Below are 57,671 nucleotides of genomic sequence, written 5' to 3'. Positions count from 1 at the left end.
GACCTGGACAAGGAGCGCGGGACCATGGGCAACCATGCGTTCTACCTGTCCATCCCGCCGAAGGCGTTCCCGATCGTCACCGAGCAGCTGAAGCGGTCCGGTCTCGCCGACCAGTCCGGCGACGGCTGGCGGCGCGTCGTCATCGAGAAGCCGTTCGGCCACGACCTGCAGTCGGCTCGCGAGCTGAACGCGGTCGTGGAGACGGTGTTCCCGCCGGACTCGGTGTTCCGCATCGACCACTACCTCGGCAAGGAGACGGTCCAGAACATCCTGGCGCTGCGCTTCGCCAACGAGCTGTACGAGCCGATCTGGAACGCCAACTACGTCGACCACGTGCAGATCACCATGGCCGAGGACATCGGCGTGGGCGGCCGGGCCGGCTACTACGACGGCATCGGCGCTGCGCGCGACGTCATCCAGAACCACCTGCTGCAGCTCCTCGCCCTCACGGCGATGGAGGAGCCTATCTCGTTCAACGCCGCAGACCTGCGCGCCGAGAAGGAGAAGGTGCTGGCCGCCGTCCGGCTGCCCAAGGACCTCGCGAAGTCGACGGCCCGCGGACAGTACGGCCCCGGCTGGCAGGGCGGCGAGAAGGTCCCGGGCTTCCTGGAGGAGGACGGGATGAACCCGCACTCCACCACGGAGACCTACGCGGCCATCAAGCTGGAGATCGGCACCCGCCGCTGGGCGGGCGTCCCGTTCTACCTGCGCGCCGGCAAGCGCCTCGGCCGCCGCGTCACCGAGATCGCGGTCGTCTTCAAGCGCGCTCCGCAGCAGCTCTTCGCGGAGTCGCAGACCAGCGCGCTCGGCCAGAACGCGCTCGTCATCCGCGTCCAGCCCGACGAAGGTGTGACCATCCGCTTCGGCTCGAAGGTCCCCGGCGCCGGCATGCAGGTGCGCGACGTCAGCATGGACTTCGGCTACGGCCACGCCTTCACGGAGGCCAGCCCCGAGGCGTACGAGCGGCTCATCCTGGATGTGCTGCTCGGCGACCCGCCGCTGTTCCCCCGCCACGAGGAGGTCGAGCTCTCCTGGAAGATCCTCGACCCGATCGAGGACTTCTGGGCCACGCAGGGCCAGCCCGAGCAGTACCGCCCCGGAACCTGGGGCCCGAAGTCGGCCGACGAGCTCCTCGCCCGCGACGGCCGCGTTTGGAGGCGTCCATGATCGTCGACCTTCCCGCGACGACCGTCAGCAACATCTCGAAGGCGCTCGTCAAGATCCGCGAGGAGGGCGGCGCCGTCGCCCTCGGCCGCGTCCTGACGCTCATCATCGCGACGCACCTGGGGCAGGAGGAGGAGGCCATCGAGGCCGCCAACGACGCCTCCCGCGAGCACCCGATGCGCGTGATCGTGGTGTCGACCGAGGAGGAGCGGACCCACAACGGCGACGGCCGACTCGACGCGCAGATCCGCGTCGGCGGCGACGCCGGGGCCAGCGAGGTCATCGTGCTCCGCGCTTACGGCGACACGGCGAGCGACGAGGAGGGACTGGTCACCGGCCTGCTCCTCCCCGACGCCCCCGTGGTGGTCTGGTGGCCGGGCATCGCGCCCGAGAAGGCGTCCACCTCTCCCCTGGGCCGCATCGCGACCCGGCGGATCACCGACGCCTCCGCGCAGCCGAACCCGCAGGAGTTCCTGTTCCACCTGGGCAAGACCTACGCCCCCGGTGACACGGACTTCGCGTGGACGCGCCTGACACTGTGGCGCGCGCAGCTCGCCGCGGTGCTCGACCAGCCGCCGTACGAGCCGATCACGGCCGTCGACGTGGCCGGTGCGGCTGACTCGCCGTCCACGCTGCTCCTCGCCGCCTGGCTGCGGCTCCAGCTGCAGGTGCCCGTGCAGTACGACCTCGCCTCGCGCGCGATCGGCTCGGGCGGCATCCACGGCGTGAAGATGGAGCGCGCGTCCGGCGTGATCGAGCTGCGGCGCGAGGTCCCCAACGTCGCCCGCCTGTCGCAGCCCGGCCAGCCCACGCACGACCTCTCCCTGCCACGCCGCAGCCTGCGGGACTGCCTGGCGGAAGAACTGCGTAGGCTGGACCCGGACGACCTCTACGGCGAGGTCATCACCAAGGGTCTCGCACTGCTGGAGACCTCCGACGAAGGAGCAGGCGCCAGGGTATGACGAACGAACGGCGGGTGCTCGTTCACCCCGACAAGGAGGCTCTGACCGCGTCTGTGGCCGCGCGCTTCCTCACCAAGACGATCGACATCCTCGACGATCTGGGGGTGGCGAACATCGCGCTCACCGGCGGCACGATGGGCATCGCGGTGCTGGAGGCGGTCAACGCCTCCCCCGCCCGCGACACCATCGACTGGTCGAAGGTGCACTTCTGGTGGGGAGACGAGCGGTTCGTGCCGCGTGACAGCCCCGACCGCAACGAGCGCCAGGCCCGCGAGGCCCTGCTCGACCACATCGCGGTCCCGCCGGAGAACGTGCACCCCTTCCCGTCGTCGGATGAGGTCCCGGACATCGACGAGGCGGCCCGCCTCTACTCGGCCGAGCTCGAGGCGTTCGCCCACGAGGGCTGGCCGGTGCCGAAGTTCGACATCACCTTCCTCGGCGTCGGGCCGGACGGCCACATCGCGTCGCTGTTCCCGGACCGCCCCGGGATCCGCGAGGAGAAGGCGTCGGTGATCGCCGAGCGCGACTCGCCGAAGCCGCCGCCGCAGCGGCTGAGCCTCACCCGCCCGGTGATCAACTCGTCCGACCGCATCTGGCTCGTGCTGTCCGGCACGGACAAGGCCAGTGCCCTCGGTCTCGCCCTCGCCGGCGCCAGCTACACCGAGGTCCCCGTCGCGGGTGCCAAGGGCCGCAAGCGGACCGTGTTCTTCGTGGACAAGGATGCCGCCGTCGACGTGCCCGAGAACCTCATCGCACCCAGCTACTGACTCGCTCCCGCAGCGTCGTCAACCGCGCGCAGGGCGCACCGGTCAACGGTCCGCGTTGTCGGATCGCACGCCGGTCGTGCCCTGCGGCGGCGATGCGGCGGTCGAACGCGTGCGTCACCAGGTGCAGGTAGAACGCGAGCAGGCGAGCCGCCTCGTCGCGCACCTCCGCCTCCCGGCCGTCGAGGTCGAGTTCGTCCACCCAGCGGTGCAGTTCGGCGAAGGTGACCCGCAATCGCAGCGCTTGCCGCGCATCCGCCGCTGTCGTCACGTCGATGTCGTCACAGCGTGCAAGCAGGATGTCGGCCTTCTCGGCCGCGTCGACGGCCTCCTCCAGCAGGGCCAGCAGACTGAGCCTGCTGACCTCGTCGCCGAGCGCACGCGGAGTGTCCGCCCGATCGTCCCGTGCTCCCCGCATGCCCGCAGTGTAGCCCCGAGACTTGCGCCACATCGTCCCTATAGAGCCGCGATGACCGAGATTTGCGCCAAATCGTGGTTATGGGAGAGCGATAACCGAGATTTGGCGCAAATCGTGGGGATGGGATGGGGCGGGCACAACGCACGAAGGCCGCCCACCGAGAGGTGGGCGGCCTTCGTGACGTGAACGCTCAGTTGGTGGTCGGACGACCCCGACGGGCGCGCAGCTGGTTGAGGGCGTCCTCGAGCAGCTGCTCCGCCTCCTCTTCGCTGCGGCGCTCCTTCACGTACGCGAGGTGCGTCTTGTAGGGCTCCGTCTTCGCGACCGACGGCGGGTTCTCCTTGTCGCGGCCGGCCGGAAGACCGGTCGACGGCGAGTCGATGATGTCGGGAATCTCCTCCTCGGGGAGGTTCGCCGCGAAGTAGCGGACCGTCTCGTTGCCGAGAGCGTCCCAGTACGAGATCGCGACGCGGTCCGCGTGGAAACCACGGTCCTGCTCGCCCATCGGGCCCGCGCCGACGCGCGAGCCGCGGATTGCACTGCCTCCGGATGCCATGCAGTCTCTCCTTCTTCAGTGTGCGCTTACGCGCTGAACTTCGTGATCAGACCGAGCACGACGATGCAGGTGATCCAGATCAGGCCCAGGATCACGGTGATGCGGTTCAGGTTGCGCTCGGCGACACCCGACGCACCCAGGTTGGACGTGACGCCGCCTCCGAACATGTCGGACAGACCGCCGCCGCGACCCTTGTGCAGCAGGATGAGCAGCGTCAGCAGGAGGCTGGTGATGCCGAGCAGCACCTGCAGGACGACCTGGAGAATCAGCACGTGGAACCTTTCGGGAAGCGTCCGGGCCGTGCCCGGGAAGACCAACGACCAGTATAACCGGCGGGAGCCGTCAGAGACCGACGTGCTTCTGATACCGGACGATCGCGGCGAACTCGTTCACGTCGAGGCTCGCACCGCCGACCAGCGCGCCGTCCACATTGGGCTCGCGCATGAAGCCGGCGATGTTGCCCGACTTCACCGAACCGCCGTACAGGATGCGCGTCTTGGCCGCGACGTCGTCGCCCAGCACCTCGGCGATGACCGCACGCAGTGCCGCCGCCACCTGCTCCGCCTGCTCGGGCGTCGCCGCCTGGCCGGAGCCGATGGCCCAGACGGGCTCGTACGCCACGACGAAGTCGGCGGCCGAGTCGACGCGGGACAGCGCGGCACGGAGCTGCGCAACCGGCACAGCGCTCGCGCCGTGGGTCTCGAGGTCCTCCGCCGTCTCGCCGACGCAGATGATCGGGGCGATGTTGTGCTTCAGCGCGGCGGCCACCTTTCCGGCGACCTGCTCGTCGGTCTCGGCGTGCAGCGTGCGCCGCTCCGAGTGACCGATGATGACGTACCGCGACTCCAGGGCCGCGAGGAACGCGGCCGAGATCTCGCCCGTGTACGCACCCGACTCGTGCTCCGAGACGTCCTGTCCGCCGAAGGCGAGGGGCAGCTTGTCGGCCGCGACCAGCGTCTGCACGCTCCGCAGGTCGGTGAAGGGCGGGAAGACCGCCACCTCCACCGCCGAGAAGTCGTGGTTGGCGTCCTTCAGCGTCCACGCGAGCTTCTGCACGAACGCGATCGCCTGGAGGTGGTCCAGGTTCATCTTCCAGTTGCCGGCGATGAGCGGGACACGCCGCACCGTGGGGCTCACTGCTGCCATCCGAGGACCTCCAGTCCGGGGAGTCGCTTGCCTTCCAGGAACTCGAGGCTCGCGCCTCCGCCCGTCGAGATGTGACCGAACTGGTCGTCACGGAACCCGAGCGCACGGACGGCCGCGGCGGAGTCGCCACCTCCGACGACGCTGAGGCCGTCGACCTCGGTGAGCGCCTGCGCGACCGCCTTCGTGCCCGCCGCGAACGGCGCCAGCTCGAACACGCCCATCGGGCCGTTCCAGAACACCGTGCGCGCTCCGCGGACGTACTCCGAGAACAGCTCGGCGGTCTCCGGGCCGATGTCGAGCCCCAGGCCCTTGTCACCCCAGTCGGTGTCCTCGATCGCGTCGACCGGGCGCACCACGTGCTCCGCGTCGGCGCCGAACTTCGAGGCCACCACGACGTCGCGCGGGAGCACCAGCTCGACGCCGAGTTCCTCGGCCTTCGCCAGGTAGCCCTTGACGGTGTCGATCTGATCGGCTTCGAGCAGGCTCGACCCGACCTTCATGCCCTTGGCCGCGAGGAACGTGAACAGCATCCCGCCGCCGATGAGCAGCGAGTTGACCTTCGGCAGGAGGTGACCGATGACACCGAGCTTGTCCGAGACCTTCGAGCCGCCGAGGACGACCGCGTACGGCCGCTCGGGGTTCTCGGTCAGACGGTCGAGCACGTCGAGCTCGGCCTGGATCAGCGTGCCGGCCGCGCTCGGCAGCAGCTGGGCGAGCTCGTAGACACTCGCCTGCTTCCGATGCACGACGCCGAAGCCGTCCGAGACGAAGGCGTCGCCGAAGGCGGCCAGCTTCTCGGCGAAGGCACGACGCTCGCCTTCGTCCTTCGAGGTCTCCCCCGGATTGAACCGGAGGTTCTCCAGCAGGGCGACGTCGCCGTCGTTGAGGCCGTTGACGGCCTCCTCGGCGCCGCCGCCGACGGTGTCCTTGGCGAAGGTCACTGGCGCGCCCAGCAGCTCGGAGAGCCGCTGGGCTACCGGCGCCAGGCTGTACTTCGCATCCGGGGCGCCCTCGGGGCGTCCCAGGTGCGAGATCACGACCACCTTCGCGCCCTGGTTGATCAGGGCGTTCAGCGTGGGAATCGACGCTCGCACGCGACCGTCGTCCGTGATCTTCGCGCCGTCCAGGGGCACGTTGAGATCACAGCGGACGACGACCCGCTTGCCGGCGAGCGAACCGAGTGAGTCGAGAGTGCGGAGCGTCACGTCGGTTCCCTGCGCTTAGAGGCGCTCGGCGACGTACTCGGTCAGGTCGACGAGACGGTTGGAGTAGCCCCACTCGTTGTCGTACCAGCTCGAGAGCTTCACCTGGTCGCCGAGGACACGCAGCAGACCCGAGTCGAAGATCGAGGAGTGCGGGTCGGAGACGATGTCGGAGGAGACGATCTCGTCCTCCGTGTACTTGAGGATGCCCTTCAGCGGGCCCTCCGCCGCCTTCTTGTAGGCCGCCTTGACCTCGTCGACCGTGACCGGGCGCGAGGCGGTGACCGTGAGGTCGGTGATGGAGCCGGTGGGGACCGGGACGCGCAGCGCGAAGCCGTCGAGCTTGCCCTTGAGCTCCGGGAGGACGAGGCCGATGGCCTTCGCCGCACCGGTGGAGGTCGGGACGATGTTGATCGCGGCGGCGCGGGCGCGACGCAGGTCGGAGTGCGGGCCGTCCTGGAGGTTCTGGTCGGCGGTGTAGGCGTGGACCGTGGTCATCAGACCGCGCTCGATGCCGAACTCGTCGTTGAACACCTTGGCGAGCGGCGCGAGGCAGTTCGTGGTGCAGGACGCGTTGGAGATGATGTTGTGCGACGCCGGGTCGTAGAGGTGCTCGTTCACGCCCATGACGAACGTGGCGTCCTCGCCGGTCGCCGGAGCCGAGATGATGACCTTCTTGGCGCCCGCCTCGATGTGCTTGCGCGCGTCGTCGGCCTTGGTGAAGCGGCCGGTCGACTCGATGACGATGTCGACGCCCAGGTCGCCCCAGCCGAGGTTGGCGGGGTCGCGCTCCGCGAGGACCTTGATCGGGTTGCCGTTGACGACGATGTTGTCGCCGTCGAGCTCCACCGTCGCGTCGAGACGGCCCGTGATGGAGTCGTACTTGAGCAGGTGTGCGAGCGTCTTGTTGTCGGTGAGGTCGTTCACCGCGACGACCTCGAGGTCGCTGCCCTTCGCCAGGGCGGCGCGCAGGTAGTTACGACCAATGCGACCGAACCCGTTGATTCCGATCTTTACGGACACAGATGTCTCCAGTTACTCGATGGGCGCCGGACGGCGCGCTTTGTCAGGTGTTGATTGCGGACGGCGGCGTCCCGGGAGGGTCCCTCCCGGGACGCCCACCCGCCTACGACAGTAGCAGCAGACCCGCGGTCTTCTCGCGCGCACGGACGAAGCGGTCATTGACATCGCCCCAGTTGGTGATGTTCCAGAACGCCTTCACGTAGTCGGCCTTCACGTTGACGTAGTCGAGGTAGAAGGCGTGCTCCCACATGTCGAGCATGAGGAGCGGGACGGTCGCCGCGGCGAGGTTGCCCTGGTGGTCGTACAGCTGCTCGATGATGAGCTTCTGCCCGAGGGAGTCCCAGGCCAGGATCGACCAGCCGGAGCCCTGGATGCCGAGCGCCGACGCCGTGAAGTGGGCGCGGAACTTGTCGAACGAGCCGAAGAACTCGTCGATCGCGGCGGCCAGCTCGCCGACCGGCTTGTCGCCGCCGTCCGGCGAGAGGTTGTTCCAGAACACCGTGTGGTTGACGTGGCCGGCGAGGTTGAACGCGAGGTCCTTCTCGAGCTTGTTGACGTAGGTCAGGTCGTCGGCGTCGCGCGCCTCGGCCAGCTTGGCGATGGCGGTGTTCGCGCCGTCGACGTACGTCTTGTGGTGCTTGTCGTGGTGCAGCTCCATGATCCGGCCGCTGATGTTCGGCTCAAGAGCCGAGTAGTCGTACGGAAGGTCCGGCAGCGTGTAGTCAGCCATTACTCATCTCCACTGTTGTTGTGATTCGAGCGACTCGTCGAGTCTAGTAAGGGCAACCCGGGCGGCCGTCGGATGCTTCCTTCCGGCCGCACGTTCCCCGTCGAAACTTACACCTCGTCCAGATCGGCGGGGAGGCTCGCCTCCGTGCCGGGGATGCCGAGGTCGCTCGCGCGCTTGTCCGCCATCGCGAGCAGGCGACGGATGCGGCCCGCGACCGCGTCCTTCGTCATGGGCGGGTCGGCGTGGTGACCCAGCTCGTCCAGGCTGGAGTCGCGGTGCGCGAGACGCAGCTCACCCGCGTAGCGCAGGTGCTGCGGGACGTCGGGGCCGAGGATCTCGAGCGCGCGCTCCACGCGCGCACACGCGGCGACGGCGGCCTGGGCCGAGCGGCGCAGGTTGGCGTCGTCGAAGTTGACCAGGCGGTTGGCGTTGGCGCGCACCTCGCGGCGCTGCCGCAGCTCCTCCCAGTTGGTGACGGTCTGGAGGGCACCCATCGCGACGAGCATGGCGCTGATCGCCTCGCCGTCGCGGATGACGACGCGGTGAACGCCGCGCACCTCACGGGCCTTGGCCGCGATGCCGAGACGGCCGGCTGCGCCGACGAGCGCCATGGCGGCCTCGTTACCGGGGCAGGTGACCTCGAGGGCGGCGGAGCGGCCCGGATCGGTGAGCGAGCCGTGGGCGAGGAAGGCTCCGCGCCAGACGGCGGCGAGCTCGTCGCGGGAGCCGGTGGTCAGGCGGTTCGGGAGGCCGCGGATCGGCCGGCGACGCGCATCCAGGAGTCCGGTCTGCCGGGCGAGCGTCTCGCCGCCCTCGAGCACGCGGACGAGGTACTGGCTGCTGCGGCGCAGTCCGGACGCGGAGATGACGGACACCTCGCTGCGGACGCCGTACAGCTCCGCGAGGTCTTTCCGGACCCGCCGTGCGAGTTCCGGGGTGTCGAGTTCGCTCTCGACCGCGATCCGGCCGCCGATGAGGTGCAGACCGCCCGAGAACCGGAGGATGGTGGCCAGTTCTGCTGCTCGGACCGTGGTCTTGCTGACCTCGACCTTCGTGAGCTCGTCCTTGACGTCGGCGGTGAGAGCCAATCGGATTCCTTACTGTCTCAAGGCGGGGGTGGTGCCGTGGAGGGAAAAGCCGTGATCATTCACGGCCGAGGTCGCGGTGCTTGGTGTTGACCGACAGACCGGGGAAACTCCGCAACCGCGCCGCGAGCTCTTCCGCAATCGCGACGGACCGGTGCTTTCCGCCAGTGCAGCCTATCGCGATCAGAGCGTGCCGTTTGTTCTCTCGCTGGTAGCCGGACATGATCGGACGGAGCGCCGAGACGTATCCCTGGATGAATTCATCCGCGCCGTCCTGTGCCAGGACGTAGTCGCTGACGATCTCCTCCAGACCCGTGTGCGGCCGCAGCTCGGGGTTCCAGAACGGGTTCGGCAGGAAGCGCGCGTCGGCGACCATGTCGGCGTCGGCGGGCAGCCCGTACTTGAAGCCGAAGCTCATCACCGTCACCTGCACGTCGGCGGCGTCCTCCGCCGCGAAGGTGTCGGTGATGTTGGTCGCCAGCTGGTGGATGTTGAGGTCGGTGGTGTCGACGATGATGTCGCTCGCTTCGCGGATCTCGCGCAACCGCGTCCGTTCCGCCGAGATGCCGTCGAGGATGGTGCCGTCGCCCTGCAGCGGGTGCGGCCTGCGCACCTGCTCGAACCGGCGGACGAGCACCGCGTCGGACGCCTCCAGGAACAGCACGCGCACCTTCGTGCCCTCACGGAGGCTCTGGATCATGTCGCGCAGATCGACGAAGAAGTTGCGCCCGCGCACGTCGACGACCGCGGCGATGCGGGGCAGACCTGACTCGGCGCGGTTGGCGAGCTCGATCAGCGGGCGCAGCATCTGCGGTGGGAGGTTGTCCACGACGTACCAGTCGAGGTCCTCCAGCGCATTGGCGACCGTCGAGCGGCCGGCGCCCGACATCCCGGTGACGATGAGGACTTCCTGCTGCTCGGCGTTCGTCGCGACTGTGTCGCCGTCGGTGGCCATCGTCCGGTCTCCTCCGTTGTGGTGTTCCCCCAGCCTAGCGACTGCCGCCCTCTGCGAGCCGCTCGAAGATCGCGGTCGCGAGGGTCGGACCGACCCCGCGCACCTCGGCGATCTGCTCGGGCGTCGCCTTGCGCAGCTGGGCCACCGAGCCGAAGTGCTTCAGCAGCTCCTTCACACGTGACGGACCGAGGCCCGGGATCTCGCCCAGCACCGTCCCGATGTCGCGCTTGCGGCGCGCCCGCTGGTAGGTGATCGCGAAGCGGTGGGCCTCATCGCGGAGGCGCTGGATGAGGAACAGGGCGTCGCTGTTCCGCGGCAGGATCACCGGGAAGTCGGAGTCCGGCAGCCAGATCTCCTCCAGGCGCTTGGCGATTCCCGCGAGCTGGATGCCGGTGACCCCGGACTCATCGAGCGCGCGCTTTGCGGCAGCGACCTGAGGCTGGCCTCCGTCGACGATCAACAGGTTCGGCGGGTAGGAGAACTTGCGGCGACGGCCCTCGGCGGCATCCACGATCTCGTCGGCACCGGCAGCGCCCTCGGCGTCGAGCGCCGTCTCCTCATCGACGGTGGGGGCGGCGTCGGCTGCCGCTGCGGGCGCGTCCTTCAGGTACGCCAGGCGGCGGGAGATGACCTGATAGATCGACTCCGTGTCGTCGGTCGACTCGGGGATGCTGAACCGGCGGTACTGGTCCTTGCGCGGCAGGCCGTCCTCGAAGACCACCATCGACGCCACGATGTTCGTGCCGCTGAGGTGCGAGACGTCGTAGCACTCCATCCGGAGCGGCGCCTCGTCCATGCCGAGGGCGTCCTGGATGTCGTTCAGCGCCTTCGACCGCGCCACGAAGTCCGAGCTCCGCCGGGTCTTGTACAGGACGAGCGCGTTCTTCGCGTTCATCTCGACCGTCTGCGCGATCGCGGCCTTGTCGCCGCGCTGCGCTGTGCGCAGCTCGACGCGGCCGGTGAGGCGGCCGCGGGCGGCGGAGGGGTCCGGCGTCTCGCGGCGGCGCTGGGTCAGCCACTGCTCGAGCTCCGCGGTGTCTTCCGGCAGCTCGGGCACGATGATCTCGCGCGGCGGGGCGTCCGGTCCGTCGTAGGCGTTCTGGACGACCGTCTCGACGAGTTCGGCGAGCTCCATGTCGAGCTCCTTGTCGACCACCCAACTGCGCACACCGCGGACGCGGCCGCCGCGCACGATGAACTGCTGGACGGCCGCGGCCAGCTCGTCGTGGGCGATGCCGAAGACGTCGGCGTCGATGTTCTCCGGAAGCACGACCGCGCTCTTGCCGAGCACTCCCTCGAGCGCCTGGATGGCGTCGCGGTGGCGCGCGGCGGACTCGTAGTCCATCGTGCTGGCCGCCTGCTTCATCTTCTCGTTCAGGTCGCGCAGGTAGCCGCTGTCGTTGCCCGCCATGAACGACGCGAAATCGATGGCGAGCGACTTGTGGTCGCCGGGCGAGATGCGCCCGACGCAGGGCGCTGCGCACTTGCCGATGTCGCCCAGGAGGCAGGGCCGCCCGGTGAGCTCGGCGCGGCGGTACACGCCGTCGGAGCAGCTCCGCATCGGGAAGGCCTTCAACATCAGGTCGACCGTCTCGCGGATCGCCCAGACCTTCGTGTACGGGCCGAAGTAGCGGGCGTCCTTGATGTTGCGGTTGCGCGTGATCATGACGCGCGGGATGCGGTCGCCGAGCGTCACCGCCAGGTACGGGTACGTCTTGTCGTCGCGGAACTTGACGTTGAAGGGCGGGTTGAACTCCTTGATCCAGGTGTACTCCAGCTGCAGCGCCTCGTACTCCGTGCCGACGACCGTCCACTCGACGCTCGCCGCAGTGGTGACCATGCGGCGGGTGCGCTCGTGGAGGCTGCGCAGCGGCTGGAAGTAGTTGCTCAGCCGCGCGCGCAGGTTCTTCGCCTTGCCGACGTAGAGCACGCGTCGGTTCTTGTCACGGAACCGGTACACCCCGGGCTGCGTCGGGATCTCGCCGGCCTTCGGCCGGTAGTTGACGGTGTCTGCCATCGCGCCTCTTACGCGGCGCCCCGGGCGGACTCGCCCTGCAGGATCTCCTTGAGGAAGAAGCCGGTGTGGCTGCCCGGGGTCTCCGCGACCTTCTCGGGTGTGCCCGTCGCGATGACCTCTCCGCCGCCGGCGCCGCCCTCCGGACCCATGTCGATGATCCAGTCGGCCGACTTGATGACATCGAGGTTGTGCTCGATGACGATCACCGTGTTGCCCTTGTCGAGCAGGCCGTTCAGCACCAGCAGCAACTTGCGGACATCCTCGAAGTGCAGACCCGTGGTCGGCTCGTCGAGCACGTACACGCTGCGGCCGTTGGACCGGCGCTGCAGCTCGGTCGCGAGCTTCACGCGCTGCGCCTCGCCGCCGGAGAGGGTCGTCGCGCTCTGCCCGAGCCGGACGTAGCCGAGGCCGACGTCGACGAGTGTCTGCAGGTAGCGGTGGATGGCCGAGATCGGCCGGAAGAACTCCGCCGCCTCGCTGATCGGCATGTCGAGCACCTCGGCGATGTTCTTGCCCTTGTAGTGCACGGACAGCGTGTCGCGGTTGTACCGCGCTCCCCCGCACACCTCGCACGCGACGTAGACGTCGGGCAGGAAGTTCATCTCGATCTTGATCGTGCCGTCACCCGAGCACGCCTCGCAGCGTCCTCCCTTGACGTTGAAGCTGAACCGGCCGGGCAGATAGCCGCGGGTCTTCGCCTCCGGCGTCTCGGCGAACAGGTTGCGGATGCGATCGAAGACGCCGGTGTAGGTCGCCGGGTTCGACCGCGGGGTGCGGCCGATCGGCGCCTGGTCGACGTGGACGACCTTGTCGAGGTTCTCGAGACCGGTGACGGTCCGATGCTTTCCCGGCACCTTGCGGGCGCCGTTGAGCTTGTTGGCCATGACCCGGTACAGGATGTCGTTGACGAGCGACGACTTGCCCGAACCGGAGACTCCGGTCACCGCCACGAACGTGCCGAGCGGGAAGTCGACCGTGACCTTCTTCAGGTTGTTGGCCTCCGCATCCACGACGCGGATCATCCGCTTCTTGTCGACCTTGCGGCGCTTGGACGGGATGGCGATCTCCCGACGACCCGCCAGGTAGTCGCCGGTCAGCGACTCGGTGTTGGCGAGCAGGTCGTCGTACGAACCGGAGTGGACGACGTGCCCGCCGTTGACTCCCGCGCCGGGGCCGATGTCTACGATCCAGTCGGCGGTGCGGATGGTGTCCTCGTCGTGCTCGACCACGATCAGCGTGTTGCCGAGGTCGCGCAGGGCGACGAGCGTGTCGATGAGCCGGCGGTTGTCGCGCTGGTGCAGACCGATGCTCGGCTCGTCGAGCACGTAGAGGACGCCGGTCAGGCCGGAGCCGATCTGGGTCGCCAAGCGGATGCGCTGCGCCTCGCCGCCGGACAGCGTGCCGGCCGCGCGGGCCAGGTCGAGGTAGCTGAGGCCGACCTGGATGAGGAAGTCGAGCCGGACCTTGATCTCGCGCAGCACCTGCGCACCGATCTTCTGCTCGCGCTCCGTCAGGTGCAGCTTCTCCATGAAGTTGCGGGCGTCGCTCAGGCTGAGCAGCGACGCGTCGGCGATGCTCTTGCCGTGCACGAGCACCGCGAGCACCTCGGGCTTCAGCCGCTTGCCGCCGCAGACCGGGCACGGGACCTCGCGCAGGTACTCGGCCCAGCGGGCGCGCTGCGTGTCGGTCTCGGCCTGCAGATACTGCCGCTCGATGTAGGGCACCACGCCCTCGAAGCCGGAGGTGTACGACATCTCGCGGCCGTAGCGGTTCTTCCACCGCACCTTGACCTCGAAGTTGTCGCCGTGCAGCACCGCGTCGCGCACGTTCTCCGGCAGCTTCTTCCACGGCGTCTTGAGCGAGAACTTGAGGTCGCGGGCGAGGCCGTCGAGCAGCTTCTCGTAGTAGTTGAAGAGTCCCTTGCCCTGGGTGGTCCACGGCACGATGACGCCTTCGGCGATGCTGAGCTCGTCGTCGCCGAGCAGGAGTTCGTCATCCACCGACATGCGCGTGCCGAGGCCGGAGCACTCGGGGCAGGCGCCGAACGGGGCGTTGAACGAGAAGGTGCGCGGCTCGATCTCGGTCAGCTGGATCGGGTGGCCGTTGGGGCACGACAGCTTCTCGCTGAAGTTCTGCCAGGCGGCGGGCCCTTCGCGGTCGACGTAGTTGACCTGGACCAGGCCGTCGGTGAGGCGCAGCGCCGTCTCCAGGGAGTCGGTCAGCCGGCCGAGGATGTCCGGGCCGGCGACGAGGCGGTCGACGACCACCGAGATGTCGTGCTTGTACTGCTTCTTCAGCGTCGGCGGCTCGGAGAGCTGGATCTGCTCGCCGTCGACGAGCGCGCGCGAGTAACCGCTCGCCGCGAGCTCCTTGAAGAGGTCGACGAACTCGCCCTTCTTCTGCGAGACCACCGGGCTGACGACCATGTAGCGGGTGCCGGGCTCGAGCTCCATGAGCTGGTCGGCGATCTGCTGGACGGTCTGGCGCTGGATGCGCTCACCGCAGATCGGACAGTGCGGAACGCCGATACGCGCCCACAGCAGACGCATGTAGTCGTAGATCTCGGTGATGGTGCCCACCGTGGACCGCGGGTTGCGGTTGGTCGACTTCTGGTCGATCGACACCGCGGGGCTGAGGCCCTCGATGAAGTCGACGTCCGGCCGGTCCACCTGGCCCAGGAACTGCCGCGCGTACGCCGACAGCGACTCGACGTAGCGGCGCTGCCCCTCCGCGAAGATCGTGTCGAACGCGAGCGACGACTTGCCGGATCCGGACAGGCCCGTGAAGACCACCATCGAGTCGCGTGGGATCTCGAGGTCGACGTTGTGCAGGTTGTGAACGCGTGCGCCGCGCACACTGAGGTGCGACCCCGTCACCCTGCTGATGTTGCCGGATTCCCCGACCCGATCGCTGTTCACTCGCCCGCTGCTCACTCGCTCTATTCTCCGCCATCCGTACTGGGAAATCGGGGCTGTTCGCCCACCGCGCACCCGTTCGCCAGGTCGAACGTGTGTTCGATTCTACCCTGGACGGCACGGTGATCCCGTGCAGCCGCGAGTCTAGGCGCGACCACCGACATTCCAACCCTCGGCGAGTGGATGCGGAGGCTGGAGTGGATGCGGACGCCGGGCCGAGCGCTCAGCGCGGCGCGCGGCGGAGCAGAGCGGGGAGCAGCAGGCCGACCAGCGCGGCGAGGGCGAGTCCGGAGACGGCGGCGAGCACGGGGACGCTCGGCCCGATGCCTCCGCCGCCCCGGACCAGCAGCAGGGCGACGGCGGCGAGCTGCACCGGCACCTGGATGATCGCGAACCGACGGAGAGAAGGGAGCAGCACCGCGGGCTGCAGGCGTGCGGCGGCGGGCAGCGCCAGCATCCATCCGGCCAGCAGGTGGAGGGCGTGCGCACCGGCGATCAGGCCGAGCAGGCGCGGAGTGAGCGTGCCGGGCTCGACCAGGGAGGACAGCAGCAGCACCCCGATGAGCACCCACGCGGTCAGCCAGCGCGGCCGCCACACCGAGACGCCGATCAGGAGGGCTGCGATGCCCGTCCACGGACCCTCGGGCACGCCGACCAGCACGAGCAGCAGCGCGATCGCGGCGAAGAGCACGCGGACAGACCAGGCAGGAACGGTCCGTACGCCGAGCACCGGTGCCGCCGTCGCCGACCCGGATGGTGTCCCGATCGGCGTCCCGGTGCCGGGTGCGGGCCCGTTCGCCGGCCGCGCGTCGTGGCGGCTCACCGTCGGGCCCGTCCGGACGCCAGCACACGTAGCGCCGCCTCGCGCAGGGCAGCATCCTGCCAGACGAGCAGCTCGACGCCGCCCGACTGCAGCTGCTCGAGGCGGAGGGAGCGCTCGAGCTCGATGGTGCGCAGGGCCAGGCGATCACGGGCGGGCAGCTCTCGCGCATCCCGAGCAGGCAGCACGTCGACGGCGACCACCCGGTGCCCTGCGGCGCGCCAGGTGAGAGCGAGCGTGACGGGCTGATCGTCGAGGAAGGTCGACAAGACGAACACGATCGACCCCGGAGCGAGCCGCGGAGAACGGACCCGCGTGAACGGCGCCCCGTTCGCGGCGGTCGCCTCGATCGCCCGCAGCACCCGCTCCCGGTGCCGGGCGCCCGCCCGCGGAGGAAGCACGCGGCGCGACTCCCCCAGGTCGTCGAACCCGACCCGGTCGGCCGCGCCGGCGTAGGCGGCCGCGAGCGAGGAGGCGGCCTCCCGCGCGAGGTCGAGCGACGACACCGCCGGGCGCGGGTAGGCGCGCGGCCAGTCGGCGACCACGGCGCTGACGTCGTCTCGCGCGTCGAGCACGAGGTGCACGGCCGCGTCGGAGGTCGCCGTGGTGCGCCGGACGTACAGGTCGACTCCGCGACCGGCGCGCGCCGTGGCCTTCCAGTCGATGCGCCGCAGCCGGTCGCCGGGATGGAACAGATCGATGTCGCGGAACTCGCCGCCGTCTCCGGGCCGCGTGGAGATGTGCTGCCCCGTCAGCCCGAGCAGCCGCGCGGGCAGCGGAAGACTGCGGAGGGGCGCGCGCCGCGGACGGACGACCCGCTCGACCGCAGCCTCGTCGGCAGGCGTGCTCGCCCAGGCCGCGTCCGCACCCAGGGCGCGGACCTCGACAGCGGCGACGCGCTGCGGACCGGAGTGCACGATGGGCACCTCGCTGCGGAGGTCCGCGGCCGTTCGCGGGGTGACGACGGCCTCGACAGGTCCGGCGCCGCCCAGGCCCAAGCGGAGGTGCAGGGCGTCGGGGCGCTGCGTTCCGCGCCCCTGGGTGGCAGACGCCGCGACGTGGATGCCGAGAGTCGCGTCGCCGACGTCGCCGCTAGCGGTCTCGTCAACCGTCACGGCGGTGCTGATCTCGACCGGGTCGACGGACGCGGCCGGCCGGCGGTCCCAGCCCCACGCGGCGGAGAGCAGCAGCGGGATGCCGATCAGCGCCGGTTCGAGCCGGGACATGACGAAGGCGGCGACCACGCCGATCACTCCGACCACGATCGCGCCCGCCAGCGCCGGGCTGGGCATCCACCCCGTCCGTGTGACGGTGACGGCTCGCTCGGTCATCGGAACCTCGCGCTTTGGGTGCGGCCCGTCACGCGGAGGCCTCCGCCCCCGCACGCTGGGCCGTCCCGACGGCCGGCGGTCCCGGCACGGTGTTGACCACCTCCAGGATGACCTGCTCCGCACGAACGCCGCCCGTCCACGCCTGCACCGTGAGCGTCAGCCGGTGGGCGAGCACCGGGACGGCCACGGCCTTCACATCGTCGGGGATGACGAAGTCGCGCCCGTCGAGCACGGCAAGGGCTCGGGCGACGAGCAGGAGGCCCTGCGACCCGCGTGGGGACGCCCCGACCTCGACGGAGCGGTGCCGGCGGGTGGCCGCGGCGAGGCGGACGCAGTACGCGGCGATGTCCGCATCCACATCCACCGCCTCGACCCCCGCCTGCATGGCCGCGAGCGTCGCCGCGTCGATGACCGCCTCGACCGTGGCGACCTCATGCCGTCGTGCCACACGGGAGAGCAGGACGCGCGACTCCCCCGCCTCGTCCGGGTAGCCGACGCCGAGCCGCACCATGAACCGGTCGAGCTGCGCCTCGGGAAGCGCGTACGTGCCCTCCGACTCGATCGGGTTGGCCGTCGCGACGACGTGGAAGGGCGACGGGAGCGGGAAGCTGCGGCCCTCGACCGACACCTGCCCCTCGGCCATGGCCTCCAGCAGCGCGGACTGCGTCTTGGGTGAGGTGCGGTTGATCTCGTCGGCGAGGAACAGCCCGGTGAACACCGGACCGGGACGGAACTCGAAGTCGCCGCTGCTCGGCACGTACACGAACGACCCGGTGATGTCGGACGGCAGCAGGTCGGGCGTGCACTGGAGGCGACGGAAGTCCAGCCCGACGGCGGCCGCGATGCTCCGGGCGGCGAGGGTCTTGCCGAGGCCGGGCACGTCTTCGAACAGCACGTGGCCGCCCGCCAGGATCGTGGCGAAGGCGATCCGCAGCGGTTCGCGCATCCCGACCACGACGCTCCCGACCCGGTCGAGCACGGCTGCGCCGAGACGGGCGACCTCGTCGACCGGCAGCAGCGTGGATGCGGCAGACGTGGATGCGGTGGTGGATGCGGTGCGGGGGTCAGCGGGCACGGGTCGGCTCCTCGGGCGAGTGGGTGGTGGGCATGCGAGTGACGGACGGAGTGTGTTGAGGCACGAGCTGTTCGAGGCGGTCGAGCACGGCGGAGATCTGCGAGGTCCGCGGCGACGTGACGATGGACCCGCGGCGGAGGAGCGCGAGGATGTCGGGGCCGAGGAGTTCCTCCAGCTGCGCATCCGCCGCGCGGTCCTCCAGGTCGAGTCCGCGCAGGCGGAGAGCGCGCTCCGCGACCGAACGGAGGGCGCGCAGCCCCTCCGGCGACGCGCGTCCGCCGCGCGAGTTGAGCGACCAGCCCAGGGCGACGACATCCCGTCGCGACCCAGGGCGGAGTGGCGGCGCGGCCGGCGGCCAGGTCAGATCGGCCGCTTCGCCGAGGGCCGAGAGACAGGCCGTGAACGCCAGGGCCGCAGCACCGAGGCCGGTTGCGTGGGCTTCGTCCATCCCGAGCGACCAGGCCGCCAGACCGACCGCGACCCCCAGCAGGGCGCTCAGGATGAGACGGCGCAGCAGGCGCGGCGGGAGACGCTTCGTGCGCGGCGCGACACGCTGCCGGCCGTCGTCGCGCCGGGCTGGCCGCTCGGAGCGGGGCGTTCGGCGGGTGTCTCGTGTGCTCATCGGCGGCCGCCTTCCCGGGTGCTCGACCGGCCGCCGGACGCGACGCTCCAGGATGCGCGCAGCGCCTCGACCGCGTCCCGGGCGGCTGCGACGTCGGCTGCGGTCACGGGCGCGCTGCTGAATCGGGCGCGCAGGTAGAGGGCGAGGAGCCGGGCTGCGGCGTCGCGGTCGGCCGCCACGCGGGCGACAACGCGCGCTGCGAACTCGGCGGGCGTCTCGGCCGGGAGGCGACGGACGCCGGAATCGGCGGCGCCCTCCTCCAGTCCCACCCAGGCGGCCTCGATCGCGTCACGCGGCTCGCGCGGTTCGGCGAGAACCTCAGCGGCGCGGTCGAGGCCGCGGCGCACCTGCTCCGGCTCGGGCTCGGGCCCCTGGTCGGCGTGCACCTCGGAGGTCTCCGCCACACCGACCGTGTCGAGCGGAGGCAGTTCGAGCGGTCGCGAGGGCCGGCGACGCAGGCGCCACAGCAGCGCCAGTCCGATGATGACGGCGAGCACGACGAGGGCGACCAGCAGCCACGACAGGTCGATGCGGACTTCGTGCGCGGTCCCGCGCGGCGCCGGGGTGCCCGACTCCTGCGGAGCCGGCGCCTGCGTCCGGACGGGACCGGGCGGCAGGAACATCCGCGGCCCGCTGAACTGCGGCGCTCCCTGGAACGCCACGGCGACGAGGGCGACCGCCGCGAGCACGACGCACACGGCGAGGGTCCATCGCCGCCGTCCGCCCGCCTTCGTGGTCACCCTGCCACCGTAGCCCGCGCGAGCGCCCAGCGGTGCCGGCCGGTCAGCCCAGGTGCCCGGCCTTCTCCATCTGCCGCAGATCGCGCTTCAGGTCGGAGAGCTCGTCGCGCAGGCGGGCCGCCAGCTCGAACTTCAACTCGCCCGCCGCCGCCAGCATCTGCTGGTTGAGGTCGGCGATGAGTCCTTCGAGTTCCGCCGCGCCCTGCGCCGCGATGCCGCCGTTGCGCAGGTTGGGCGTCGGGCTCTTGCGCTTCTGCTCGCGCCCGGCGAGCATCCGTGCGGTGTCCGCCTCCTCGCGCGCCAGCACGTCGGTGATGTCGGCGATGCGCTTGCGGAGCGGCGTGGGATCGATGCCGTTGACGCGGTTGTACTCGATCTGCTTCTCGCGCCGCCGATCGGTCTCCTCGATCGCGCTCTTCATGGAGTCCGTGAGCACGTCCGCGTACATGTGGACCTGCCCGGACACGTTTCGAGCCGCTCGTCCGATCGTCTGCACCAGTGAGGTCGACGAACGCAGGAAGCCCTCCTTGTCGGCGTCGAGGATGGCGACCAGCGACACCTCCGGAAGGTCGAGTCCCTCACGCAGCAGGTTGATGCCGACCAGCACGTCGTAGACGCCCGCGCGGAGCTCGCTGAGCAGCTCCACCCGGCGCAGCGTGTCGACGTCCGAGTGGAGGTACCGCACCTTCACCCCCGCCTCCGCGAGGAAGTCGGTGAGCTCCTCCGCCATCTTCTTGGTGAGCGTGGTGACGAGCACGCGCTCGTCGCGCTCCACCCGCAGGCGGATCTCCTCCAGCAGGTCGTCGATCTGCCCCTTGGTGGGCTTGACCACGATCTCGGGGTCGATCAGGCCGGTCGGGCGGATGATCTGCTCGACCACGCCGTCCGCGATGCCCATCTCGTACTTGCCCGGTGTGGCGGAGAGGTACACGGTCTGACCGACGCGGTCCTTGAACTCGTTCCACTTGAGCGGACGGTTGTCCAGCGCGCTCGGCAACCGGAACCCGTGCTCGACCAGCGTGCGCTTGCGCGACGCGTCGCCCTCGTACATGGCGCCGATCTGCGGCACGGTCACGTGCGACTCGTCGATCACCACCAGGAAGTCGTCGGGGAAGTAGTCGAGCAGGCAGTTCGGGGCCTCCCCCGGCGCGCGACCGTCGATGTGTCGGGAGTAGTTCTCGATGCCCGAGCAGAAACCGATCTGCTCCATCATCTCGAGATCGAACTGGGTGCGCATCCGCAGCCGCTGGGCCTCGAGCAGCTTGCCCTCGCGCTCCAGCTCCTGCAGGCGCTCCTGCAGCTCCTCCTGGATGGTGCCGATCGCACGCTGCATCGTCGCGGGGCTCGCGGCGTAGTGCGTCGCCGGGAACACGGACACCGCATCCATCTTCTTGATCACGTTGCCGGTCAGCGGGTGCAGTGAGTACAGCGCCTCGATCTCGTCGCCGAACAGCTCGATGCGGATCGCGTTCTCTTCGTAGACGGGGATGATCTCGATCGTGTCGCCGCGCACGCGGAACTTGCCGCGCGAGAAGTCGACGTCGTTGCGCTCGTACTGCATGTTGACGAAGCGGCGGATCAGCGCGTCGCGGCCGACGTTCTGGCCGACCTGGAGAGCGACCATGGCCTCCAGGTACTCCTCGGCTGCACCGAGGCCGTAGATGCACGAGACGGTCGAGACGACCACGACATCGCGCCGGCTGAGCAGCGAGTTGGTGGTGGAGTGGCGCAGCCGCTCGACCTCGGCGTTGATCGACGAGTCCTTCTCGATGAAGGTGTCCGTCTGCGGAACGTATGCCTCCGGCTGGTAGTAGTCGTAGTACGAGACGAAGTACTCGACCGCGTTGTTGGGCAGGAGCTCGCGGAACTCGTTCGCCAGCTGCGCCGCGAGCGTCTTGTTGTGCGCGAGCACCAGCGTCGGGCGCTGCACCTGCTCGATCAGCCACGCGGTCGTCGCCGACTTTCCCGTGCCGGTCGCGCCCAGCAGCACCACGTCGGTCTCACCCGCGTTGATGCGGGCGGACAGTTCGGCGATCGCCTGCGGTTGGTCGCCGCTCGGACTGTATTCGCTGACGACCTCGAAGGGACGGACGGAGCGCGTGGGAAGCATGCCTCCAGTCTAGGAAGGACCACCGACAGTGCGATCGGCTCTCGCTCACAGCGGAACGGCGCGGGTCACGGCCGCGCGCGCAGCTCCTCCCAGAGGGCGTCGACCTGCTCGAGGGTGTGCTCCAGGGTGCCGCCGGTCTCGATCACGACGTCGGCGACGGCCAGCCGCTCGGCGTCGGAGGCCTGGGAGCGGATGCGGCGCTCGGCCTCGGCCCGATCCATCCCGCGCAGCTCCACCAGCCGGGAGACGCGGGTCTGCTCATCGGCGTGGGCGACGACCACGCGGTCGAACGGATACTCGTTGGCGGACTCGACCAGCAGGGGCACGTCGTAGACGACGATGGCGTCGGGGTCGCGCTCGGCGGCCGACCGGAACCGTGCCGTCGACTCCCGGAGGACGGCCGGGTGGGTGATTCCGTTGAGAGCCTGCAGTGCCTCCGGGTCGCCGAAGACGATCGCACCGAGGGCAGGGCGGTCGAGGCTGCCGTCGGGTGCGATGACGCCGTCGCCGAAGCGTCGGGCGATCTCCGCCAGCGCCGGGGTGCCCGGCTCCACCACCTCGCGGGCGATGCGGTCGGCGTCCACCACGACGGCGCCGTGCGACGCGAGGCGGGAGGCGATGGTCGATTTTCCGGACGCGATCCCGCCCGTGAGTCCGATCAGCTGCACGTGCCCAGCCTAGCCAGGCCGGCGCGGAGCCGCGGCGCGGTCGGCCGCCGGGAACGACGAAGCGGCCGGCCCCGAAGGACCGGCCGCTCGTACTCAGATACTCAGGAGTTGGAGCTGAGCTTCTCGCGGAGTGCCGCGAGCGACTCGTCGTCGGCGAGCGTTCCGCCGGCGCCGGAGTCGGAGGAGTAGGTCGACGTACCGCTGTCGGCGGCAGCCTCCTCGAGGCCCTTCGCAACCTGGCGCTTGTGCGCCTCCCAACGAGCCTGGGCGGCAGCGTACTGCTGCTCCCACTCGTCGCGCTGCGACTCGAAGCCTTCCTTCCACTCGTTGGTCTCCGGGTCGAAGCCCTCCGGGTACTTGTAGTTGCCCTGGTCGTCGTACTCGGTGACCATGCCGTAGAGCGCCGGGTCGAACTCGGTGCCCTCGGGGTCGACGCCCTCGTTCGCCTGCTTGAGCGACAGCGAGATGCGGCGGCGCTCCAGGTCGATGTCGATGACCTTGACGAACACCTCGTCGCCCACCGAGACGACCTGCTCGGCCAGCTCGACGTGCTTGCCGGACAGCTCCGAGATGTGCACGAGGCCCTCGATGCCATCGGCGACGCGGACGAACGCACCGAACGGAACCAGCTTGGTGACCTTGCCCGGTGCGACCTGACCGATCGCGTGGGTGCGGGCGAAGACCTGCCACGGGTCCTCCTGCGTCGCCTTGAGCGACAGCGAGACGCGCTCGCGGTCGAGGTCGACCTCGAGGATCTCGACGGTGACCTCCTGGCCCACCTCGACGACCTCGGAGGCGTGCTCGATGTGCTTCCAGGAGAGCTCCGACACGTGGACGAGACCGTCGACGCCGCCGAGGTCGACGAACGCACCGAAGTTGACGATCGACGAGACGACGCCCTTGCGGACCTGGCCCTTGTGCAGGTTGTTGAGGAACGTGGTGCGGGACTCCGACTGGGTCTGCTCCAGCAGCGCGCGGCGCGAGAGCACCACGTTGTTGCGGTTCTTGTCGAGCTCGAGGATCTTGGCCTCGATCTCCTGGCCCAGGTACGGGGTGAGGTCGCGGACACGGCGCAGCTCGATGAGCGACGCGGGCAGGAAGCCGCGCAGGCCGATGTCGACGATCAGGCCGCCCTTGACGACCTCGATGACCGTACCGGTGACGACACCGTCGGCCTCCTTGATCTTCTCCACATCGCCCCAGGCGCGCTCGTACTGCGCACGCTTCTTGGACAGGATGAGGCGACCCTCCTTGTCCTCCTTCTGGAGAACGAGGGCCTCGACGGTGTCGCCGACCTCGACGACCTCGCTGGGGTCGACGTCGTGCTTGATGGAAAGCTCACGGGAGGGGATGACGCCCTCCGTCTTGTAACCGACGTCGAGGAGGACCTCGTCGCGGTCGATCTTGACGACGGTGCCTTCGATGAGGTCTCCGTCGTTGAAGAACTTCAGCGTCTTTTCGACCGCGGCAAGAAAGTCCTCAGCAGATCCGATGTCGTTGACGGCGACCTGCTTGGGTGCCTTGTCGGTCGTTGCGGTTGTCATGTAGTGGGTGCTCCGTAATGGACAGGAATCAGGCCGGTCGCGTTGTTCTTCTGATGTGTTTCCGCGAACGGCAGGCGGATAGGGATGTCACACAAGTGACGTTCTAGTCTACCCGGCCGCGGAGGCGTGCAGCAAGCCGCGGTCGGAGAGGATGTCGCGCACCGCCGGCCCGAGGTCGGGGTAGGCGAATTCGTAGCCGGCGTCGAGCAGCCGTTCGGGCACGACCCAGCGGCTCTTCAGCACCAGTTCGGTCTCCGTGCGGATCGCGATCGAACCGAGCTCGAGCATCCACCGGTGGGCCGGGAGACCGATGGGCCGGCCGAGCAGACGGCGCAGCTCCGCCATCAGCGTTCGGTTGTCGGTGGGGTGCGGCGCCGCGATGTTGACCGGTCCGTCCAGGTCGGGCCGGCCGCGCAGGAACTCGATCGCACCGAGCACGTCGGCGATGTGCACCCAGCTGAAGCGCTGCCGTCCGCCGCGCGCCCGGAACTCGTGGAACGTGCCGGCGTTCCGGCGTGCGGTCGTGGAGAACCAGCGCCCGTCCACCTGGGGGCCTCCCAGCCCGAACCGCGTGAGGTTGACGAGCGGTGTGAGCGCGCTGCCGTCGCCGAGGACGATGGCCATGCGCAGGGCGACGCGACGGGTGCCCGGGAGGTCGCCCTCGAACAGCTCGTGCTCCCAGGCCTTCGCGACCTCGACCGAGAAGCCGGAGCCCAGCTCGCCGGTGGACTCGGTCATCGGGCGGTCCTCGGCGTGGCGGTAGATGGTCGCCGTGGAGGCGTTGAACCAGACCGGCGGCGGCGCGTCGCTCGCGGCGATCGCCTCCCGAACCGCCCGCGTGGTGGCGAGCCGGGAGCGGAAGATCTCGGCCCGGTTGGCATCGCCGTAGCGGCAGTTCACGCTCTTGCCCGCGAGGTTGATCACCGCGTCGGCACCTGTGACCGCCCTGCGCAGGCCGTCGGCGTCGTCCCAGCGCACGTCGGGCCCACTGCGGCCGACCAGGATGACCTCCGCACCCGCGGCGCGGTAGTGCTCCTCCAGGTACTGCCCGACGAATCCGGACGCTCCGGCAATGACGATGCGCTCGTTCACTCCGACCGCTCCCCCGTTTCTCTCTTCTCTGGTGCCTCTGTCTGCGTTGCTCGCCCCGCGACATCCGCCGGACCGCCCGGCTCGATCGCATAGTGGAACCGGCCGCGGTACTGGTAGATCCGCCCGATCAGCGGCGCATGCACGGTGATGGACACCCGCTGGTGCTCGTGCTGGTCGTCCCAGCGTTCGGTCAGGACGACGACCGGAGCGAGTGGACTCGGGACACGCACCCGCCGCCCTCCGACCACCAGCCAGACGGCGGTGGAGCGCAGCCGGAGTCCGCCATCCCGGACGGTTGCGGCGAACCGCGCCTCCGCCCGCACCGGATCGCCGAGACGATCGATCACCTCTCCCCGGCGGACGCCGATCTCGTCCACCATGGTCGCCGCGCCGGACCGGAGTGCGAACCATCGCGTGGCCGCGACGGCGGGCGAACCGTCGGGCGCGGTGACCCCGCGGTTCTCGACGGTGAAGGGCACCTCGCGCTCCCACACCGGGAACATGACGTGCGACCGGGCGAACACCGCCAGTACCGGCCACAGCCACCGGCGCGGCGTGCCCACCGTCTCGAACACGCCGCTCCCCCGCCCGACCGCGCCGGCCGGGATGGCGTCGAAGTACGCCCGCAGTCGCGGATGCAGCTCGTCGAACGCCGCGCCCAGCGCGGCACGGTACGGGGAGGTCACCGGTGGAAGGACGTGCCGCTCAGTCGAGCAGCGCGGCCTTCAGCGTGTCGAGGCCGACGCCGCCGATGTCGAGGGCCTTCTTGTGGAACGCCTTGATGTCGAACGAGGCGCCCTCGCGGCGGGCGTACTCGTCGCGCAGCTGCTCCCAGATGCGCTGACCGATCTTGTACGACGGAGCCTGCCCGGGCCAGCCCAGGTAGCGGTTGACCTCGAAGCGGACGAACCCGTCGTTCATGTTGACGTTCTCGCGGAGGAACGGGAAGGCGTCCTCTCCGGTCCACGGACGCGAGCCGTCCGGAAGCGGCTTCTCGAGGTGCACGCCGATGTCGAGCACGACGCGCGCCGCGCGCATGCGCTGCCCGTCGAGCATCCCGAGCCGGTCCGCCGGGTCGTCGAGGTAGCCCAGCTGCTCCATCAGCCGCTCGGCGTAGAGCGCCCAGCCCTCCGCGTGCCCCGAGGTGCCGGCGATGCGACGCCATGAGTTGAGCTGCGCCTTGTTGTAGGTCGCCTGCGCTATCTGCAGGTGGTGGCCGGGAACGCCCTCGTGATAGACGGTCGTCAGCTCGCGCCAGGTGTCGAACTCGGTCACGCCCTCGGGGACGCTCCACCACATCCGCCCCGCGCGCGAGAAGTCGTCGCTCGGACCGGTGTAATAGATGCCGCCTTCCTGCGTCGGCGCGATCATGCACTCGAGACGGCGGATCTCGGCAGGGATGTCGAAGTGCGACTTGCCGAGCTCTTCGATGGCCCGGTCGCTCGTCTCCTGCATCCAGCGCTGCAGCGCGTCGGTCCCGTGCAGCTTGCGGCTCGCGTCGCCGTCGAGGAACTCGATCGCCTCGAGGACGGTCGCTCCCGGCTTGATCTCGCGCGCGATCGACTCCTGCTCGGCGCGCATGCGCGCGAGCTCTTCGATGCCCCACTCGTACGTCTCGTCGAGGTCGACGGTGGCGCCGAGGAAGCTCCGCGAGGCGAGCGCGTAGAGCTCCCGGCCTACGGCGTCCTTCTCGGGGGCGTGCTGGGCCAGCTCGTTCTCGAAGAAGTCGGCCAGCGTGGCGTACGCCTGCGCGGCCTCCTTCGCGCCATCCGCCAGATCGCCCTTCAGCGACTCGGGAAGCGTGCCGTTCAGGGGCTTCGCGTCGGCGGTGAACTCATAGAAGAAGCCCGTGTCGGCCACCTGCTTCCGCGCCTGCGCGAGCACCTCGCGCACCTGGCGGATGGCCGGGACGTTGCCCGCTGCGATGCCGCTGCGCAGGGTCTCGATGTAGCCGTCCATCGCGGCGGGCAGATTGTGGAGGCGCTTGGCGACGTTGGCCCAGTCGTCCTCCGTGTCCGTCGGCACCAGGTCGAAGATGTCGCGCAGCTCCTGCGGCGGCGATGCGATGACGTTGAGGTCGCGCTGGGCGAAGCCCGCCTCGTGCTTCTCGACCGTGAGCTGCAGCTCACGCGTGAGATCCATCTTCGTGACTCGGTCGATGTCATCGACCGGCTCGGCCGCTTCGATGCGGGCGAGGGTCTCTCTGACTTTGCCGATGGCATGCTCGGCGCCGGCCGGCGAGTAGTCGGCGTACTCGCCCTCGCGGCCGGGGCGACCGAGCCAGACGTGGAACTCCGGGTACAACTCGAGCTGGGTGTCGACCCACTCCTCGGCGATCGTGTCGACCGGAGTGGGTTCGCGCTTCTGATCGTTGGTCATGATCCGACCCTATCGAGGAGACGGCGGCCGGGGCACGGCGTCGTCGGGAATGTGGACAACTCCCCGTCGGCGGGAGCTGTGGGCACATCTCGCCGCCGACCTCAGCGGCCTTCGTCGATGGCCCTGTCGCCGCCGTCCGGGCGACGATGACGCGTCCGACGGTCGAGCTCATCGTGCAGGGCGACGAAGAAGCGGTCGATCTCGCCCAGACGACGCGTGTACATCAGCACGTCGGCCCCGGGAAGCTGGCCCACCGGGTCGAACTCGATCCGCGTGTGCGTCTCGTCCACGGGCACATACCGGACGCGCTGTTCGAAGACGAACTCGAGCGAGAGGACCTGTGCGAATGGATCGCGCAGGCTCGTGCCCCTCAGCGCGTCGCGCACAAAGTCTCGCGCCTGCTCCGGGGGAACAGGCACGACCTCGCTGGGGATGCGTCGCGGAACGACCGCCTTCTTCCGCCGCTTCCGAGGCTCCAGCTCGCTCACATCCGGAGACTACGCCCCGCGGCGATCAGTGCGCCCCCCGATCAGTGCGCGGCGGCGTCCCAGTTGGAGCCGCGGCCCACCTGCACGTCGAGCGGCACGCGGAGGTCGGCCGCGCCGGCCATGCGGGCGCGCACGATCGCCTCCAGCGCATCCCACTCGCCGGGGGCCACCTCGAAGATGAGTTCGTCGTGCACCTGCAGCAGCATACGCGACTCGAGGGTCTGGTCGATGATGTCGCCGGCGATCCCGAGCATCGCGACCTTCATGATGTCGGCCGCGGAGCCCTGGATGGGCGCGTTGAGCGCCTGCCTTTCCGCGTTCTCGCGAAGCACCCGGTTGGTCGAGGTCAGGTCGGCGAACGGCCGGCGGCGGCCGAAGATCGTCTCGGTGAAGCCGTCGACGCGCGCCTGCTCGACGACGTTGCGCAGGTAGTCGCGCACCGCGCCGAATCGCTCGAAGTAGTCGGTCATCAACTGGCGTGCTTCAGAGGTCTCGATGCGCAGCTGCTTGGAGAGGCCGAATGCGCTGAGGCCGTAGGCGAGGCCGTACGACATCGCCTTGACCTTCGTGCGCATCGCGGACGTCACCTCGGACGGGTCGACGCCGAAGACGCGCGCGCCGACGAAGCGGTGCAGGTCCTCCCCCGCGTTGAAGGCCTCGATGAGGCCCGGGTCCTCCGACAGGTGTGCCATGATCCGCATCTCGATCTGCGAGTAGTCGGCGGTGAGCAGCGTCTCGAAGCCCTCGCCATGGCGGAACGCCGAGCGGATCTCGCGCCCCTCCTCCGTGCGGATCGGGATGTTCTGCAGGTTGGGGTCGTTCGACGAGATGCGGCCGGTGCTCGTACCGGTCTGGTCGTAGGTGGTGTGGATGCGGCCGTCCACCTCGACCGAGCGCTCCAGCGTCTCCACGATCTGCTTGAGCTTCGTGGCGTCGCGGTGCTGCAGCAGGAGCCCGAGGAACGGATGCGGGTTCTTCTCCTGCAGGTCGGCGAGCGAGCCGGCGTCGGTCGAGTAGCCGGTCTTCGTTGCGCGCGTCTTCGGCATCCCGAGCTCCTCGAAGAGCACCTGCTGGAGCTGCTTCGGCGAGCCGAGGTTGATCTCGTGGCCGATCTGCGCGTACGCCTGCGCTGCGTAGTCGTTGGCCTTGTCGGTCAGCTGCCCGCGGAGGCGCGCGAGCACCTCGGAGTCCATGGAAACGCCGTTGAGCTCCATCTCGGCGAGCACGGCGACGAGCGGCAGCTCGATGTCGTCGAGAACTGCGCGGGTGCCCTCGTCGAGCGCGATCATCTGCCCCTCGGCGACCCGGCGGATGTACCACGCCTCGGTCGCGGGGCTCACGGCGTCGTTGATCGGGACGAGCTGGTTCGGGTCCGAGACCGGCAGCGTCTCGCCGAGCACCTCGTACACCTGCTCCGCCAGTGACTGCGGCGCGGCGCCCGGCTTCACGAGCCAGGACGCGATCCGCGTGTCGAACGCCAGACCGTCGACCACGAACCCGGCACGGCTGAGCGCCTTGAACTGCGGCTTCGCGTGGAAGAAGTACTTGGGCGCGCTGCTCGCCAGCCACTGCTCGAGGGCTTCGTAGTCCTTCCGGCCGGCCACCCAGGGCACGTACACGGTGTCGTCCGCTGCGGCGAGGCCGAAGCCCGTGATGCCGGCAGGGCCGACCTCGAGCTGGACGGCGACCGCGGTCTCGTCCGCCGAAGCCTTGGACAGCCAGTTCGCGAGCTCTTCGTCGACCAGCGTGCGCACGGCCGGGGCGCTGACCGCGCCGGCGTCGCCCACCTCGGCGACGGACATGGCGCCGTCGAGCATCCCGTCCTCCGCCGCGGTCTTCATCAGGCGGTCGAGGAGGGTCTTGAACTGGAGGCGCGCGAAGATGTCGCGCACGGCGTTCTCGTTGAGGGGCTTGCGCTCCAGGTCGTCGAGCGCGATCGGCAGTTCGACGTCGTCGAGCAGCTGGTTCAGCCTCCGGTTGCGGAGCGCGTTCTCCTTCTGGTCGCGCAGGTTCTGCCCGACCACGCCCTTGATCTCGTCGGCGTGCGCGACGATGTTCTCGACGGTGCCGTACTGCTGCACCCACTTGACGGCGGTCTTCTCGCCGACCTTGTCGATGCCGATCAGGTTGTCGCTCGTCTCGCCCACCAGGGCGGCGATCTCGGGGTACTGGTGCGGCTCGATGCCGTACTTCTCGCGGACGGCCGCCGGGTCGTAGATCTTCAGCTCGGAAACTCCGCGCACGTTCGGGTACAGCAGGGTCACGTCGTCGTTGACCAGCTGGATGGTGTCGCGGTCACCGGAGACGAGAAGCACTTTGTAGCCCTCTTCCACGCCGCGGCGGGCGAGGGTCGCGAGGATGTCATCGGCCTCGTAGTCCTCCTTCGCGATGGTCGTGACATTCATCGCATGGAGTGCTTCTTCGAGCAGAGGGACCTGGCCGGCGAACTCCGACGGGGTCTCACCGCGGGTGCCCTTGTACTCCGGATATTCGCGCGTGCGGAACGAGTAGCGGGAGATGTCGAACGCGACCGCGATGTGGGTCGGCTTCTGCTGCTGGAGCAGGTTAATGAACATCGCGATGAAGCCGTGGATCGCGTTCGTGTGCTGACCCTCACGGTTGACGAAGCTGTCCACCGGGAGTGCGTAGAAGGCCCGGAAAGCGAGCGAATGGCCGTCGACGACGAGGAGGGTAGGCTTTTCGGAGTCTGACACCAGGACAGCCTACAAGGGGCCGGTGACAGTCCTGACGACCCGTCGAGAGAGGCCGAGGATGACCGAAGACGCGCTCGCGTACGTGCAGCAGAGGGGGCTCGGCCGGCTGGCCGAGAAGATGGGGATCGAGATCATCGAGTTCAGCGTGGAGCGCTCCGTCGCGCGCATGCCGGTCGAGGGGAACACCCAGCCCGCGGACCTCCTGCACGGCGGCGCGTACGTCGTCCTCGGCGAGTCGCTCGGCTCGATGTCGGCCAACCTCTACGCCGGCGAGGGACGCCTGGCGGTCGGGATCGAGATCAACGCATCGCACACGCGCTCGGCGACGAGCGGCTACGTGACCGGCGTGTGCACGCCCATCCACCTGGGCCGGACGCTGACGACGCACGAGATTGCGGTCACCGACGATCGCGGCCGCCGCTGCTCGACGATCCGCATCACGAACCTGATCAAAGACCTCTAGCCGACCCCGCCGCTGAAGATTTGCGCCACATCGTCGTTATGGAGTGCGCATAACCGAGATTTGGCGCAAATCGTGCCGCCGGGCGGGCGGGGGGCAACTACTTCTTGGGGGCGAGCTGCTCGATGATCGCCTGCGCGACATCGTGCATGGTGAGGCGGCGGTCCATCGACGCCTTCTGGATCCAGCGGAACGCCTCCGGCTCGCTGAGGCCCATCTTCTCGTTGAGGAGGCCCTTCGCCCGGTCGACCAGCTTGCGGGTCTCGAAGCGCTGCACCATGTCCGAGACCTCGGCCTCCAGCGCGATGATCTGCTGGTAGCGCGCGAGAGCGATCTCGATGGCGGGCAGCAGGTCGTTCGGTGTGAACGGCTTCACCACATAGGCGAGCGCACCGGCCTCGGTCGCCCGCTCGACGAGCTCCTTCTGGCTGAACGCGGTCAGCAGCACGACGGGCGCGATGTGGTCCTTCGACAGGCGCTCGGCCGCGGAGATGCCGTCGAGCTGCGGCATCTTGACGTCCATGATGACCAGGTCGGGCCGCAGCTCGGTCGCGAGGGCGACCGCCGTCTCGCCGTCTCCGGCCTCTCCGACGACCTCGAAACCGTTGTCGCGCAGGATCTCGACGATGTCGAGGCGGATGAGCGATTCGTCCTCCGCCACGACGACGCGGCGGGGTGCGGTGGTGGTGGATTCCTGGTCAGTCACGTCCGAAAGCCTACGGTATTCTTCAGGGGTTGTTGTGCGCCGCTGTGGCGGAATGGCAGACGCGGAGCACTCAAAATGCTTTGTCCGAAAGGGCGTGTGGGTTCGAGTCCCACCAGCGGCACGACTTCAGATGCGGGCGCCGACCACGGTCGCGGCGAAGCGCCGGGCGCGCTCGGCGAGGCCGGCGATGCGGTCCTCGACCACCTGATCCGCGTCGAAGCCCACGTACGACGGCGGTGGAGTACGACGCACGTTGGCGCTGCACTCGAAGGCACCGCACACGTGCGTCCCGACGGTGTCGCCGTTGCGGCCCGGCTGACCGGCACGGCGCGCCGACCAGAACCAGACGTCGTTGGTGAGGTGCACATCCTGGCACCAGCCGCACATCGACGGCACATGTGACCGCATGGAGGCCTCAGAAGCGCGGAGGACGATTCCCACCGGGCCGTCCGCCGTCGGGATGACGACGTAGCCGCGCTGCGGGAGCCTCGGGTCGCGCCAGCCGAGATACTCGCGTCTGGCCCAATCCACCTCGTGCAACCCCGGGGGAAGCGGAAGCTCTTCTGCTTCGCTGCGGGAGCAGTTGACGAACGACTCGCGGATCTGCTGCGGGCTCAGGATCTCCATGCGCACCTCCTCCTCCCATGCTCGCACAGGATCGGGGAAGCACCGCTTGACCCTGCCCCTGTGGTCAGGGCTTAGCGTGCTCGCATGACCACGATCGAGAGCGTCACCGACGCCACTTTCCAGGAGGCCGTGCTCGCCGCCCCGGGCACCACCGTCGTCGAGTTCTGGGCGGAATGGTGCGGTCCGTGCCGGGCGCTGAGCCCGATCCTGCAGCAGCTGCAGGAGGAGCACGCCGACCGCATCCGCATCGTCAAGATCAACGCGGACGAGAACATGGAGAGCACCGTCGCTTACAAGGCGCTCGCCCTGCCGGTGATGAAGGTGTTCCGCGACGGCGAGGTGGTGAAGACGATCATCGGGGCGAAGCCGAAGCCCGCGATGGAGATGGAGCTCGCCCCGTTCCTGTGACCGGACGCCGACCCGCCGCGTGCGGGAGCGTCAGGTGAGATGGTCGAACGCCCCGCTCACCCACCCGATGTAGCGGTCGGCCGATCGCAGCACCGCTTCGCGCGCATCCCGCGGGATGACGTTGCCGAGGTTGCCGTACATCCGCTCGAACGGCCGGTCGCAGACCGTGTCGGCGATCCGCCGGACGACGGCGGCCGACAAGGGGATGTCGTTGGGGAAGCTGCGCTGGAAGGTCACCCACCGCTGCGACGGCCCGGGGAACACCGTGTCGCCGCTGAGCACGACCCCGCGGTCCCAGTGCACGACCGCGCTCCCCGGGAAGTGGCCGCCGATCGTCCGCAACAGGACGCCGGGGAGCACCTCCTCCTCGCCGGTCCACGACTGGATGGCCGGGTCCTCCCGCTGCACCCAGTGGCGGTCGGCCGCGTTGACCAGCACCGGCGGGTCGCCGAGCATCCTCGACCAGGTCACCTGCGCGCCGAACATGTGTGGGTGACTGGTCGCGATGACGGCGACCCCGCCGAGGTCCTGCACGGCGGCCGCGGCCGCCTCGTCGACGTAGCCCGGCGGATCCCAGAGCAGGTTGCCGTCGGGGGTGCGCAGCAGGATGCCCTGCTGGCCGATCCCGACTTTCGGCTCGCTGCGCAGCCCGTACAGGTCGGGCTCCAGTTCGACGACAACGAGGCGCTCGCCCTCGCGCTGCAACCGCTGCAGCGTCGTCCACTCCTGCCCGGTCGGCGGCACGTACTGCCGCTCGTCCTCGCAGATCGGGCAGCGCTCCGGGGGCTCCTCCCCCGACGCCGTCATCACAGGCGCCGTCTCCACGGCACAGGTCGCACACAGCCACTCCGCCACATCCGGGACTCTAGCCCGACGGAATAGGCTGCGACCAGGACCGATTGGAGTGGATGTGAAACGCATCGGGTTCCTCAGCTTCGGGCACTACCAGCCCATCCCCGGCTCCGTGTCGCGCACCGCCGCGGACGCCCTCCACCAGGCGATCGACCTCGCCGTCGCCGCGGAGGAGCTGGGGGCCGACGGCGCCTTCTTCCGCGTGCACCACTTCGCGCCGCAGCTGGCGTCGCCGTTCCCGCTGCTCGCCGCCATCGGCGCGCGCACGTCGCGCATCGACATCGGCACCGCGGTGATCGACATGCGCTACGAGAACCCCCTCTACATGGCCGAGGATGCAGCGGCGGCCGACCTGATCTCCGGCGGCCGGCTGCAGCTCGGTGTCAGCCGGGGCTCACCCGAGACGGCGCTGCGCGGCTCCGAGTCGTTCGGGTACGTGCCTGCGGAGGGCGAGTCGGATGCGGACATGGCACGCCGCCACACCGAGCTGTTCCGCGCGGCGATCGCCGGCGCGGGCGTCGCCGAGGCGAACCCGGCGATGACGGGCGGGCAGCGCGGCGCACTGGCGATCGAGCCGCAGTCGCCCGGCCTCCCGGACCGCATCTGGTGGGGCGCCGGCACCCGCGCGACGGCCGTGTGGGCCGCCGAGCAGGGCATGAACCTGATGAGCTCGACGCTGCTGACGGAGGACACCGGCGTGCCGTTCTCCGACCTCCAGGCGGAGCAGCTGCAGCAGTACCGCGACGCGTGGAAGGCCGCGGGCTGGGAGCGCGAGCCGCGCGTGTCGGTCAGCCGCAGCATCCTGCCGATCACCACCGACCTCGACCGTCGCTACTTCGGCGCCTCCGCCCTCGCCGACCGGCACGACCAGGTCGGCCACCTCGACGGCGGGCTGGCGCGCTTCGGCAAGAGCTACGTGGGCGACCCGGAGCGGATCGTGGAGGAGCTGCGCGAGGACGCCGCGGTCGCCGACGCGGACACGCTGCTGGTGACCGTGCCGAACCAGCTGGGCGTCGAGTACAACGCCCACCTGCTGGAGACGATCGTCACCCAGATCGCGCCGGCGCTGGGCTGGCGCGACTGACGAAGCGAGGCGCACGGCGCGGACGATGTACCCCGAATGCGGCATAGACGTATTCCGGGATACTGCGATGATGGTCGTACCGCACACCCGAATCTGCGGTGACCGTACCGTTCCGCGATCAAAGGGTGTGCCATGCGAGCTCCGACTCTCCGCTCAGCGATCACGTCGGCCGCGCTCGCGCTCGTCATCGGCGGTTCCCTCGTCGCAGCGGCCCCGGCGACCGCGGTGACCCAGCGCGTGGACGCCACGACGCCGACCTCGGCGATCACCAGCATGTGGGCGTGGGGCAACCCCATCGACCCGGCGACGGATGCGCGCGGCGAAGGGCTGCCGCAGTTCGAGCCGCAGGCGCTCGCCGACTTCGCGGCGGCCCACCACCTGCGCACCGTCTTCCTGTCCGTGCCGTGGGCGGCCGACGAGGGAGCGTTCGGGGTCTGGCTCACGGATGCGGTCAACGCTCTGCACGCTGCGGGCGTGACCAAGGTCGCGGCGCTCGGCGGCGATCCGGCGTGGGCGGACGACCCGTCGCTCGCGGCCACCTGGACGTCCGCCGCCCTGCGCGCCGCCCCGTTCGACGCGGTGCAGTTCGACGTCGAGCCGTGGGTGGTGTCCTCAGACGACCAGCTCCCCGCCGTCGTCGCGCAGCTCCAGGCGATGTACGACGCGGCCCGCGTGGCCGCCGGGACGGTGCCGATCGGCGCCGACCTGCCGTGGTGGCTTGCGGCCAAGCCGCAGCCGGGAGGCGGAACCGCGTTCGACGCGCTGCTCCCCCACCTGAAGTCGGTCGCGATCGTGGCGTTCAGCGACCACGCGGCGGGCACCGACGGGATCGTGGCGCTCGCCAAGCCCGCGGCGACGGCGGCCGCCAACAAGCGCATCCCGTTCACCATCGGCGTGGAGACGGACACGCCCGAGGTCGCCGGCGGCCCGGCTGCGACCTTCGGCGATGACAGCGCCGCGCTGCTCGAGTCGGAGACGGCGAAGGTCCGCACGGCCCTCGGCGGCCTGCGCGGCTACGGCGGCGTCACCGTCGAGCACCTGCTGTCCTGGCAGACCCTCATCGGCTGACCTCCGGCCCTCCTCGTCTTCCGCGAGGTGCACGTTGTTGCGGCCGACACGCCGTGCGCGGGCGCAACAACGTGCACCTCGCGGAATGCGGTCGGGTGATCAGCGGCCGTCGGCGGCGGCCTCGAGCGCGGCGATGTCGAGCTTGCGCATCCCGAGCATGGCCTGATTCACCCGGGCCGCACGCGCCCGATCCGGGTCGGACTGCAGCTCGATCAGGCGTCGGGGAACGATCTGCCAGCTGACGCCCCAGGGGTCCTTCAGCCAGCCGCACATGCTCTCCTCGCCGCCGTCCGCCGTCAGCGCCTCCCAGAGCCGGTCCACCTCGGCCTGGTCGTCGCACAGCACCGACAGCGAGAACGCCTCGGTGAAGCCACCGGCGGGGCCGGTGTTCATCGCCTGGTACTCGACGCCGGCGAGCGTGAAGCGCAGGACGACGAGGCCGTCCGGCATCCCCTCGCCGAAACGCTGGACCTCCACGATCTCCGAATCCGGGATGAGCGACGTGTACAGCCGGGCCGCCTCCTCCACCCCGCTCTCGAACCACAGGAACGAACTGACCTTCTGCATGGGTGTCCCCCTCCGGGCGTCGCTGCCGATGCGGCCCATGGTAGCCGTGCGGAGTAGCGTTGCACCCGTGTCCAGCACTGCATTCGCCAGCTACATCGCCATCGGGGACAGCTTCACGGAGGGGGTCGGCGACGAACTCCCGGACGGCCGGGTGCGCGGCTGGGCCGACTTCGTCGCGCTCGGGATGGCGGCAGCGGCCGACGGTCCCTTCCGGTATGCGAACCTCGCGGTGCGCGGCCGCAAGCTCGGGCCGATCGTGGCAGAGCAGGTCGAGCCGGCGATCGCCCAGCATCCCGACCTCGTCAGCCTCAACGGCGGCGGAAACGACATCATGCGACCGCGCGTGTCCATCGACGGCGTCGCGCGGACGCTGATGGATGCGGCGGACCGGGTGGTCGCATCCGGCAGCCACATGCTCCTTCTGAGCGGCGCGAACCCCAGCGCGCACCTGCCCCTCGGCGGTCTCATCCGGCGCCGCGGCGAGGAGTTGGCCGCCGCCGTGCGGGCGATGCTGCCGCGCGAGGGGATCACGTTCGTCGACAACTGGGCGGACCAAGGGCTGGAGGACATCCGCTACTGGTCGGAGGACCGCCTGCACCTGGGTCCACTCGGCCATGCGCGGGTCGCGAGCAACGTGCTGACCGCCCTCGGCATCCCGGTCCCGAGCGAATGGGGTGTGGAGGAGGTCGCCGCCGCGCCTGCCGGCGAGAGCACGCGCCGCACGGCGGAGTACTATCGCCGTTTCGTGCTGCCGTGGATCGGTCGCCGCCTCACCGGGCGGTCCTCCGGCGACGGCCGCGCCGCGAAGATCCCAACCCTCACCCCCGTCGACCCGGAGTCCGCCCACCCGCTCTGACCCGCCTCAACGCCGCCCCGCCGCCGCTGAGTTGACGCAACATGCCGTCCCGCGCTCGGCGCGGACGGCGTGTTGCGTCAACCAGAGTGCACGGGAGACAGGGGTCAGTCGTTGTCGCCGCCGGTCGTGTCGAAACGGGTGGTGCGCTCGCCGCCGGCCCACGTCCACTCGGCGACCTCCGGGATGTCCTCCCCGTGCTCGCGCGTGTACTGCCGGGCGCGCAGGCGGGCGTCCTGCATCTCCTGCCGCAGCTCCGCCTCGCGCGTCGCCAGACCGGGGACGCGGTCGATCACGTCGATCACCAGGTGGTAGCGGTCGAGGTCGTTGAGCATCACCATGTCGAACGGCGTCGTCGTGGTGCCCTCCTCCTTGTAGCCGCGCACGTGGAGGTTGTCGTGGCCGTTGCGACGGTAGGTGAGGCGGTGGATGAGCCACGGATAGCCGTGGTACGCGAAGATCACCGGCTTGTCGGCCGTGAACAGCGCATCGTACTCGCGGTCGTTGAGGCCGTGCGGGTGCTCCCCTTCGCTCTGCAGCCGCATCAGGTCGACGACGTTGACCACGCGCACCTTGAGGTCCGGCAGGCGGCGGCGCAGGATGTCGGCCGCCGCGAGCGTCTCCAGTGTCGGGATGTCGCCCGCGCAGCCGAGCACCACATCCGGCTCTTCGCCCTCCACCTCGGTGCCGGCCCACGGGAAGATGCCGATGCCGCGCGTGCAGTGCGCGATGGCCTCCTCCATCGTCAGCCAGTTCGGCGCGGGCTGCTTGCCCGCGACCACGACGTTGACGTAATCGACCGAGCGCAGGCAGTGGTCGTACGTCGACAGCAGCGTGTTCGCGTCGAACGGCAGGTACACGCGCACGACGTCGGCCTTCTTGTTGACGACGTGGTCGATGAATCCCGGGTCCTGGTGGGAGGCGCCGTTGTGATCCTGCCGCCAGACGTGCGAGCTGAGCAGGTAGTTGAGGGAGGCCACCGGCCGCCGCCACGACACCTCGCCCGCCGACTTCAGCCACTTGGCGTGCTGGTTGAACATCGAGTCGACAATGTGGATGAACGCCTCGTACGACGTGAAGACGCCATGGCGGCCGGTCAGGAGGTAGCCCTCCAGCCAGCCCTGGCACTGGTGCTCGCTCAGCACCTCCATCGCCCTGCCGGTCGGCGCGAGGTGGTTGTCGTCGTCGATCGGCAGGTACCCGGCGTTCCACTGCTTGCTGGTCGTGTCGAAGACCGCCTGGAGCCGGTTGGAGGCGATCTCGTCCGGGCCGAACAGCCGGAAGTCGTGCGGGTTGGCGATCATCACATCCCGCAGCCACTCGCCGAGCACGCGCGTCGCCTCGGCCACGGTCTCGCCGGGCTGCGGCACGTCGACCGCGTAGTCGCGGAAGTCGGGCAGCCGCAGGTCGCGGCGCAGCAGGCCGCCGTTCGCGACCGGGTTTGCACTCATCCGCCGCTCGCCCTCCGGCGCGAGGCCGGTGATCAGCTCGACCGGGCGTCCCTGCTCGTCGAACAGCTCCTGCGGACGGTAGGAGGCCATCCAGTTCTCCAGCAGGCGCGTGTGCGCCTCGGTGTCGCGCGCGTTGGCGAGCGGGACCTGATGCGAGCGCCAGTTGTTCTCGGCAGGGTGCCCGTCGATCTCGGCGGGGCAGGTCCATCCCTTCGGGGTGCGGAGGATCAGCATCGGCCAGGCGGGGCGCCCGTCCAGCTCGTCGGCATCCGCGTCCGCCTTGATCTGAGCGATGCGGTCGAGTATCTCGTCCAGCGTCGCCGCCATCCGCTTGTGCACCTCGCGCGGGTCTTCGCCGTCGAACCCGCCCGAGACGATGTACGGCGTGTAGCCGTAGCCGCGCATGAGGTCGAGCAGCTCGGACTCGGGGATGCGGGCGAGCACCGTCGGGTTGGCGATCTTGTAGCCGTTGAGGTGCAGGATCGGCAGCACGACGCCGTCCTGCTTCGGGTTGAGGAACTTGTTCGAGTGCCACGCGGTGGCGAGCGGGCCGGTCTCGGCCTCGCCGTCGCCGACGACCGCCGCGACCAGCAGGTCGGGATTGTCGAAGGCTGCGCCATACGCGTGCGACAGCGCGTAGCCGAGCTCGCCGCCCTCGTGGATGGAGCCGGGCGTCTGCGGCGCTGCATGGCTCGGGATGCCGCCCGGGAACGAGAACTGGCGGAACAGTCGCCGCAGGCCGTCCTCGCTCTGGTCGATGGCGCTGTACAGCTCGCTGTAGGTGCCGTCGAGGTAGGCGCCGGCCACGACGCCCGGTCCGCCATGGCCGGGGCCGGCGACGAAGAGCGTGTTCAGGTCGCGCTCCCGGATCACCCGGTTGAGGTGCGCGTAGATGAAGTTGAGACCGGGCGTCGTACCCCAGTGGCCGAGCAGCCGCGGCTTGATGTCGTCGCGCGAGAGCGGGCGCCGCAGCAGCGGGTTGTCGAGCAGGTAGATCTGCCCGACCGAGAGGTAGTTCGCCGCGCGCCACCAGGCGTCGATGCGGTCGAGCGTCTCCTCGCTGAGGTGGTGGACGCGCTGGTCGGTGGGCCGGTGGGACGCAGTGGTGGTCTCGGTCAACGGGTGCTCCCTGCTCGGTGACGTGTCCCGCGCGCGGAGGGGCCCGGCGCAGGGTGGGCTCCTCGCGCATCCTACGGCCGGTCCGCTCCGAAGAACAGGAGTGGAACAGACGATGGTGGAGACGGATGCCGGGCCGGTGACGGTGCACAGAACGGCGCGTGAATCCGCGGTGGCGACCATCCTGCTGCACGGGGCGGCGGGATCGTGGACGACGTGGAAGCCGATGGTCGCCGCGGCCGCGGCTGCACGCGGCTCGGCCGTCCCGGATCTGATCGTCCCCGATCTTCCGGGCTGGGGCGACTCCCCCGCCGAGGTGGCGTCGCTCGACGCCGCTGTGCTCGCGTCGAGCGTCGCGACCGTCGCCCGGACGCTCGGGTACGAGCGCTGGCGCGTGGTCGGGCACTCGCTCGGCGGGTTCGTCGCGCTCGAGCTCGCGGTGCGTGAGCCGATCGCTACGGAGTCGGTGGTGCTGGTGTCGGCCACGACGTTCGGCGGGCAGGCGGATCGGCGCGGCACCGCATCCCTGCTGTACCGGCACGCACCCCTGATGCTGCTGCTCGGCGGGATGCGCGTGCTGGCCGCGCTCGGACCGGCCGGGCTCCGACTGGTGCGGGGGCTGGAGCGGATGCGGTTGCTGCCGCTGCTCATCGCCCCGTTGTTCTCGTCGCCCGTCCCCGGCTCCGCCCGCGAGCTCGCGCGGGATCTACGGCCTGCCGCGTTCGTGCGCGCGGTCGCGTGCGCGCGGCGGTACCCGGCGGCCGAGCGCTGGGCGCGCATCCGGTGCCCGGTGCTCTCCCTGCACGGCGACCGGGACGTCTTCGTCACGGCGGCGGACGACGCCGGGCTCGCGGCCATCGTCCCGGGGCTGCGCACGCGCATCCTCCCCGCCACCGGGCATTTCGCGCATGTGGAGCATCCCTCGCTCCTCGCGACGCTCGGCCTGGGCGTGGCCGGTGAGGCAGGCGGCGACGAACCGCCCCTGGCCCGTGTCACCCGTGCGCGCTAGCGTCGAAGCATGAGCGACACCGTGGTCCGTCCCGTCGACGACGCCGTGTGGGGCGATCTGGAGACCGTGTTCAGTACACCGGGAGACCCATCGGGATGCTGGTGCCAGTGGTTCAAGGTGCCGCGGTCGCAGAACGACCGGCTCTCGGTCGACGAGCGGCGGGAGCTGCTGCACGACCAGGTGCGGGAGGGCTCCCCCGGGGTGATCGGCTGGATCGACGGCGAGCCCGCCGGCTGGGCGGCCGTTGAGCCGTATTCCGCGTATCCGACGCTCGCGCGCTCCCCCATCACCAAGCGGCGGGAGGGCGATCCGGCCGACCCATGGGCGGTCACCTGCTTCGTGGTCCGCTCGGAGTTCCGCCGTCAGGGCGTCGCCCGGATGCTGCTGGACGGCGCGGTGGAGCATGCCCGAGCCCAGGGCGCCGAGTCGGTCGAGGGGTACCCGGTCGACACGGAAGTGCGTCCGTCGCTGTCGGCAGCGGAGCGCTATCACGGCACCGTCTCGCTGTTCCTCGACGGCGGGTTCGAGGTGGTGCGCCGTCCGAGCGCGACGCGCGCCATCATGCGCCGGGCGGTCTGAGCTCCGCCGGCCGGTAAGCTCGACCGGGTGAGCTCCACCCGTCGCGACCGCCTCGTCGGCGCGGGTACCCAAGTGGCGACGGAAGTGAGCATCAACTACGGCTCGGCGCTGGCCGGCCTCCTCATCCCGATCGTCGGATCCGTCGTCGTCGTCGCAGCACGGCAGGTCGTGACGGCAGCGGCCGTGCTGCCGTTCTACCGGCCGCGCCGCGCGGAACTGACCTGGCGGCGGCTCTGGCCGGCCCTCGCGCTGGGTGTGGTGCTCGCCGCCATGAACCTCAGCTTCTACGAGGCTGTTGGGCGACTCGGGCTCGGCATCGCCGCCACCATCGAGTTCCTGGGCCCGTTCGCCCTCGCGCTGGCCGGATCCCGTCGCCTGCTGGATGCGGGATGCGCGGTGGCCGCAGCCGCGGGCGTCCTGCTCCTCACGGCGACCGAGGGGACGGTCGACCCTCTCGGGGTCGCTCTCGCCCTGACCGCAGCGGCCGCCTGGGCGGCCTACATCCTGCTCACCCGTCAGGTCGCGATGCGGCTGCCGGGCCTGGAAGGCCTCAGCGTGGCGAGCATCGTCTCCACAGTATTGACCGTGCCCATCGCGCTCGTCGTCATCGACTACAGCCGGGTGGATGCGCGGGTGCTGCTCCTCCTGCTGGCGCTCGGCGTGCTGTCGTCGGCCGTCCCGTACAGCCTGGACACCTTCATCCTGCGCCGGATCACACCGCGGCTGTACGCCGTCATCACAAGTTTCGGGCCGGTGGTCGCCACCGTGTTCGGGGTCATCGTGCTGGGCGAGCACTTCACGCTCATCCAGCTGGTCGGCATCGTGGTGGTGTGCCTCGCGGCCGGGATCACCATAGCGACGCAGCGCGACCATCCCCGCTCCGAGCTGGAGCAGACTGCCGAGTCCGTGCCCTGACCCGCGCCCGCTGTGGGGCGCGACACGCCGTTATGCGCGCCGCATAACGGCGTGTTGCGCCCCACGGATCAGCTGAGGATGTCCTTCGTGGTGAAGCGGCCGACCGCCAGCGCCCCGAAGACGACGATGTAGCCGAGCTGCAGCAGCGCGTTGTCGCCGAACGAGTCCCACGAGATCGGATCGCGGAGGAAGTCGCCGAACCCCAGCCAATAGTGGCTGAACAACCAGGGGTGGAGTCCCTCGAGCTGCGGCAGCTGGTCGAGCACCTGCGAGACGACCGCCAGGACGGCGGTCGCGGCCATGGCGCCGACCGGGACGTCGGTGAGCGTCGACAGGAACAGCCCGATCGCGCAGAGCCCGAGCAGCGACACCACGATGTAGAGGGCGATGAGCAGCAGGCGGAAGTACGCCTCCCCCATGCTCACTTGGATCCCGGACAGCAGAGTGACCGGGCCGATCGGGAAGAGCAGCATGCCGATCAGTGCTCCGGCCAGCCCGACGACCAGGGCGGCCGCGATGCAGAACACGGCGCTCCCGGCGTACTTGACCGCGAGCAGCCGGAGCCGCCCGGCCGGCGCGATGACGAGGTAGCGGAGGGTACCGTGGCTCGCCTCGCCCGCGATCGTGTCACCGGCGACGACGCCGATCGTCAACGGAAGGAACAGCGGGACGCACACCACGAGGGCGGTGAACGCGACGAACAGCCCATTTGAGGTGATCTCACTCAGGAAGGCCGGACCGCGCGAACTGCCGCCGGTGACCCGCACCGCGATGGCGATCAACAGCGGGATGGCCGCGAGAGCACCCAGCATCGCCCAGGTGCGCCAGCGCCGGAACATGACCGAGATCTCCGATCCCAGCAGCGCCCATCCCCCGCTCGGACGCTCACGACGTTCCGCGACGCCGCCCGCCGGGCGCGTGACGGACGGCTGGATCGCCTGCTCGGTGCCGACCTGGTCGGTGCGGGGCGCCGCACTCGGCAGCTCACTGCTCGACATCGAATCCCTCCCCCGTGAGCTCCACGAAACGCTCCTCCAGGCTGGAGGAGCGCACGGCGAATCCACGCAGCCGCACTCCGTCGCCGACCAGCGCCGCCGACAGCTCTTCGGCCGCCGGAGCAGCGTCGCCCAGGGACGCCTCGACTCCGTTGCCCGTCACCACGGGGTCCAGACCGAGCCGGCTCAGCACACCGACTGCCTGTGCCGCATCCGGCGTCTCGACCGCCACTCGCGGACCGGACGCGCTCCGGAGCTCGTCGAGCGACCCCTGCGCGACCAGCCGACCGGTGCGCATGATCGCCGCGTGCGTGCAGACCTGCTCGATCTCGGCCAGCAGGTGACTGGAGACGAACACGGTCGTCCCCTCGTCGGCGAGCGACCGCACCAGCGCGCGCACCTCGCGGGTGCCCTGCGGGTCCAGCCCGTTCGTCGGCTCGTCGAGCACCAGGAGGTCGCGGTCGGTCAGGAGTGCGCCCGCGATCCCGAGGCGCTGCTTCATCCCGAGCGAGTAGGCGCGGACATGCTTGCCGGCCGCGTGCGACAGGCCGACGCGTTCGAGCGCAGCCTCCACCCGCGCGCGGCGGGTGGCGCCCGGAGCGTAGCGATCGGCGGTGTCGCGCCTCATCAGGTTCGCTGTGCCCGAGAGGTATGGCGCGAACGCCGGCCCCTCGACCAGCGCACCGACCCGCGGGAGCACGCGTGCGCCGCGGTCGGGCATCGCCTCCCCCAGCACTCGGATCGAGCCGGCGGACGGGGAGACGAGGCCGAGCAGCATCCGGATGGTCGTGGTCTTGCCCGACCCGTTCGGACCGAGGAAGCCGAACACCGAACCGCGCGGAACGTTCAGGTCGAGGCCGTCGACGACCGCCCGCGACCGGAAGCGCTTCGTGAGCCCGCTGGTCGCGATCGCCGCGTCGGTCACTGCGCGGTCGCCTGCGCCGCCGCGGTCTGCAGAGCCGAGACCGGGACGGATCCGGCCAGGACACGGCCGTCCGCGGTGATGAGCACCGACACCAGCGAGGAGCTCAGCGCCCGGCCTCCGTCGACCGGCTGGGTCAGCTGCTGGAACAGCGGGTCGTCGGCCACCCCGGCCGGCGCGGAGCCGGCGGGCAGGGAGACGACGGTCGCCCAACCCTCGCCCGAGACGGCGGGCTTCGGGTGCGAGCCCGCGGCATCCTTGAACTGGTCACCGGTCGGCAGCTTCTGCTCGGACACGCTCGCACCCTGAGGCGGCGTGAACGAGAAGACACCGGCATCCGGCTTCTGGTCGCTGAACGCGGTGAAGCCGGCCTCGAAGGCGGGCGCGCTCGCGCCACGGGCGGTGACGGCGACCTTCAGCGGGATGCCGGTCTTGCCGTCGACCGCGATGGAGACGGTGCCGATGAGGGTGGCGTCGGTGCGCGGGGTCAGCACGAGGTCGTATGCATCGCGTCCGGCCACCTTCGTCTCGTCGCCGAGGGTCACCTTCGTGGACGGGTCGACCGCCGCGAGGAAACGCTGCGCCAGCTGCGACGGCGTCAGGGCCGTGGCGTCCGGCGTCGGCGTTGACTTCGCGTCGGAGTCCGGGAGGGTCGCGTGAGCGACCTTCTTGCCGTTGGACTCGTACAGCCAGAGGTCGTCGCCGTTGCGGATCGCATCCCGCTCGGCCAGCTTGTCGAGCACCTGGACGCGCACGTGCGTCGGGCCGTCGACCCACACCTTCGCTGTGTGGTCGGCGAGAGCCAGTTCGAGCAGGCTCGCGGCATCGCCGTCGTCCATGCCCTTCGACGTGGTCGCGGGGAGCTCGGGAAGTCCGAGCTCGGAGCTCTGCTCGACCGTGCCGGAGAACGACCGCGTGTCGCTCGCTGCGACCAGCCGCAGCACGTCGGAGGGCGACTTCACGGGGAGGTCCGACGCTCCGGCGGCGAGGGGCGAGACGATGACGGCGGCGGCGATCGCCACGGGGGCGACGACGGCGGGCGCCCAGCGCATCCAACGGTGTTCCATAGCCCGAGGATACGCGCGCCGGAGCGCCCCCGACCCTCCGGATTGGCTGGCAAAGCCGGACTTCATCCCCCGGTCGTACCCCGCGTCATCCCTGAGGACGACGTCCGGATACCCGGCCCGGTCGTCCCGCTCAGAACCGCCTGTCGACGGAAACGGAGGACGCGGTCAGGGCCGGCCCTCCGATCCCCTCCGTTCCCGTTCTATCCTCGGCGTGCCGCGCCGGATCGCCTCCCTTTCCGGCCGCCTCCGAGACGCCGAATGGACGCGTCCCATCCCCTCGCACGGCGGTGGAAAGGGAGGAGAAGCCGACTCGACGCGCCGCAGAATGCGTGAAAGGGAGGTGGATGCGGGCGCGACGGCTCGGAAGTCCTCCGAACCCGCGCCGCCACCCGGCGGGAGTGCGCGCATCGAGCGACACAGCCCGGGGACGCAGAAGGGCCCCGCCGAAGCGGGGCCCTTCCGACCGGTGCTACAGGACGTCGCCGACCCGGTGCACGCGGATGTCGTTGGTGGTTCCGGGGATCCCGGGAGGGGAACCGGAGATGATGATCACCTTGTCGCCGTCGACGGCGCGGCCGGTCGACTTGAGGGCCTCATCCACCTGCGCGACCATCTGGTCGGTGTGGGTGACGCGGCCGACGACGAACGACTCGACTCCCCAGAACAGCGACATGCGGCGGCGAACCGACTCCTCCGGCGTGAACGCCAGGATCGGGATCTTGTTGCGCAGACGCGCCATGCGGCGGGCGGACTCGCCCGACTCGGTGAAGACGCAGAGGAACTTCGCCTCGACGAAGTCGGCGACCTCGACCGCGGCGAGCGTGATCGCGCCCGACTGGGTGCGGGGCCGGGTGCCGAGCGGCTGGATGCGGTCCAGACCGTGCTCCTCGGTGGAGGTGACGATGCGCGACATGGTCTGCACGGTGACCGTCGGGTATTCGCCGACGCTGGTCTCGCCCGAGAGCATGACCGCGTCCGCGCCGTCGAGGACGGCGTTGGCGACGTCCGAGGTCTCTGCGCGGGTCGGCACCGGGCTCGAGATCATCGACTCCAGCATCTGCGTCGCGACGATGACCGGCTTCGCCGCACGGCGGGCCAGCTCGACGGCGCGCTTCTGCACGATCGGCACGGCCTCGAGCGGCAGCTCGACGCCCAGGTCGCCACGGGCGACCATGATGGCGTCGAACGCCTCGATGATCTCCTCCAGCGCGTCCACGGCCTGCGGCTTCTCGATCTTCGCGACGACGGGGACCTTACGGCCCTCCTCCGCCATGATCTCGTGCACGCGCTCGATGTCCCTGGCGTTCCGGACGAACGAGAGGGCGATCAGGTCGGCGCCGAGCTTGAGGCCCCAGCGCAGGTCGGCCTCGTCCTTGTCGGACAGCGCCGGGACGTTCACGGCGACGCCCGGCAGGTTGATGCCCTTGTTGTTGGAGACGGGACCGGCGACGATCACCTCGGTCGTGACGACCGGGCCGTCGACCGCGACGACGCGCACGCGCACCTTGCCGTCGTCGATGAGCAGGTAGTCACCCGGCTTGACGTCGTTGGGCAGGCCCTTGAACGTCGTCGAGGAGATCTCCTTGGTGCCGATGATGTCCTCGGTGGTGATCTTGAAGATGTCGCCCTCGGCGAGCTCGTAGGGGCCCGCCTCGAACTTGCCGAGGCGGATCTTGGGGCCCTGGAGGTCGACGAGGACGGCGACCGGCTTCCCGGCGTCGTCGGCGGCCTTGCGCACGTTGGCGTAGACCCCCTCGTGCACCTCGTAGCTGCCGTGGCTCAGGTTCATGCGGGCCACGTCCACACCCGCGTCGATGATCGCGCGGATGTTGTCGTAGCTGGAGGTCGCCGGCCCGAGGGTCGCGACGATTTTGGCCCTTCTCATGCTTTTCTGTTCGCTCCGTGATTCTGCGCCGACGGCGCGTGATTTCTTGGTGGCGCCCGGTCGTGCGGGCATCGCCTCGCTCAGACGAGGATGCCGCGGTCGGTGGGACGGATCGGAGACGGCAACTGCGTCTCCCCTTCAAGATACCGGTCAACAGCGGCCGCCGCTGCCCGGCCCTCTGCGATAGCCCACACGATCAGGGACTGACCGCGGCCGGCGTCGCCGGCGACGAACACGCCCTCCTGCTCCGTCTGGTAGTCGGAATCACGCGCGACGTTGCCGCGGCCGTCGAACGGCAGACCCAGCTGCGAGGACAGGTCCTGCTGCTCCGGGCCGGTGAATCCGAGGGCCAGCAGCACCAGGTCCGCCGGGATCTCGCGCTCGGTTCCAGCCTTCGGCACCCGGCGTCCGTCGAGGAACTCGGTCTCGGCCACGCGCAGGGCGCGCACCTCGCCGAACTCGTTGGAGAGGAACTCGACGGTCGACGCGAGGTACTCGCGCTTCCCGCCCTCCTCGTGGGCGGACTGGACCTCGAACAGCGTCGGCGTGGTCGGCCACGGCTGGTGGTCCGGACGCTCCGACGGCGGCTGCTTGCCGATGGCGAGGTTGGTGACGCTCGCGGCGCCCTGACGGTGGGCGGTGCCGATGCAGTCCGCACCGGTGTCGCCGCCGCCGAGGACGATGACATGCTTGCCGTCCGCTGTGATCTGGTCGGCGATCTGGTCTCCCGCGCCCGCCTTGTTCTGCTGCACCAGGTACTCCATGGCGAAGTGCACACCGGAGAGCTCACGGCCCGGGATGGGCAGGTCTCGCGGCACCATGGCGCCGGTCGCGACGACGACCGCGTCGTACCGGGCGCGCAGGTCGTCCCAGCTGATGTCCGTGCCGATGTCGACACCGGCGCGGAAACGCGTGCCCTCGGCCATCATCTGGTTGAGACGCGCCTCCAGGTGCTTCTTCTCCATCTTGAAGTCCGGGATGCCGTAGCGCAGCAGGCCGCCGATGCGGTCGTCCCGCTCGTACACGGCGACCGTGTGGCCGGCGCGCGTCAGCTGCTGGGCGGCGGCGAGGCCGGCAGGGCCGGAGCCGACGACGGCGACCGTCTTGCCGGTGAGGCGCTCCGGCGGCTGCGGCTGCACCCAGCCGTGCTGCCACGCCTGGTCGATGATCGAGACCTCGACCTGCTTGATCGTGACGGCCGGCTGGTTGATGCCGAGCACGCAGGACGACTCGCACGGCGCCGGGCACAGCCGCCCGGTGAACTCCGGGAAGTTGTTCGTCGCGTGGAGGCGCTCGATCGCCTGGCGGCCCTCGCCGCGCCACATGAGGTCGTTCCACTCGGGGATGAGGTTGCCGAGCGGGCAGCCCGAGTGGCAGAACGGCACGCCGCAGTCCATGCAGCGGCCGGCCTGGCGGCGCAGCTGCGCCGGGTCCTGGGCTTCGTAGACCTCTTTCCAGTCCATGAGCCGAACCGAGACGGGGCGGCGCTTGGGCAGCTCCCGCTCGGTCACCTTCAAAAAGCCCTTTGGGTCAGCCACCGGTCACCTCCAGAATTCTGTTCCACACGATGTCGCCGTCGGGGTCGAGACCCTCGTCAACGGCCTCTTGGCGCATCTGCATCACCGCGGCGTAGTCCCGCGGCAGCACCTTGACGAACTTCGCGACGGTCTCGTCGAAGTCCTCCAGCATCCGGGCGGCGAGCTCGGAGCCCGTCTCGGCGGCGTGCTGTTCGAGCAGGTCGCGCACGATCTCGATGTCCGCGCTCCCGAGAGGCAGGAGCTCGAGCTCGCCGGTCGCGAGCGAGTCGCGGTTGACCCGCTCCGGCTTCAGGTCGTACACGTACGCGGTGCCACCGGACATGCCGGCGCCGAGGTTGCGCCCGGTGCCGCCGAGGATCACGGCGAGTCCGCCGGTCATGTACTCGAGCGCGTGGTCGCCCACGCCTTCGACGACCGCGGTCGCACCGGAGTTGCGCACCAGGAAGCGCTCGCCCACGATCCCGCGGATGAACATGCTGCCCTGCGTCGCGCCGTAGCCGATCACGTTGCCGGCGATCACGTTCCGCTCGGCGGCGAACACGCTGTCGCGCGGGGGCTTCACGACGATCTGGCCGCCGGAGAGTCCCTTGCCGACGTAGTCGTTGGAGTCGCCCTCCAGCCGCAGGGTGATGCCCGCGGGGAGGAACGCGCCGAGCGACTGGCCGGCCGAACCGGTGAGCGTGATGTCGATGGAGCCGGCGGGGAGGCCGTTCTCGCCGTGGCGGACGGTCACCTCGTGGCCGAGCATCGTGCCGACGGCCCGCTCCGTGTTGCGGATCGGAAGGCTCAGCTCGATGCGGCCCCCGTTCTCCAGCACGTCGCGCGCCGCGTCGATCAGCTGCACGTCGAAGTGGTGCTCCAGCTCGTGGTCCTGCGCCCGGCCGTTGCGCCGAGGAGCCTCCGGGCCGAAGGCCGGACCGTGCAGGATGGGCGCGAGGTCGAGACCGGACGCCTTCCAGTGGTCGATGGCGCGGTCGACGTCGAGCAGCTCTGCGTGACCGATCGCCTCCTCAAGGGTGCGGAAGCCGAGGGCCGCGAGGTACTCGCGCACCTCTTCCGCGATGAACTCGAAGAAGTTGACGACGAACTCGGGCTTGCCCGAGAACCGCGCGCGCAGCTCCGGGTTCTGCGTCGCGACGCCGACCGGGCAGGTGTCCAGGTGGCAGACGCGCATCATGACGCAGCCGGAGACGACCAGCGGCGCGGTCGCGAAGCCGAACTCCTCGGCTCCGAGCAGCGCGCCGACGATGACGTCGCGGCCAGTCTTCAGCTGGCCGTCGACCTGAACGACGACGCGCTCGCGCATCCCGTTCAGCATCAGGGTCTGTTGCGTCTCGGCGAGCCCCAGCTCCCACGGCGTCCCCGCGTGCTTCAGCGAGTTGACCGGGGATGCGCCGGTGCCGCCATCATGGCCCGAGACCAGGATGACGTCGGCCAGCGCCTTGGCGGTGCCGGCCGCGACCGCGCCGATGCCCGACTCGGAGACGAGCTTGACGTGGACGCGGGCGCCCGGGTTGGCGCGCTTCAGGTCGAAGATCAGCTGCTTGAGGTCTTCGATCGAGTAGATGTCGTGGTGCGGCGGCGGCGAGATGAGGCCGACACCGGCGGTCGCGTGACGGGTGCGAGCCACCCACGGGTACACCTTGGTCGGCGGCAGCTGCCCGCCCTCGCCGGGCTTCGCACCCTGCGCCAGTTTGATCTGGATGTCGTCGGCGTGCGTCAGGTACATCGACGTCACACCGAAGCGGCCGGAGGCGACCTGCTTGATGGCGCTGCGACGCTCCGGGTCGAGCAGACGGTCGAGGTCTTCCCCGCCCTCACCGGTGTTCGACTTGGCGCCGAGCCGGTTCATGGCGATCGCGAGCGTCTCGTGCGCCTCCTTGGAGATGGAGCCGTAGCTCATCGCACCCGTGGAGAACCGCTTGACGATGGACGAGACGGGCTCGACCTCCTCCAGCGGCACCGGCGGACGCTCGCCCTCCTTGAGCGAGAACATCCCGCGCAGGGTCATCAGCGACTCGGACTGGTCGTCGACGAGCTTCGTGTACTCGCGGAACACGTCGTACCGCCGCGTGCGCGTGGAGTGCTGCAGGCGGAAGACCGTCTCCGGGTTGAAGAGGTGCGGAGATCCGTCGCGGCGCCACTGGTACTCGCCGCCGGTCGCGAGGCGCTCGTGCGCGAGCGCGGCGCCCTCGGCGGGGTACGCGCTCTCGTGGCGGGCGAGGTTCTCGGCCGCGATGACGTCGATCCCGACGCCGCCCAGCTTGCTCGTCGTTCCGGTGAAGTACTGGTCGACGAACTCCTGGCTGAGCCCGACGGCCTCGAACGCCTGAGCGCCCGCGTAGGAGGACACCGTCGAGATGCCCATCTTCGACATGATCTTCAGCACGCCCTTGCCGAGCGCCTTGATGACGTTCTTGACCGCCTTCTCGGGGCTGACGCCGGTGATCATCCCGCTGCGGACGAGCTCCTCGCAGGTCTCCATCGCCAGGTACGGGTTGATCGCCGAGGCGCCGTACCCGATGAGCAGGGCGACGTGGTGCACCTCGCGCACATCCCCCGCCTCCACGATCAGGCCCACCTTCATGCGGGTCTCCGAGCGGATGAGGTGGTGGTGCACGGCGGCGAGCATCAGCAGCGACGGGATGGGCGCGAGGTCCTTCGTCGAGTCGCGGTCGCTGAGCACGATGAACTGCGCTCCGGCCGCGATGGCCTCGTCGACCTCGTCGCACATCTCGGCGAGACGGCGCTCCAGGGCGTCGGGGCCGGCGTCCGAGCGGTACAGGCCGCGCACGGTCGTGGTCAGCGTGCTGCCCGGCCGCGGGTCGATGTGCTGGATCTTCGCCAGCTCGTCGTTGTCGATCACCGGGAAGTCGAGCACGACCTGCTTGGCGTGCTCGGGGCCGGCCGACAGCAGGTTGCGCTCCGGGCCGAGACCGAGCTTCAGGGAGGTGACGACCTCCTCGCGGATCGAGTCGAGCGGCGGGTTGGTGACCTGCGCGAACTGCTGCGTGAAGTAGTCGAACAGCAGGCGCGGGCGCTCCGAGAGCACGGCGACGGGCGTGTCCGACCCCATGGCGCCGAGCGGCTCCGCGCCGGTGGTCGCCATCGGGCGGAGGAGGATGCGGACCTCCTCCTCTGTGTAGCCGAACGTCCGCTGGCGGCGCGTGATCGACGCCGGGGTGTGGACGATGTGCTCGCGCTCCGGGAGGTCCTTCAGGTTGATCCGGCCCTCGTCCAGCCACCCCTCGTAGGGAGCGCCGGCGGCGAGCTCGGACTTGATCTCCTCATCCTCGATGAGGCGGCCGCTGACCGTGTCGACCAGGAACATCCGGCCGGGACGCAGCCGGCCCTTCCGGACGACGCGGCTGGGCTCGAAGTCGAGCACGCCGATCTCGGAGGCGAGCACGACGAGTCCGTCGTTGGTGACGACGTACCGGCCGGGGCGCAGGCCGTTGCGGTCGAGCGTCGCGCCGACGACGGAGCCGTCGGTGAACACGATCGCGGCCGGGCCGTCCCACGGCTCCATGAGCATCGAGTGGTACTCGTAGAACGCGCGGCGGACCGGGTCGATCTCGGTCTGGTTCTCCCAGGCCTCCGGCACCATCATCATGACGGCGTGCGGGAGCGACCGGCCGCTCAGCGACAGCAGCTCCACGACCTCGTCGAAGGAGGCCGAGTCGGAGGCGCCGGGTGTGACGATCGGGAACACCGGCTTCAGGTCGCCGAGCAGCTCGTTCTCCAGCTGCGACTGGCGGGCGCGCATCCAGTTGCGGTTGCCCTGCACGGTGTTGATCTCGCCGTTGTGGGCGATCATCCGGAACGGCTGCGCGAGCGGCCACGACGGGAACGTGTTCGTCGAGTAGCGCGAGTGCACGAGGGCGAGCTTCGATGCGAAGCGCTCGTCGGAGAGGTCCGGGTAGAACGGCTCCAGCTGGAGCGTGGTGACCATGCCCTTGTAGACGAGCGTGCGGCTCGACAGCGACGAGAAGTACAGGTCGAGCTCCCGCTCGGCCCGCTTCCGCAGGAAGAAGGTCTGACGGTCGAGCGCGATGCCGGAGACGGCCTCGCCGTTCTCGTCGACGCGGGTGGACGCGACGTAGAGCTGTTCGATCACCGGCATGGCCTGGCGGGCGAGCGTGCCGAGCTCGTCCGGACGAACCGGGACGGACCGCCAGCCGAGGACGGTCAGCTCGTGCTCGGCCGCGATGGACTCGAGAGCCGCCTTGACCTCGGCACGCTCGTCCTGCGCGCTCGGCAGGAACGCGTTGCCCACCGCGTACCGGCCGGCGGCGGGCAGGTCGAAGCCCGCGACGGCGCGCAGGAAGGCGTCCGGCACCTGGGTGATGATGCCGGCGCCGTCACCGGTACCGGCGTCGGAGCCGACCGCGCCGCGGTGCTCGAGGTGACGCAGCGCCTCCAGCGCGGCGTCGATGATGTCGTGCCCGGCCGTGCCCCGGAGGGTCGCGACCATGGCGAGACCGCAGGCGTCCTTCTCGTGGGCAGGGTCGTACAGGCCCTGCGGGCCAGGCACGGTCCCGAAGCGGGAATGGGGAGGCGTGAGCGCCATCTGTCGACCGTCCTCACAGTGTCGTGGATGTGGGGATGTTGGGTGCAGGGACGCCATCGGCCCGGTGCTTATGAGTTCCGCCGCATCCTCCGGGCCGTGTGCGGCTCGGACTCGTGGAGCGGTCAGGTGCGTGGGATCGCCTCGACGGTTTCGTACTTCGAGCCGTCGGGTTTATCCGTTCGTGGGGCTTGTGGCCTTGGCCGAAGCGGACCCGGCAGGCACACCGTCTGCGTCGGCGGCGTCCTCGTCCTCCAGGTCCGTGTCGTCCGAGTCTACCTCAGCATCCGGGTTCACCCATTCACGACCCGGTCGGTACGGGCTGGGCTCGAGACCCGGGTGCCTGCTCGACTGGACGAAGAAGATGATGAGGCCCAGAACGACCGCGCCGAACGCGGCCCAGACATTGCTCGGGATGCCGAGGAACGTGAACTCGCTCGGGTCGATGCGGATCGACTCCAGGTAGGAGCGGCCGGCGCCGTACCAGATCAGGTAGACGGCGAACACCTTGCCCCACTGGAGGCGGAAGCGGCGCTGCAGCCAGACGATCACGAAGACGCCGATGATGTTCCAGATCATCTCGTACAGGAAGAGGGGCTGGAACAGCGTGCCGTCCGGGAGGCCGACCGGGATCGCCTTGTTGCCCGCGTCGATCTGCAGACCCCAGGGCAGGTCGGTCGGAAGACCGAAGAGCTCCTGGTTGAAGTAGTTGCCGAGGCGGCCGATGGCCTGCGCGAGCAGGAGCGCCGGTGCGAGGGCGTCCGCGAACGTCCAGAACCGCAGACCGGTCCAGCGGCAGCCGATGAGCACACCGATGGCGCCACCGATCAGCGCGCCGAAGATGGCGCCGCCGCCCTCCCAGATCGCCCAGATGCTGCCGGGCTCGAACGGGTTGAAGAGGTTGGCGCCCGGGTAGAAGAAGTCCTTCGGGTGGGTCGCGACGTGGTAGAACCGGGCGCCGACGATCCCGAGGGGCACGGCGCACAGCAGGATGTCGAGAACGACACCCGGCTCAGCGCCCTGCTTGGTGAGGCGGCGCGAGGTCCACATGGCGGCGACGACGATGCCGACCAGGATGATCAGCGCGTACATCTGGATGCGGTACGGCCAGAAAGGCAGCGGGATCTGCGCCCACTCGGGCCCAGGACTCGGGATGCTGGCCATCCAGCCGCTCATCGTCGCAAACACCCGATGACTCACCTTTCGTGTCGATCATGCCGCGGCGCGGAGAGGCGCGCGGCCACCATAGTCTAGAACGCCCGGCTAGGCCGCTGTGCCGCGGGCGAGCTCGGCCGCGACGCGACCGGCCTCCGCCACGCCGCCGTCGCCCAGCGCCTTCACGAGCGCCGAGCCGACGATCGCGCCGTCCGCGTACTCGAGCACCTCGGCCACCTGCGCGGCCGATGAGATGCCGAGTCCGACGCACGTGCTCGTCGCTCCCGCCTCGCGGAGACGGCCGACGAGCGTGCGCGCCGCCGCATCCACATCGGTGCGCGCGCCCGTGATGCCCATGGTCGAGACGGCGTAGACGAACCCGCGGCTCGCCTCCACCGCCTGCTTCAGGCGCGCGTCGGTCGAGCTGGGCGCGGCGAGGAACACGCGGTCGAGACCGACGCGGTCGGATGCGGCGAGCCAGTCGGCGCCCTCGTCCGGGATCAGATCGGGCGTGATGAGGCCTGCTCCCCCGGCCGCGGCGAGGTCGTCCGCGAAGCGGTCGACGCCGTACTGCAGCACAGGGTTCCAGTAGGTCATGACGAGCACGGGGATGTCGACCTGCGCGGTGATCTCACGGACGGCCGTGAAGCCGTCACGCAGGCGGAAGCCGGCGCTGAGCGCCTGCTGCGTCGCCGCCTGGATGACCGTGCCGTCCATCACGGGGTCGGAGTACGGAAGGCCGAGCTCGATGACGTCGACGCCGTTCTGCGCGAGCGCGACGGCCGCATCCACACTGGTCGCGAGGTCGGGGAAGCCGGCCGGGAGGTAGCCGATCAGCGCGCCCGATGCCTCGGTGTTGCGGCGGGCGATCGCGTCGGCGACGCGGCTCGTGACCACGCCGCTCACGACTGCACCGCGTCCGCGTCGATCAGGTCGAAGTACCGCCCGGCGGTCTCCATGTCCTTGTCGCCGCGGCCGCTGAGGTTCACCAGGATGATGCCCTCCGGCCCGAGCTCGCGCCCGAGCGCGATGGCGCCGGCCAGTGCGTGGGACGACTCGATGGCGGGGATGATGCCCTCGGTGCGGCTGAGCAGGCGCAGGGCGTCCATGGCGTCCGCGTCCGACACCGGCCGGTACTCGGCGCGGCCGATCTTCGCGAGCCAGGCGTGCTCCGGGCCGACACCCGGGTAGTCGAGGCCGGCGGAGATCGAGTGGGATTCGATGGTCTGGCCGTCCTCGTCCTGCAGCAGCATGGAGCGCGCGCCGTGCAGCACGCCGGGGCGGCCCTTGGTGATCGTCGCGGCGTGACGCGGGGTGTCCGCACCCTCGCCTCCCGCCTCGAAGCCGACCAGGCGCACATCCTCGTCGTCCAGGAAGGCATGGAAGATGCCCATCGCGTTCGAGCCTCCGCCGACGCACGCGACGACGGCGTTCGGCAGGCGGCCGGTGAGCTCCTGCATCTGCTCGCGCGCCTCCTCGCCGATGATCTTCTGGAGGTCGCGCACCATCGCCGGGAACGGGTGCGGGCCCGCGACCGTTCCGAAGATGTAGTTGGTGTGCTCGACGTTGGTCACCCAGTCGCGCATGGCGTCGTTGATGGCGTCCTTGAGCGTGCGCGAGCCCGTCTTGACGGCGACGACCTCGGCGCCGAGCAGACGCATCCGGGCGACGTTCAGCGCCTGGCGCTCCGTGTCGACCTCGCCCATGTAGATCGTGCATTCGAGCCCGAAGAGGGCGGCGGCGGTCGCGGTGGCGACGCCGTGCTGGCCCGCGCCGGTCTCGGCGATCACGCGGGTCTTGCCGATGCGCTTCGTCAGGATGGCCTGGCCCAGCACGTTGTTGATCTTGTGCGAGCCGGTGTGGTTGAGGTCCTCGCGCTTGAGGATGATGCGGGCGCCGCCTGCGTGCTCGGCGAACCGGGGCACCTCGGTGATGATCGACGGGCGGCCGGTGTAGCTGCGGTGGAGCTCATCCAGCTCGGCATGGAACGCGGGGTCGGCCTTCGCCTCCTCCCACGCCGCCGACAGCTCGTCGAGCGCTGCGACCAGCGACTCGGGGACGAACCGCCCGCCGAAGTCGCCGAAATACGGACCCTGCTCAGTGCGGAGGGACATCAGACTCCCAAGAACTCTTCGAGCGTCGCGACGGGGTCGCTCGTGACGAGCGCCTCGCCGACGAGCACCACATCGGCGCCCGCAGCTCGATAATGCGCGACATCGTCGGCCGTCTTCACAGCCGACTCCGCCACGCGGATGACGCCGGAGGGGATGCTGCCGGCCAGGCGGCCGAACAGGTCCCGATCCAGCTCGAACGTCGTCAGGTCGCGGGCGTTGACGCCCACGAGGCCCGCGCCTGTGTCGAGGGCGCGGCTCAGCTCGTCGGCCGAGTGCGCCTCCACCAGCGAGGTCATGCCCAGCTCGGTGATCAGCTCGTGCAGCTCGACGAGCCGCTTCTGGTCGAGCGCGGCGACGATCAGCAGCACCAGGTCGGCGCCCGCGGCGCGGGCCTCGAACACCTGGTACGGATCGGCGACGAACTCCTTGCGCAGTACCGGGATCGAGACGGCCTCGCGGACCGCCTCCAGGTCGGCGAGCGAGCCGTGGAAGCGGCGCTCCTCGGTGAGGACGCTGATCGCGCTGGCGCCGCCGGTCTCGTACGAGACCGCCAGGGCGGCGGGATCCGGGATGGCGGCGAGCGACCCGCGGGACGGGCTGGCGCGCTTCACCTCGGCGATGATCTTCACGCGCTCCGCCGGGGCGAGCGCGGTCAGCGCATCGAGTGCGGCGGGCCGGGCGAGCGCTGCGGCCTCCACCTCGGCGAGCGGACGCTCGTCGCGTCTCCGCTCAGCGTCCTCGAGCGCGCCGGCGACGAGGTCGGCGAGCACGGATCAGTGCCCCTTCGGGGTGTACTTGTCGCCGCCGACGCCGTACCCGGCGCGCTTCATGACCCAGCCGACGATGAGGCCGATCACCGCGAGACCCGCAGCCGCCCAGACGATGATGGGGGCGTCGAAGAAGAAGGCGATGGCGCCGATGGTGAACGCGACCAGCATGATGATCACGGCCGTCCACGCCGCCGGCGAGTGACCGTGGCCTGGCTCGACTGACTCGCTGCTCATGGGACTCCTGCACGTCGGGTGCGCGCCGCCCGGCGCGCACGGGAATTTGGAACGCACCCAGTCTAGTGGGCGCTCTCTTCCCCGCCGCCCTCCACGCGCCAGCCCCACCGTCGAGGCCCCCAAAAATTGGCCGGGTTGGGGGGGGGCGGGGGGGACAATTTGGGCCCACGCCGGGGGGGGGTGGGGGGCGGGGGGGGGGCCGGGCCGGG

General features: G+C 70.1%; 51 protein-coding genes and 1 tRNA gene (1 of these 52 running past the window's edge). 12 read left to right on the top strand and 40 right to left on the bottom strand.

Annotated features, from left to right (window positions below; genetic code table 11):
• The 3 genes in view from zwf to pgl are tightly spaced (each overlapping or abutting the next) and all read left to right on the top strand, a layout consistent with a single transcriptional unit that may run on beyond the window.
• Positions 1-1,167: the 3' portion of a glucose-6-phosphate dehydrogenase gene (zwf, locus tag ABIC47_RS16965; RefSeq protein WP_089876038.1), read on the top strand. The gene continues 375 nt to the left of window position 1, outside the view; the window shows 1,167 of its 1,542 coding nt (coding positions 376-1,542); the start codon falls outside the window, past its left edge; it ends in the stop codon at positions 1,165-1,167.
• A complete protein-coding gene (locus ABIC47_RS16960) occupies positions 1,164-2,126 on the top strand; it encodes a glucose-6-phosphate dehydrogenase assembly protein OpcA (RefSeq protein WP_020077538.1) in 963 nt (320 codons plus the stop codon). Before zwf ends, ABIC47_RS16960 begins: the two co-directional genes overlap by 4 nt.
• On the top strand, positions 2,123-2,893 hold the full coding sequence (pgl, locus tag ABIC47_RS16955; protein WP_354482236.1) for a 6-phosphogluconolactonase: 771 nt from the start codon (positions 2,123-2,125) through the stop codon (positions 2,891-2,893). Before ABIC47_RS16960 ends, pgl begins: the two co-directional genes overlap by 4 nt.
• Here pgl and ABIC47_RS16950 read toward each other — a convergent pair.
• The 24 genes from ABIC47_RS16950 to polA form a co-directional block, all read right to left on the bottom strand.
• On the bottom strand, positions 2,874-3,308 hold the full coding sequence (locus ABIC47_RS16950) for a hypothetical protein (protein WP_354482233.1): 435 nt from the start codon (positions 3,306-3,308) through the stop codon (positions 2,874-2,876). The genes pgl and ABIC47_RS16950 overlap by 20 nt on opposite strands.
• A gap of 190 nt (positions 3,309-3,498) precedes the next feature.
• Positions 3,499-3,864: an RNA polymerase-binding protein RbpA gene (locus tag ABIC47_RS16945; protein WP_018191138.1), complete on the bottom strand. Its 366-nt coding sequence runs from the start codon at positions 3,862-3,864 to the stop codon at positions 3,499-3,501.
• A gap of 26 nt (positions 3,865-3,890) precedes the next feature.
• Positions 3,891-4,136, bottom strand: a complete 246-nt coding sequence (gene secG / locus ABIC47_RS16940) for a preprotein translocase subunit SecG (RefSeq protein WP_018191139.1) — start codon at positions 4,134-4,136, stop codon at positions 3,891-3,893.
• 70 nt (positions 4,137-4,206) lie between these two features.
• A complete protein-coding gene (gene tpiA / locus ABIC47_RS16935; protein WP_039731453.1) occupies positions 4,207-5,010 on the bottom strand; it encodes a triose-phosphate isomerase in 804 nt (267 codons plus the stop codon).
• Complete coding sequence (locus ABIC47_RS16930; protein WP_018191141.1) at positions 4,998-6,215, bottom strand: phosphoglycerate kinase; 1,218 nt, start codon at positions 6,213-6,215, stop codon at positions 4,998-5,000. Before ABIC47_RS16930 ends, tpiA begins: the two co-directional genes overlap by 13 nt.
• 15 nt (positions 6,216-6,230) lie before the next feature.
• Positions 6,231-7,235 (bottom strand): type I glyceraldehyde-3-phosphate dehydrogenase, encoded by a 1,005-nt coding sequence (gene gap, locus ABIC47_RS16925; protein ID WP_018191142.1) that lies wholly within the window; start codon positions 7,233-7,235, stop codon positions 6,231-6,233.
• Between the two features lie 103 nt (positions 7,236-7,338).
• Positions 7,339-7,965: a superoxide dismutase gene (locus ABIC47_RS16920; protein WP_020077536.1), complete on the bottom strand. Its 627-nt coding sequence runs from the start codon at positions 7,963-7,965 to the stop codon at positions 7,339-7,341.
• 107 nt (positions 7,966-8,072) lie between these two features.
• Positions 8,073-9,053, bottom strand: coding sequence for a DNA-binding protein WhiA (whiA, locus tag ABIC47_RS16915; protein ID WP_018191144.1), 981 nt, complete (start codon positions 9,051-9,053; stop codon positions 8,073-8,075).
• 55 nt (positions 9,054-9,108) lie between these two features.
• Positions 9,109-10,005 (bottom strand): RNase adapter RapZ, encoded by an 897-nt coding sequence (rapZ, locus tag ABIC47_RS16910; protein ID WP_089876044.1) that lies wholly within the window; start codon positions 10,003-10,005, stop codon positions 9,109-9,111.
• A 34-nt stretch (positions 10,006-10,039) separates the two neighbouring features.
• A complete protein-coding gene (gene uvrC, locus ABIC47_RS16905; protein WP_354482225.1) occupies positions 10,040-12,022 on the bottom strand; it encodes an excinuclease ABC subunit UvrC in 1,983 nt (660 codons plus the stop codon).
• Between the two features lie 8 nt (positions 12,023-12,030).
• On the bottom strand, positions 12,031-14,940 hold the full coding sequence (gene uvrA / locus ABIC47_RS16900) for an excinuclease ABC subunit UvrA (protein WP_018191147.1): 2,910 nt from the start codon (positions 14,938-14,940) through the stop codon (positions 12,031-12,033).
• Positions 14,941-15,160: 220 nt separating this feature from the next.
• On the bottom strand, positions 15,161-15,760 hold the full coding sequence (locus tag ABIC47_RS16895) for a hypothetical protein (RefSeq protein ID WP_354482223.1): 600 nt from the start codon (positions 15,758-15,760) through the stop codon (positions 15,161-15,163).
• A complete protein-coding gene (locus tag ABIC47_RS16890) occupies positions 15,757-17,088 on the bottom strand; it encodes a DUF58 domain-containing protein (protein WP_354482220.1) in 1,332 nt (443 codons plus the stop codon). Before ABIC47_RS16890 ends, ABIC47_RS16895 begins: the two co-directional genes overlap by 4 nt.
• Positions 17,089-17,116: 28 nt before the next feature.
• Positions 17,117-18,163, bottom strand: a complete 1,047-nt coding sequence (locus ABIC47_RS16885; protein WP_354482217.1) for an AAA family ATPase — start codon at positions 18,161-18,163, stop codon at positions 17,117-17,119.
• A complete protein-coding gene (locus tag ABIC47_RS16880; protein WP_354482214.1) occupies positions 18,153-18,785 on the bottom strand; it encodes a hypothetical protein in 633 nt (210 codons plus the stop codon). Before ABIC47_RS16880 ends, ABIC47_RS16885 begins: the two co-directional genes overlap by 11 nt.
• A complete protein-coding gene (locus ABIC47_RS16875) occupies positions 18,782-19,525 on the bottom strand; it encodes a DUF4129 domain-containing protein (protein ID WP_231371291.1) in 744 nt (247 codons plus the stop codon). The genes ABIC47_RS16880 and ABIC47_RS16875 overlap by 4 nt, the downstream gene beginning before the upstream one ends.
• Positions 19,526-19,568: 43 nt before the next feature.
• Positions 19,569-21,635, bottom strand: coding sequence for an excinuclease ABC subunit UvrB (uvrB, locus tag ABIC47_RS16870; RefSeq protein WP_018191153.1), 2,067 nt, complete (start codon positions 21,633-21,635; stop codon positions 19,569-19,571).
• Positions 21,636-21,700: 65 nt separating this feature from the next.
• Entirely contained in the window at positions 21,701-22,303 is a 603-nt protein-coding gene (gene coaE / locus ABIC47_RS16865; RefSeq protein WP_354482211.1) for a dephospho-CoA kinase, read from the bottom strand.
• A 101-nt stretch (positions 22,304-22,404) separates the two neighbouring features.
• Complete coding sequence (rpsA, locus tag ABIC47_RS16860; protein ID WP_018191155.1) at positions 22,405-23,847, bottom strand: 30S ribosomal protein S1; 1,443 nt, start codon at positions 23,845-23,847, stop codon at positions 22,405-22,407.
• A gap of 108 nt (positions 23,848-23,955) precedes the next feature.
• Positions 23,956-24,939: an epimerase gene (locus ABIC47_RS16855; protein ID WP_354482207.1), complete on the bottom strand. Its 984-nt coding sequence runs from the start codon at positions 24,937-24,939 to the stop codon at positions 23,956-23,958.
• The gene (locus ABIC47_RS16850; protein ID WP_354482204.1) at positions 24,936-25,625 is read right to left on the bottom strand and encodes a DUF4166 domain-containing protein; all 690 of its coding nucleotides are present in this window, start codon (positions 25,623-25,625) and stop codon (positions 24,936-24,938) included. Before ABIC47_RS16850 ends, ABIC47_RS16855 begins: the two co-directional genes overlap by 4 nt.
• Positions 25,626-25,644: 19 nt before the next feature.
• Positions 25,645-27,318: a DUF885 domain-containing protein gene (locus ABIC47_RS16845; protein WP_354482202.1), complete on the bottom strand. Its 1,674-nt coding sequence runs from the start codon at positions 27,316-27,318 to the stop codon at positions 25,645-25,647.
• A 101-nt stretch (positions 27,319-27,419) separates the two neighbouring features.
• On the bottom strand, positions 27,420-27,806 hold the full coding sequence (locus ABIC47_RS16840; protein WP_354482199.1) for a hypothetical protein: 387 nt from the start codon (positions 27,804-27,806) through the stop codon (positions 27,420-27,422).
• Positions 27,807-27,847: 41 nt separating this feature from the next.
• The gene (gene polA / locus ABIC47_RS16835) at positions 27,848-30,520 is read right to left on the bottom strand and encodes a DNA polymerase I (RefSeq protein ID WP_354482196.1); all 2,673 of its coding nucleotides are present in this window, start codon (positions 30,518-30,520) and stop codon (positions 27,848-27,850) included.
• A gap of 58 nt (positions 30,521-30,578) precedes the next feature.
• Here polA and ABIC47_RS16830 point away from each other — a divergent pair, with 58 nt between their 5' ends.
• Positions 30,579-30,983 (top strand): hotdog fold thioesterase, encoded by a 405-nt coding sequence (locus ABIC47_RS16830; RefSeq protein WP_018191161.1) that lies wholly within the window; start codon positions 30,579-30,581, stop codon positions 30,981-30,983.
• A gap of 97 nt (positions 30,984-31,080) precedes the next feature.
• On the opposite strand, the gene ABIC47_RS16825 is transcribed toward ABIC47_RS16830, so the two are convergent.
• Positions 31,081-31,686 carry an ANTAR domain-containing response regulator gene (locus ABIC47_RS16825; RefSeq protein ID WP_020077523.1) on the bottom strand — a complete coding sequence of 202 codons (606 nt, stop codon included), beginning with the start codon at positions 31,684-31,686 and terminating at the stop codon, positions 31,081-31,083.
• 38 nt (positions 31,687-31,724) lie between these two features.
• On the opposite strand from ABIC47_RS16825, the gene ABIC47_RS16820 reads away from it, so the two are divergent.
• Positions 31,725-31,807 (top strand) — tRNA-Leu (locus ABIC47_RS16820).
• Positions 31,808-31,812: 5 nt separating this feature from the next.
• Here ABIC47_RS16820 and ABIC47_RS16815 read toward each other — a convergent pair.
• Positions 31,813-32,313 (bottom strand): FBP domain-containing protein, encoded by a 501-nt coding sequence (locus tag ABIC47_RS16815; protein ID WP_018191163.1) that lies wholly within the window; start codon positions 32,311-32,313, stop codon positions 31,813-31,815.
• 84 nt (positions 32,314-32,397) lie between these two features.
• Here ABIC47_RS16815 and ABIC47_RS16810 point away from each other — a divergent pair, with 84 nt between their 5' ends.
• Complete coding sequence (locus ABIC47_RS16810) at positions 32,398-32,721, top strand: thioredoxin family protein (RefSeq protein ID WP_020077522.1); 324 nt, start codon at positions 32,398-32,400, stop codon at positions 32,719-32,721.
• A 30-nt stretch (positions 32,722-32,751) separates the two neighbouring features.
• Here the strand turns inward: ABIC47_RS16810 and ABIC47_RS16805 are convergent, their stop codons facing one another.
• On the bottom strand, positions 32,752-33,528 hold the full coding sequence (locus tag ABIC47_RS16805; RefSeq protein WP_354482648.1) for an MBL fold metallo-hydrolase: 777 nt from the start codon (positions 33,526-33,528) through the stop codon (positions 32,752-32,754).
• 97 nt (positions 33,529-33,625) lie between these two features.
• On the opposite strand from ABIC47_RS16805, the gene ABIC47_RS16800 reads away from it, so the two are divergent.
• Both ABIC47_RS16800 and ABIC47_RS16795 read left to right on the top strand, forming a co-directional pair.
• Positions 33,626-34,657 (top strand): LLM class flavin-dependent oxidoreductase, encoded by a 1,032-nt coding sequence (locus tag ABIC47_RS16800; protein ID WP_354482191.1) that lies wholly within the window; start codon positions 33,626-33,628, stop codon positions 34,655-34,657.
• A gap of 132 nt (positions 34,658-34,789) precedes the next feature.
• Positions 34,790-35,725, top strand: coding sequence for a hypothetical protein (locus ABIC47_RS16795; protein WP_354482188.1), 936 nt, complete (start codon positions 34,790-34,792; stop codon positions 35,723-35,725).
• A 99-nt stretch (positions 35,726-35,824) separates the two neighbouring features.
• Here ABIC47_RS16795 and ABIC47_RS16790 read toward each other — a convergent pair whose 3' ends face one another.
• Positions 35,825-36,292, bottom strand: a complete 468-nt coding sequence (locus ABIC47_RS16790) for a VOC family protein (RefSeq protein ID WP_089876077.1) — start codon at positions 36,290-36,292, stop codon at positions 35,825-35,827.
• 67 nt (positions 36,293-36,359) lie between these two features.
• Between ABIC47_RS16790 and ABIC47_RS16785 the strand changes: the two genes are divergently transcribed.
• Positions 36,360-37,148, top strand: a complete 789-nt coding sequence (locus ABIC47_RS16785; RefSeq protein WP_354482185.1) for an SGNH/GDSL hydrolase family protein — start codon at positions 36,360-36,362, stop codon at positions 37,146-37,148.
• A gap of 104 nt (positions 37,149-37,252) precedes the next feature.
• Here the strand turns inward: ABIC47_RS16785 and ABIC47_RS16780 are convergent, their stop codons facing one another.
• A complete protein-coding gene (locus ABIC47_RS16780; protein ID WP_354482183.1) occupies positions 37,253-39,715 on the bottom strand; it encodes a phosphoketolase family protein in 2,463 nt (820 codons plus the stop codon).
• Positions 39,716-39,815: 100 nt separating this feature from the next.
• Between ABIC47_RS16780 and ABIC47_RS16775 the strand changes: the two genes are divergently transcribed.
• The 3 genes from ABIC47_RS16775 to ABIC47_RS16765 are packed head-to-tail and all read left to right on the top strand — an operon-like array spanning position 39,816 to position 42,215.
• Entirely contained in the window at positions 39,816-40,721 is a 906-nt protein-coding gene (locus ABIC47_RS16775; RefSeq protein ID WP_354482180.1) for an alpha/beta fold hydrolase, read from the top strand.
• A gap of 9 nt (positions 40,722-40,730) precedes the next feature.
• Positions 40,731-41,300 carry a GNAT family N-acetyltransferase gene (locus ABIC47_RS16770; protein ID WP_354482177.1) on the top strand — a complete coding sequence of 190 codons (570 nt, stop codon included), beginning with the start codon at positions 40,731-40,733 and terminating at the stop codon, positions 41,298-41,300.
• 27 nt (positions 41,301-41,327) lie between these two features.
• Positions 41,328-42,215 carry an EamA family transporter gene (locus ABIC47_RS16765; RefSeq protein ID WP_089876087.1) on the top strand — a complete coding sequence of 296 codons (888 nt, stop codon included), beginning with the start codon at positions 41,328-41,330 and terminating at the stop codon, positions 42,213-42,215.
• Between the two features lie 68 nt (positions 42,216-42,283).
• On the opposite strand, the gene ABIC47_RS16760 is transcribed toward ABIC47_RS16765, so the two are convergent.
• From ABIC47_RS16760 to ABIC47_RS16710, 11 genes are all read right to left on the bottom strand, one after another.
• Positions 42,284-43,213: an ABC transporter permease gene (locus ABIC47_RS16760; protein ID WP_354482173.1), complete on the bottom strand. Its 930-nt coding sequence runs from the start codon at positions 43,211-43,213 to the stop codon at positions 42,284-42,286.
• Positions 43,200-44,135, bottom strand: coding sequence for an ABC transporter ATP-binding protein (locus ABIC47_RS16755; protein ID WP_354482170.1), 936 nt, complete (start codon positions 44,133-44,135; stop codon positions 43,200-43,202). The genes ABIC47_RS16760 and ABIC47_RS16755 overlap by 14 nt, the downstream gene beginning before the upstream one ends.
• Positions 44,132-45,184 carry a LolA family protein gene (locus ABIC47_RS16750; RefSeq protein WP_354482645.1) on the bottom strand — a complete coding sequence of 351 codons (1,053 nt, stop codon included), beginning with the start codon at positions 45,182-45,184 and terminating at the stop codon, positions 44,132-44,134. The genes ABIC47_RS16755 and ABIC47_RS16750 overlap by 4 nt, the downstream gene beginning before the upstream one ends.
• 484 nt (positions 45,185-45,668) lie before the next feature.
• Positions 45,669-47,084 carry a pyruvate kinase gene (gene pyk, locus ABIC47_RS16745; RefSeq protein WP_354482167.1) on the bottom strand — a complete coding sequence of 472 codons (1,416 nt, stop codon included), beginning with the start codon at positions 47,082-47,084 and terminating at the stop codon, positions 45,669-45,671.
• 80 nt (positions 47,085-47,164) lie between these two features.
• Positions 47,165-48,622: a glutamate synthase subunit beta gene (locus tag ABIC47_RS16740; RefSeq protein WP_020077509.1), complete on the bottom strand. Its 1,458-nt coding sequence runs from the start codon at positions 48,620-48,622 to the stop codon at positions 47,165-47,167.
• Positions 48,615-53,192 carry a glutamate synthase large subunit gene (gltB, locus tag ABIC47_RS16735; RefSeq protein WP_354482163.1) on the bottom strand — a complete coding sequence of 1,526 codons (4,578 nt, stop codon included), beginning with the start codon at positions 53,190-53,192 and terminating at the stop codon, positions 48,615-48,617. Before gltB ends, ABIC47_RS16740 begins: the two co-directional genes overlap by 8 nt.
• Positions 53,193-53,363: 171 nt before the next feature.
• On the bottom strand, positions 53,364-54,365 hold the full coding sequence (gene lgt / locus ABIC47_RS16730) for a prolipoprotein diacylglyceryl transferase (protein ID WP_354482161.1): 1,002 nt from the start codon (positions 54,363-54,365) through the stop codon (positions 53,364-53,366).
• An 87-nt stretch (positions 54,366-54,452) separates the two neighbouring features.
• Positions 54,453-55,250 carry a tryptophan synthase subunit alpha gene (gene trpA, locus ABIC47_RS16725; protein WP_354482158.1) on the bottom strand — a complete coding sequence of 266 codons (798 nt, stop codon included), beginning with the start codon at positions 55,248-55,250 and terminating at the stop codon, positions 54,453-54,455.
• A complete protein-coding gene (gene trpB / locus ABIC47_RS16720) occupies positions 55,247-56,458 on the bottom strand; it encodes a tryptophan synthase subunit beta (RefSeq protein WP_354482156.1) in 1,212 nt (403 codons plus the stop codon). Before trpB ends, trpA begins: the two co-directional genes overlap by 4 nt.
• On the bottom strand, positions 56,458-57,228 hold the full coding sequence (gene trpC, locus ABIC47_RS16715; protein ID WP_089876099.1) for an indole-3-glycerol phosphate synthase TrpC: 771 nt from the start codon (positions 57,226-57,228) through the stop codon (positions 56,458-56,460). The genes trpB and trpC overlap by 1 nt, the downstream gene beginning before the upstream one ends.
• A 3-nt stretch (positions 57,229-57,231) precedes the next feature.
• Positions 57,232-57,462: a DUF6704 family protein gene (locus ABIC47_RS16710; RefSeq protein WP_018191184.1), complete on the bottom strand. Its 231-nt coding sequence runs from the start codon at positions 57,460-57,462 to the stop codon at positions 57,232-57,234.
• Positions 57,463-57,671 lie beyond the last annotated feature (209 nt).

The sequence above is a fragment of the Leifsonia sp. 563 genome (assembly GCF_040545055.1).
Taxonomy (GTDB): Bacteria; Actinomycetota; Actinomycetes; order Actinomycetales; family Microbacteriaceae; genus Leifsonia.
The sequence above is the reverse complement of the archived record's forward strand: the minus strand, read 5'-3'. Positions and strand labels throughout refer to the sequence as shown.

What these genes read in the sequence shown, in the direction of transcription:
- ABIC47_RS16960 (WP_020077538.1), top strand. Translation starts at nt 1,164, where the DNA reads ATGATCGTCGACCTTCCCGCGACGACCGTCAGCAACATCTCGAAGGCG.
- pgl (WP_354482236.1), top strand. Translation starts at nt 2,123, where the DNA reads ATGACGAACGAACGGCGGGTGCTCGTTCACCCCGACAAGGAGGCTCTG.
- ABIC47_RS16950 (WP_354482233.1), bottom strand. Translation starts at nt 3,308, where the DNA reads ATGCGGGGAGCACGGGACGATCGGGCGGACACTCCGCGTGCGCTCGGC.
- ABIC47_RS16945 (WP_018191138.1), bottom strand. Translation starts at nt 3,864, where the DNA reads ATGGCATCCGGAGGCAGTGCAATCCGCGGCTCGCGCGTCGGCGCGGGC.
- tpiA (WP_039731453.1), bottom strand. Translation starts at nt 5,010, where the DNA reads ATGGCAGCAGTGAGCCCCACGGTGCGGCGTGTCCCGCTCATCGCCGGC.
- ABIC47_RS16920 (WP_020077536.1), bottom strand. Translation starts at nt 7,965, where the DNA reads ATGGCTGACTACACGCTGCCGGACCTTCCGTACGACTACTCGGCTCTT.
- rapZ (WP_089876044.1), bottom strand. Translation starts at nt 10,005, where the DNA reads ATGGCCACCGACGGCGACACAGTCGCGACGAACGCCGAGCAGCAGGAA.
- uvrC (WP_354482225.1), bottom strand. Translation starts at nt 12,022, where the DNA reads ATGGCAGACACCGTCAACTACCGGCCGAAGGCCGGCGAGATCCCGACG.
- ABIC47_RS16890 (WP_354482220.1), bottom strand. Translation starts at nt 17,088, where the DNA reads ATGACCGAGCGAGCCGTCACCGTCACACGGACGGGGTGGATGCCCAGC.
- ABIC47_RS16880 (WP_354482214.1), bottom strand. Translation starts at nt 18,785, where the DNA reads ATGAGCACACGAGACACCCGCCGAACGCCCCGCTCCGAGCGGCCAGCC.
- uvrB (WP_018191153.1), bottom strand. Translation starts at nt 21,635, where the DNA reads ATGCTTCCCACGCGCTCCGTCCGTCCCTTCGAGGTCGTCAGCGAATAC.
- rpsA (WP_018191155.1), bottom strand. Translation starts at nt 23,847, where the DNA reads ATGACAACCGCAACGACCGACAAGGCACCCAAGCAGGTCGCCGTCAAC.
- ABIC47_RS16845 (WP_354482202.1), bottom strand. Translation starts at nt 27,318, where the DNA reads ATGACCAACGATCAGAAGCGCGAACCCACTCCGGTCGACACGATCGCC.
- ABIC47_RS16830 (WP_018191161.1), top strand. Translation starts at nt 30,579, where the DNA reads ATGACCGAAGACGCGCTCGCGTACGTGCAGCAGAGGGGGCTCGGCCGG.
- ABIC47_RS16815 (WP_018191163.1), bottom strand. Translation starts at nt 32,313, where the DNA reads ATGGAGATCCTGAGCCCGCAGCAGATCCGCGAGTCGTTCGTCAACTGC.
- ABIC47_RS16810 (WP_020077522.1), top strand. Translation starts at nt 32,398, where the DNA reads ATGACCACGATCGAGAGCGTCACCGACGCCACTTTCCAGGAGGCCGTG.
- ABIC47_RS16805 (WP_354482648.1), bottom strand. Translation starts at nt 33,528, where the DNA reads ATGACGGCGTCGGGGGAGGAGCCCCCGGAGCGCTGCCCGATCTGCGAG.
- ABIC47_RS16795 (WP_354482188.1), top strand. Translation starts at nt 34,790, where the DNA reads ATGCGAGCTCCGACTCTCCGCTCAGCGATCACGTCGGCCGCGCTCGCG.
- ABIC47_RS16790 (WP_089876077.1), bottom strand. Translation starts at nt 36,292, where the DNA reads ATGCAGAAGGTCAGTTCGTTCCTGTGGTTCGAGAGCGGGGTGGAGGAG.
- ABIC47_RS16770 (WP_354482177.1), top strand. Translation starts at nt 40,731, where the DNA reads ATGAGCGACACCGTGGTCCGTCCCGTCGACGACGCCGTGTGGGGCGAT.
- ABIC47_RS16760 (WP_354482173.1), bottom strand. Translation starts at nt 43,213, where the DNA reads ATGTCGAGCAGTGAGCTGCCGAGTGCGGCGCCCCGCACCGACCAGGTC.
- ABIC47_RS16750 (WP_354482645.1), bottom strand. Translation starts at nt 45,184, where the DNA reads ATGCGCTGGGCGCCCGCCGTCGTCGCCCCCGTGGCGATCGCCGCCGCC.
- pyk (WP_354482167.1), bottom strand. Translation starts at nt 47,084, where the DNA reads ATGAGAAGGGCCAAAATCGTCGCGACCCTCGGGCCGGCGACCTCCAGC.
- gltB (WP_354482163.1), bottom strand. Translation starts at nt 53,192, where the DNA reads ATGGCGCTCACGCCTCCCCATTCCCGCTTCGGGACCGTGCCTGGCCCG.
- lgt (WP_354482161.1), bottom strand. Translation starts at nt 54,365, where the DNA reads ATGAGCGGCTGGATGGCCAGCATCCCGAGTCCTGGGCCCGAGTGGGCG.
- trpB (WP_354482156.1), bottom strand. Translation starts at nt 56,458, where the DNA reads ATGTCCCTCCGCACTGAGCAGGGTCCGTATTTCGGCGACTTCGGCGGG.
- ABIC47_RS16710 (WP_018191184.1), bottom strand. Translation starts at nt 57,462, where the DNA reads ATGAGCAGCGAGTCAGTCGAGCCAGGCCACGGTCACTCGCCGGCGGCG.